Origin of the sequence: Actinomadura barringtoniae, from assembly GCF_017573505.1 — a bacterium.
Lineage (GTDB): Bacteria > Actinomycetota > Actinomycetes > Streptosporangiales > Streptosporangiaceae > Spirillospora > Spirillospora barringtoniae.
Genome location: NZ_JAGEOJ010000029.1, coordinates 1 through 57324, shown reverse-complemented (window position 1 = coordinate 57324; position 57324 = coordinate 1). Strand labels below are relative to the sequence as shown.

The window sequence follows — 57324 nt, the reverse complement described above, 5'->3', positions numbered from 1 at the left end:
GAAGCTCGAGAACATGCGTTCGGCCGCCGACACCCTGACCGAGGACTGCAAGCGCGACGTCCGCGACTTCGCGCTCTGGAAGGGCGCCAAGCCCGGCGAGCCGTCCTGGGAGACCCCCTGGGGCGAGGGCCGCCCCGGCTGGCACCTGGAGTGCTCGGCCATGTCGACCAAGTACCTGGGCGCCACGTTCGACATCCACGGTGGCGGCGTCGACCTGATCTTCCCGCACCACGAGAACGAGATCGCGCAGTCCCAGGCGGCGGGCGACGGCTTCGCCCGCTACTGGCTGCACAACGGTCTCCTCACGGTCGACGGCGAGAAGATGAGCAAGTCCGTGGGCAACGTGGTCCTTCTCCCTGACCTCCTGGGGAAGGCCCGCCCCGCCGAAGTCCGGTACTACCTGGCCTCGGCGCACTACCGGTCGCTGATGGACTACACCGACTCGGCCCTTGCCGAGGCGGTGTCGGCCTACCAGCGCATCGAGGGCTTCGCCGTACGGGCCGCCGAGCTCGTAGGCCCCGAGGCGCCCGCCGCGGACCTGCCCGAGGCCTTCATCTCGGCGATGAACGATGATCTGGGCGTACCCCAGGCCCTGGCCGTCGTGCACGAGACCGTACGAGAGGGCAACAACGCCCTGGCCGCAGGCGACTCGCCCCTGGTGCGCAAGACCCTTGCCGCCGTACGGGGAATGACCGACGCCCTAGGCCTGGACCCCCTCTCCGACCAGTGGTCCCGCCCAGCCGAAGACGACCTGCGCCCGGTAGTGGACGCCCTCGTTCAGGTAGCCCTGCAGCAGCGCCAGGCAGCCCGTTCCCGCAAGGATTACGAGGCGGCCGACGCCATCAGGGACGGCCTCACCGAGGCCGGGATCGTGGTCGAGGACACCCCCCACGGCTCGCGCTGGGAACTCAAGCGTCACTAAGCACGTAAACTCGAAAAGTTCGAGGGCGGAATTCGCCCTGTCGCCCCTATGACATGTGTGGGCGAACGAATCCACTCAAGGGGCGTACTGAACGATGGCAAAGCGCAAGGGCAGGGGACCCACTCCCAAGGCCGAGGACAGGCACTGGCACGCCAAGCGCCAGAAGGCCCGTGCCGCCAAGAGCGCCAAGCGCACCGGCACCCCCACCGCCGGCCCCGACGGCCGTCCGGCCAAGCGCTCGACCGAGCCCCGCACGTCCCGCCCCGCCGGTGCGCGCCGTTCCGACGGTGAGAGCCCCGAGCTCGTCACGGGCCGCAACCCGGTCGTCGAAGCCCTCCGGGCCAAGGTCCCCGGCACGGCCCTCTACGTCATGTCCGGCGGCGACGACCGAGTCCGCGAGTCCATCCAACTGGCCGCCGACCGAGGCATCCCGCTCCTGGAAACCGGCAAGAACGAGCTGGACCGCCTCACCGACGGCTCCGTTCACCAGGGCATCGCCCTCCAGGTCAAGCCCTACCGCTACGCCCACCCGGACGACTTCCTCAAGAAGAACAACCCCCTCATCGTCGCCCTGGACGGCATCACCGACCCCCGCAACCTGGGCGCCATCGTCCGTTCCGCCGCCGCCTTCGGCGCCGCAGGCGTAGTAGTCCCCGAACGCCGCGCCGCAGGCGTCACCGCAGGCGCCTGGAAGACCTCCGCAGGCACCCTGGCCACAACCCCCGTCGCCCAGGCGACCAACCTCACCCGCCAGCTGAAGGCCTACAAGCAAGCAGGCTGCTTCGTGGCAGGCTTGGACGCCCGCGGCGAGACCCCCATCTCCGACATCGAAGTGGCCTCAGGCCCCTTCGTCCTCGTGGTCGGCTCCGAAGGCAAGGGCCTGGGCCGCCTGGTGGCCGACACCTGCGACCTGCTCGTCAACATCCCCATGCCCGGCCAGGCCGAGTCCCTCAACGCCGGCGTCGCCGCGGGCATCTCCCTCTACGAGATCTCCCGCCTGCGCGCCTAGATACCCACGAGCGCTCCACCCGCCAGTTCGACTACGATGCGGACGAGCCCGCCGGCGTAGCTCAATTGGCAGAGCATCTGTCTTGTAAACAGAAGGTTAGGGGTTCAAGTCCCCTCGCCGGCTCCACCACCAGAAGGCCCCTCGCGAAGCTCGCGAGGGGCCTTCGGCTGTCGCCCCATAGTCGCGGGGACGCGTCCGTGACCTGCGCGGAGGGCACGGTCGGGCGACCGTTTCCGGTCGTCACGTCCCGCGACTGATCCCTTGACCGGCGATCATGGCCAGCAGATGATCAGCCGGTACGGCAGGCGCAAGCGCCCATTTGAATGACGGAGAGGCGATTGATGTTCTGGTCGTCGCCCAGTTCGAACGGAACATGACGAAGCACGTGGCCAAGAATGTGGCCACCGGTCTGGCCACGGGTCTTGTGACTACGGCGGCCACGGGTGGGATCGGGGTCATGGCCTTCGCTCACGTGCCGGCGGTGTGGGTTGTGGTGACGTCCAAGCGGGTCCTGATGTTCGCCACGACCAGTAGCGCTTCCAAGCCGGGCAAGCTTGTCGAGCCGGCGGCTGGTCGGACACGCGAACGGGGACCTGGGCAGGGCCCCGCTCTAGAGACGTGTCACGCTCGGCGGTCTAGCACTTCTTACCGTTGCTGACCTTGAAGTACGGCGTCCACAGCTCCTTGTTGAGCGCGTGCGGCGGGTGGTAGCCGTGGAACTTCACGCACTTGTTCTCCTTGTGGTCGTACTTGCAGACGCTCCAGCTGCCCCCGGTGCTGTAGCACCAGCGCTCCTTGCCGTAGTTGGTCTTGATGTGGACGCGGAAGTTCATCCCGTTGTCGGCGGTGTCACGAATCCACTGGTCGTCGGTGGTCCATTGGAAACAGCTCTCTCCGGCCTTGCCGTCGGAGCCCTTCCACGCGTAGCACTGCGAGTGCGCCGGGTACCCCTTCTTGGACATCATCTCGCGCTGCGAGATCTTCTCCACGGTGAGGGGTGCTGCCGCAGTGGCGTCTTTGACGGCGGCCTGTGGCGCATCGGGTGCCGCGCTCGCCGCGGGTGCTCCCGTGACCAGCGCCGTCGACATCGCACCTCCTGCCACCAGGATTCCGGCGGAGACCTTACGGATCGAGATCAACTGACTCTGCCTTTCGGCCTGCGGGGTGCGGGTGCCGTTCACCCGATTGACAAGGATCATGAGCCATCGCGCACCTGCCGGGTCAGATGCTTTTCAGGTCAGGCTGAGAGGGTTTCGTTCCACCTTTCCGACCGGTGCCGGGGTGGACGCGGGCCAGCAGTGGGCGGAGGCGTTGTGAGAGGAGGGGCGTGAACGCTACCGCGACGTTGAACAGCAGGTCGGTGGTGAAGAGCATCGAGCCGCCCATCAGGAGGCGGTCGAGGCCCGCCGTGTGCGCCACGAAGGTGGCGGCGAACAGGTCCCACCAGAGCTTGACCGACCAAAAGTTGAGGCCGAGGCGCAGGGCCAGCCGTCCGATCACCACCAATGCTTCCATGACCGGAAGCCTCGGGGAGCGCGCTGACAGCGGGGGCACAGGCCACTGACAGGCGCGCACGCGGCGCTGACACCGGCTTAGGTGTGGAGCCAGACGCGGAGGGGGCCGGTGGTGGCGAAGCCGTGTTGTAGGGCGGTTGTCAGGTCGTCGCCTTGCTCGTAGCCCAGGAGCGGCTGGGCGGGGAAGAGGTGGTGGGCCGCGTTCAGGATGAACGGCCAGGCGTCACCGAAGACGTTGGAGATGCCCACGCCATGGGCGGTGTGGGTCGCTATTGCTCCGGCGACGATGTCGCCGTTGGGGGATCGGCCGGCAAGTACGAAGGTTGCGGGGTCTTTGAGGAGGGCCGGGCGAAAGAGGGCGGCGTTGCCTGCTCCGTCGTCCCAGGCGAGAGCCCAGTCGTGGAGGGATGCCGGGGTGTCGGCCACTGCCCAGGGGAGGTCGGATTCAGGGGCGGTGGGGGGACGGTGGATCCACTGTGCTTCGAAGAGGATGTGGAAGCCGGCTGGGGTCAGGTCTAGGTCCGCGAAGCTGTCCTTGATCGAGGCGCCGGGTGTTGTGGTGTCGATCTGCGTCAGGAGTGCGGTGATGTCGGCGTTCGGTACGAGGGTCACGGCGTCGGGGTAGAAGAGTGGGGTACGGGCTGGGGCCGTCCAGGCTTGGGTGCCGAAGTGGCTGGCCAGGCCGTGTGAAGTCGCCATTGCCGCGCACCACTCGGCGTTGTTGCGGGCCGCGGAGACGACGTCGTTCATCCGCCTGGGCAGGTGCATAGGTTGCCGCTCCAGCAGGCGCAGTAGCTGGTTGACGGTGAGGTGGTGGGGGAGGGCGACTGGGTCGCGTCGAAGTACCTGCTGCTCAGGTTGAAGACGATGACGTAGCGGTGGTTGCGGAGTGCCTTGGTGACGGTCTGGGTGTCGAGTTGTTTGTTCTCCCTGGTGACTGTTTGCTCGCCTGAGCGCGGAGAGCTGGTGAGGTCGAGGGGGCTGCCTCGGGTCAGCCAGCGGATGTTCATCGCGATCTGGGGTGCGCGGCTGTAGGTGACGTCCGGTAGGTCAGAGGGACCGTAGGCGTGCGCCGGGGAGCCTTGGGGGCGGCCGTTCATCGGGCGGTAGTAGTTGGTGATGACGTCGGGGATGGCGCTTCCGCTCGCTATCCAGCCCATGGACTTCAGAGCCTTGTGGAGTTTGAGGTTGTGCGCGGCGAAGTCGCCGTCGAAGGCTGCCGTGGCCTTCACGCTGCGGGTGCACGTCACTGGCTGCCAGGTGGTCTTGATGAGGCCGGATGAGAAGGATTCGCATTGGTCGAGCACTGCCTGGGAAGGCTGCGGGGCCAACCAGGACTGGTCGTGCCAGAGCCGGTCGAAGGTCTTGCTGAGCAGGGTTGTTGCTTGCTTGTCCGAGGTGTTGACGCGTTCGGAGTGGGCGACCTTGGCGACGTCGGGAGGCGAGGCCGGCTTGCAGGAATTGAGGATCCACAAGAACGATGCCGCGATGGCCACGAGAATCGCGACGGTCGCAGTGAGGCATCCACGGAGGATTCGCGATGGCCAAGGGTCTTTCATGGAGTGATAGTGGCGTGGATGGGGGTTATTTGGCTATTAGGTTGCCTATGTCCAGGTGTCCGTGGAAGGGCGGCAGGTCCTCGCCCAGGAGCAGGCGCCTTGCCACATGGGCGACCTGGGCTGCGGCGTAGCGGGCCTCGCCTGCCAGTTGGGGATAGCCCGCGAGGTCTGTGCCGATGCGTTCTACCGAACGGCGTGAACGGTCGGAGAGGGCGTCCCATCCGCCCAGCCAGGCGGTGAGGCCTTGCAGGTAGGGCCCGCTCGGGGCGGTCGCCAGGCCGTGGAAGATCGGCAGGTCGTGGTGGGAGTAGGGCTCGATGCTCAGGAAGCCGCGCTCGTCGGCGGCGTAGACGACGTCCAGGCCGCGTTCCTTGGCCAGGCAGCGGATGTGGTGCTTCATCGCCAGGCCGTCGCACTCCTCGACGAGCAGGTCGAGGCCGGTAAGGAAGGCCGGGGCGTTGGACTCGGTCACGCCCTGCTCGTACAGCTCGACCTCTAGGTAAGGGTCCAGCTCGGCGATCCGGCGCGCGACGATGCGGGTCTTGGGCAGGCCGAGGTCGGCGAAGCCCGCGTTCAGGCGGTTGAGGTTGGAGAGCTCGAACTCGTCGAAGTCGGCCAGTACGAGTCGGCCGCAGAGGTGTTCTTGGGCGATCGTGAGGGCCGCTTCGCCGCCTACGGAAAGGCCGATGACGCCTACGGACTTGGAACGGAGGAGGCGTTGCTCCTCGCGGGTGACCTTGTCGCGGTTGCGGTCGGTCACCACGTCCGCGTAGTCGTCGGGTGGCAGGAGGCGGAAAACGCGGCGGCGCCAGGGGAGATAGATCCAGCGGGCGTACGACTCGTCGGCGTTCCGGGTGGTGGGCAGCTCGTTCAGCTGGCGGTGGAGCGTGTCGGTGACGGCTATGCCGGTGGTGCGGCAGAACGTTTCGAACGGCTCGCGTTCCGCGGCGTCGATGCGTACGACGGTGCTGCGCCAGGCGAGTTCTGGTGGGACCGAGGGGGCCTTCACCGCGTCCATGAAGCCGGCCAGATCGAGCACGTCGCGTTCACCCGCCCAACGTTCGACTCGCGCAAAGTAGTTGACTCAGTCAAACATGTGCGGGCGGGCCGGGCAAGGTCTGCTGCGTGGCCCTGGCCTCGTACACCGGGCGGTAGCGGTCGTGCAGCGAGGTGATCAGGCTGAGCAGCACGATGAAGAACTCGGTGTCGACCAGGTCGAGCGAGCCTCGGCCGCGCCCCAGCAGCCAGCCGGCGAGGATGACGAGGCCGAAGTTGAAGGCCAGGCGGATCAGGAACGCCAGGAACGCCGACTGGACGCCGCGCCGGTCCCGCGCGAGCCAGAGGCTGAACGCGGCGTTCACGGTGACCAGGATCGCCAGCGCGAAGAACAGCTGGAGGCCGGTGACGCGCAGGTCGGGGATCACCTGGGCGTACACCACGCTGATGAGGCCGACGAGGACGATCTTCTCCAGCGTGACCAGGGAGAACACGCGGCCGTGCCGCGACAGCCAGTCGTCGCGTTCGGAGACGGTGGCGACCGGCTCGGGGAGCGGGTCGGCCTTCACGCGCCACGGCCAGTCGGCGGGCCACAGGCGCGGCCGGACGACGAACCAGAACACCGCGAGCAGCCCGAGGATGCCGGCGATGACCGCCGGGCCGAACCAGGGCACGTCGGCCACGGTGTCGGTGAAGTCGAGCTGGGCGATGTGGATCCACCACTCCTGCGGCAGCTTGATCACGATCCAGATGAACGCGGCCGTCTTCACCCAGAAGCTCATCCCGAACCTGGTCGGGTTCCACCGGGCGCGGATTCCCTCGTAGGCGATGAAGAAGTACTCGAAGGTGTTCGGGAAGATCAGCAGCAGCGCGCGCCAGCCGGTGAACTCGAACGCCACGACCCCGACCAGCCGGTAGAAGTACAGGAACCGGGAGATCCTGAACGCGGGCATGCTCGCCCAGTTCCGCATGGTGGCCAGGTAGGCGAGGGCGAGGTAGTAGATGTCCATCGCCTTGTCGTAGCCCTGGTAGCCGGGCGGGTCGTAGCCGAACGCCTGGAAGATCGACTGGTCGACGCCGTCGAGGATCAGGCAGCCGATGATCGCGGGCAGCGGGTAGCGGAAGATCAGCAATGGCAGCAGGAACCGCGCCCCGACGACGGTCCAGAAGACGGTGGCGACCTCGGAACTCACAACGGACTCCCCAGGCTCCCTGCGACACGCGCAGCTACTCGTTCAGAGTCCCCGGACCGCGGGCGCCGACGCAAGCGTTCGGCGAGGCCGGACCGGGCCGCGGCCGCTGGAAATCCGCGTGCGCCCAACGCCTCGATCCTAGCCTTGACCAGTCCCGATATGGATTTCGGAATGAATCAGTCAGCGATATCAATATTGGACGTCATGTGATCGTCTCTGCTCTGCTGGGCGGCACCCGATCTGAAGGCAGGTGCAGGCCGAGTGTCCGGAACGTCCCGTCGTGCATTGCTGGTGTCCGCGGCGCTGCTGCCGTTGGCGGGCTGCGGCGAGAAGGAGAGGCCGGCGTCGGCGCGCCGTTCTCCGACTCCGTCGCCGAAAGCGCCGCGTTTCGCCGACCTTGAACGCAAGTACGGCGCTCGGCTCGGCGTCTACGCGGTGGCGACGGGTAGTGGCGCCACCTTCTCCTATCGTGCCGACGAACGGTTCGCGTTCTGCTCGACGTTCAAGACGCTCGCGGCCGCCGCCGTCCTGCACGCCAACCCGCTGAGCCATTTGGACAAGCGCATCGGCTACCGGCCGTCCGACGTCAACTCCATCTCGCCGGTCACCAAGAACCACACCTCGATGACCGTCCGCGAGTTGTGCGACGCGGCCATTCGCTACAGCGACGGAACGGCCGGGAACCTGCTGATGCGCGACATCGGCGGCCCGGCCAAGCTGACCGCCTACCTGCGCGGTCTCGGCGACCCGATGAGCCGCATGGACGACTACGAGCCGCTCCTCAACCGGATTCCGCCGAAAGACCCGCGCGACACCACCACTCCCAAGGCGATCGCCACCGACTACCAAAAGCTCGTTCTCGGCGGCGCACTCACGCCCGACAAGCGCACCCTGATCTCGGGCTGGCTCGAACGCAACCTCACCGGAGCAAAGCGCATCCGTGCGGGCGTCCCCAAGAACTGGAAGGTCGCCGACAAGACCGGGACCGGCGACTACGGCCGAGCCAATGACATCGCCATCGTGTGGCCGCCCAATGGCAGTCCGCTCGTGATGGCCATCATGTCCGACCGTTCCGGATACAACACCCCGGCCAAGGACGCCCTCATCGCCGAGGCGGCGGCCCAAATCGCCGGCCTCGCCTAATGCCCGCGCCCAATCAGAACGGGCCGTCGGCCTTCTTCATGCGCCGCTCGTGAAGCCCCCAGGGATCCTGCGCACGACGCAACTCGGCGAGGAATTCCTTATCCCGCTCGTGCCTCTTGCTCTTCGGATCCCTGGGGTCGGTGGGGTCGCTCGGCCGGGGATCGCGCGGCACCTGCGCGTAATCCTCCCCGTTCACCGGCTTCACCGCGTTCGCCGGAACGACGCCGCCCCGGACCTGCCACGCGCCGTCCGCGGTCTGCTCGACCCAGGCGATCCGCGCGCCCCAGCCCCGCCCGTCGGTCACCGGCAGGCGCTCCCACCCGAGCAGGTAAGCGACGCTCTCGATCACCCGCGCGCGGACGATCGGCGGCACGTGCCCGGACGAGCCGGACCCGGGCGAGCCGTGTCCGGGCGAGCCAGGCCTGGACGTGCCGGACCCGGACGAGCCGGGGCTCACAGCCACAGATGGCGGAGCCGCCAGGGTCCCGACAGGCCGTCCTGCGCGATCTCGGCGATCCCGAGCCGCCCCTCCCGGTCGGTCACGTCGACCCGGTAGAGGCGCACCTCGCCGGGCGCCTGCCACACCTCCCGTACGGACCGGACGTGCATCCGCCCGCCCCTCCAGGTAAGGGTTTCCGGGACTCCGGATGGCGTGGTGCCGACGGTGGTGATCGGCTCGTTGTAAAGCTGCACCCCCCCACCCTAGTCGAACATACGATCGAACCCCAGCCCACCCCGCACATTCCGCCAGTGTGACTCACCACTCCAGTTGGGGCTCACCATTTCAGTTGGCGGGTGGGTTGTTCATGTGGTGGCGACGGGACTGAGTCGAAGCACTGTAGTAGTCACATAGGCGGGCTTGTTGTCACCCGCGCCGCCGACAGCCATTGGTCTCGGTGGTGGATGGCCGACGTGGCCGGCGGTGGGGCGCCTGCGAGTGGAGGCGTTGACGTGCGAGGGTCCCTCCAGATGGCCATTGAGGTGTCGGCGGGGAACAGCACGCGGCCGGTGAGCAGGTGGAACAGGGTGACGCCCAGGGCGTAGGCGTCGGTGGCGGTGTCGCCATTGATCTGTTCGGGGGGCACGTCGCGGTGCACGATCCCGGCGGCATGCGCGGCCGCCAGCGCCTCGGCGGCATCAGCCCCGTACTCCAATCGCCCTAGCCCTCATCGGACTCCCGGACTCGGGCGGCGTGGATTCCGGGCCGTTCCCCAGAAGGAACGTTGAAGGAACGCTCACGGAACGGCCGTGCATGAGTCTTCCCCCATGTCGAACAAGAGTCGAACAAGAAGGGTCAGCGCCGTATGAACGCTCGCTCAGTAGTACAACGCTCGGCGATGGTCGTTGGCTCCGCAACGCTCATCAGCGGGGCACTCACGACATCGGCGTTCGCCGCCCAGACGGATCAGACGCCCGCCGCCCGGACCGATCAGGCGCCTGCGGCCGCCAGGCTGTGGCACTGCCATATCACCGCAGGTACGCCGCGCCTGCAGGGATCTCGCGTCACGGCGACCGCCTGGGCGTCCTGCCCGAAAAAGGGCTACATCACTCTGCGTCTGGAGCTGACGAGTAAGGCGAAGCGGACGTTCCACGCCAAGGGGTATCGCATGACCCGATGGGTCAGCGCCGCCAAGAGCAGGCACAGCTGCGGCCGGTACCAGCTCCGCATCTTCGTCTCCGAAACCAAGCTCAACCACAGCGGCGTCTACCTCGACTACCCACACGGCGCCCGCGGGGCGTGGAAGAAGATCTGCCGCCACTAACGAAAGGACGACTTCGATGAGCACTCGATCTCACGTTCGTCGCGGGGCCGTCCTTCTGGCCGGCCTCACGCTGACGGGCGTCGTCACCTCTCCCGTCAACGCCGACACCTCCGCCTCCAGCAGGCCCAGGCACTGCCGTCTCACTGTCGGCACACCCCGCCTGCAAGGAAGCCACGTGACGGGTACGGCGTGGTACACCTGCAAGAGCCGCGGGAGCCTGACCATGCGTCTCGAGCTCACCGCCAAGGCGAAGCACACGTTCTACGGCAAGGGGTATCGCATGACCCGATGGGTCAGCGCCGCCAAGAGCAGGCACAGCTGCGGTTGGTACCAGCTCCGCGTGAACGCCTCGGAACGCAACTCAAAGGGCCGCTTCCTTGACGCCCAGGCTAAGACAGGAGCTTGGAAGCGCATCTGTCGTCACTGACATCCTCTCTGAGGCCGTCATACGACCCGTACGTGACGAGGCACAGCGTCAAACGCCCCGCGGAGTGGCCGCGGGGCGTTTGCGGTGTGTCTCTTCCTCGCAGACCTGGACGGGGTCTTGGATCCCACAGCGCCCGGCGATCGCCGTCCTCCGGGGCGGGACAGTCACCGACAGGTCGGCCGAGGCTGATCACCCTGGAGGGTCTTTACCTGCCCGGGGCCGGGAGGACAAGCTTGGCCACTCAGCTGCTCAAGCTGGGCGAGAGACTCAAAGCGCAGCACCAGGCACGTTGCCGCTGGCAGGGCATCCCAAGGTCGACGGCGACACACCTCCAGCCAACTGGGTGAACAGAGCCGCTACGACTAAGGCTGCGCTGCAGATGCCGGACCGTGCTGTGTTCGTCGACGGGGACTGGCTGGGCGCTATCGCTTTCGTCGCCGGGTCGGCCGGCATCGCCGCGATCACCAACAGCGCCGGGGCGGTGGCATCGACAACGGGCAGCAGCGGAGGCCATCCGATCATTATCAGCCAGAATTGATCATCAGATCCGCGCGCCCCGACTCCTCACCAACCGAGCTGGCGAATCCCGCCAACCGAGGTGGTGAGTCACAGCCAGATGAGACCGGGCGCTTCAACCGGCCGCGGGCGACCTGCGCTGATCCTTCTCGGTGGCGACGGCGGAGGCGGAGAGGAGTGTCGCGGCGGTGAGGCTGCCCCAGAGGGCGGTCGGGCCATGGGCGCCGAGGCCGGTGATGACCGCAGGGGAGACGGCGAGGCCGAAGCCCGTGGACAGCTGGAAGCGGGCTAGGGCGCGTCCGAGGACACGGGGCGGGGCGAGGGCGGTGACGAGCGCGGTGGCGCTGCCCGCGTAGATGATCTCGCCGATCGTGCAGACCACGGACACCGCCGCGACGGCCGGCACGCCCCACCCGTGCCCCAGTGAGGTGGCCGCGAGGAAACCGAGGTAGGACGCCGCCAGCACCACGCCCGACAGGGCCAGGACGGCCCGCCGGGAGAAGCGGGACAGCAGAACGGTGACCGGCACTTGCAAGGTGACCACCAGCACCGTGTTGGCCACGAAGACGGCCGCCGCCCACATCGGGGACGCGTGGAACTGCGTGACCAGGATCAGCGGGATCGCGATCTCGGGGACGTTGAGGCAGAAGACGTAGATCACGTTGGCGGCGAGGATCGCGAGCATCCGGGGCGCGGGCTCGTCGTCCCGTTCCTCGGCTGAGGCGTCCTGCGCCGGACGCGCGTGTACGTGGACCGACCACGCCAAGGCGGCTGCGGCGAGGTAGGCGAGCGCGGTGACGACTGCCAGCGCCCGCAGCGCGTTAGTGCCGCCCGCCAGGCACGCGGTCGCGAGGAGTGCCCCGACGCCCAGGGCGGCGTTGCGCAGGGCGCGGGCTCCGGCGAGGGCGGTGTCGCGCTCGCGGCCGTGAGAGACCGTGGCCACGAGCGCGGCGTGGGCGGCGGGCCATGCCTGGTTGCCGATGCCGAGGAAGAGCGCCGCCGCCGCGAAAAGCCAGACGTGCCCCGCCGGGGCGACCAGCAGCAGCGCCACGCCCAGCACCCGTACCAGCATCGCCGCCGCCACGACCGTGCTGCGTGCGCCTCTGTCCAGCCAGCGGCCCACCGCCGGCATGCATGCCAGGCCCGCGACGATGCCGGCCGTCATCGCGGTGCCGGTGACCGGTGCGGACAGCCTCAGTACCGTCACGCCGTAGAGCAGCAGAAAGGGGCGCAGCAGGCCGGTGCCCAGCGCGTCAACGGCCAGGGCGACGGTATAGCGGGGGCCTCCTGAGGCGCGAACGAGGGCGCGAGGCTGGATTCCTGTAATGGTTGCCATGACGCAGACAGTGCGTTCGGCCCCCAGCACAGCGCCCGTGGATTGACGCTCATCGTCAATCGACGCCGTCACCAGGTCGTTCTGCCGGTGATGATGGAGGCATGACGCTGAGGATCGACATCAGCGGCCTGCCGTCCGAGCGAGTGCGGTTCGCCGCCTCCCCGCTGGCCGAGCTGACCGCGATGCTGCACGTGCTGGCCGAGCCGGGGCACCATCCGCAGTGCGCCGGGTGGGCCGCCGACGTCTGGGCAGGGCTGCGCCCGGAGCTGGCCGAACGGCTCAGGGAGGCGGAGTTCCTCTGGCGCTCCTCACAGGCCGACTTCATGATCCCCGCGCGTCCCCGGCCGACCCTCGCCGAGGAACTGGACGACGTCGACCGGATCGACGACGAGACGTACGTGACCGCCGCGCTCGTCACCACGTGCGGCAGCAACCGGGTCCACTTCCCCGGGACGTCGCCGCTCACCGACCCGGCCGCGCGCGAACGGGCCCTGGACGTCGCCCAGGCCCGCGGCACGCTGCAGGAGGCCTTCGCGGAACGGCTGCTCGCCGACCCCGCTGCGGTACGGGCGCGAGTGCGCCAGACCCTCGAAGAATGCGCCGAGGCCTTCTTCGACGAGGCCTGGGCGGGCGTCGCGGCGCAACTCGCCACCGATCTTCGCCTCAAGAACGAACTGCTCAGGCGGCACGGCATCGGGGCCGCGCTCGACTCGGTCTCCGGCGCGGTCGCCCTGGCGCCCGACGGCGACAGCATCATCGTGGACAAGGTGCAGGACAAGGCGACCGCCGCCCGTGGGGCCGGGGTCACCTTCATCCCCAGCGTCTTCGGCCGCCCGCACCTGGTGGCGGTCCACGCGCCCGGGTGGCACCCGGTCGTGCAGTACCCCGTCGCCGAGCCCACTCCGGCCGAGCCGGTCTCCCTGGAAACGGTCACCCTCCGGCTGGAGGCGCTCGCCAACCCCGTACGGCTGCGGCTCCTGCGCACCCTGGCCCGCGGCCCGCACACCACCAGCGAGCTGGCCCACTTCTGGGAGCTCTCACCCCCGGAGGTGTCGCGCCACCTCGCCGTCCTGCGCCGCGCGGGCCTGCTCACCTCCCAGCGGAACGGCCGTTACGTCCGCTACACCCTCAATCTGCCCGATCTGAACGCCCTGGGCGCCGACCTCCTGGCGGCCGTCCTGCGCTGATCCCGCACAGATTTGGATCATGGTGCGGCACGGTGGCAGGCGATTGGCGGTGAGGCGCGGCGGGTAAATGCCGGACATCCCCCTGCCGGCGTTGTCGCAGATGAGGGGGCCTCCGTGCCGCGCGTCGCCATCCGGCTGGACGTGATCGAACGGAACGCGCGCGTCGTGACACAGGCGTGCGGCTCCTACGGGGTCGGAGTCTTCGGGGTCACCAAGGGGGCGTGCGGGATGCCGCACGTCGCGCGCGCCATGCTGCGGGGCGGGGTCATCGGGATCGGGGAGTCCCGGTACGAGAACATCCGGCGGCTGCGGCGCAGCGGGCTCGACTGCCCGGTCCTGTTGTTGCGCAGCCCGCCGCTCTCACGGGCGGACGAGACCGTACGGCTGGCCGACATCAGCCTCAACTCCGAGCTCGAGGTGATCGAGGAGCTGTCCCGGGCGGCCGAACGCCGGGCCAAGGTCCACGACGTCATCCTGATGGTGGATCTGGGCGACCTGCGGGAGGGCGTCTGGCCGGACGACCTGATGTGGACCGTGGAACGGGTACTGGCCCTGCCCGGCGTGAGGCTCGTCGGGATCGGGACCAACCTGACGTGCTTCGGGGCCGTTCTGCCGTCCGAGAAGAACATGGGGGAGCTGGCCGGGTACGCGGCGAGCATCGAGGAGACGTTCGGCGTCGGGCTGTCGTACGTGTCCGGCGGCAACTCCAGCAGCCTGCCGTTCCTACTGGAAGGACGGATGCCGCCCGGGGTCGACAACCTGCGGATCGGCGAGGCCATCCTGCAGGGCGGGCGCGACACCTTCTTCGACCAGCCGTGGGAGCCGCTCGATCGCGACGCGTTCCTGCTCACCGGGGAGCTGCTGGAGGTCAAGGTCAAGCCGTCGGTACCGATCGGCGAGACGGGCGTCGACGCGTTCGGCGGCAAGCCGGTCTTCGAGGACCGGGGGCTGAGGCCGCGCGGGATCCTCAACATCGGACGCGAGGACGTCGCCGTCGAGGTGCTGCTGCCGGTCGATCCGGGCGTGCGGGTGCTGGGCGCGTCCAGCGATCACCTGATCATCGACGTCGCCGACGTCCGGCCGCTGCCCAAGGTCGGCGACACCGTCGGCTTCCATATGGGGTACGCGGCGCTGCTGGCGGCGATGACCTCCGAGTACGTGGAGAAGGATCCGATGTACGACCAGGTACCGCCCGCGCCGCGTTCGGTGCGCGTGGTCGGTGATCCGCAACTCATGGCGCTCGTTCCCGGGCTTCCGGAGCAGTTGGCGAAGCTCGGCTTCGGGGAGCCTGGCGGCGACGAGTCGGGTGGCGACGAACTCCCGCTGCGGCTGGGGGACGGCCGCGTCGAGGGCGTCGCCGATGCGTACGGGCTGATCCGGCTCAGCGCGACCGTGGGCGAAGTGGGCCTGGCCGCCGAAAGGCCGGCTGCCGAGGGGCTGTCGCCGGAGAACACGGTCCTGGTCGGGCTGCGCGAGGCCGGTCCCGAGGAGTCCGCGTTCATCAAGGAGAACGGGCTGGCCGCGTACACGATCGTCGACATCGACATCCGCGGGATCAGGGAGGTCATGCGGGAGGCGGTCCGGACCGCGAAGGCGGGGACGCGGGGGTTCGTGGTCGTCTACGACGCCTCGGTCACCGGGGCCGACGGGATCTCCGCCCGCGAGACCCATCAGGCGATGGAGCTGATCGCCGCGTCCGGCGGGATGCTCGGCCTTCAGGTCATCGGCCTGAACAGTGCGAACGCCGCTCAGATCACCGCGTTCATCCTGTCCGGCTTCGGGCGAACGATTCTCTAACTGATTCTCGGGCGAAGTTTTTCGCGAGGTCTGTCGATCCGGCGGCCGGTCGTTCGACACAGGGGTGAGAGGCGGGAAAAACGGCCTCCACGACCTCAAGGAGAAACCATGATCGCCAACACGATGACCGTCCCCGGAGCCCGGCTGCACTACGAGGTCCGCGGGCAGGGACCGCTGATCGCCATGGTCGGGTCGCCGATGGACGCGACCGCGTTCGCCCCGCTGGCCGACCTGCTGGCGAACGACCACACCGTGCTCACCACCGACCCGCGCGGCATCAACCGCAGCCCGCTGGACGACATGGAGTCGGAGTCGACGCCGCGGCTGCGGGCCGACGACCTCGCCCGCCTCATCACGCACGTCGACGCGGGACCGGCGGTGGTGCTGGGGTCGAGCGGCGGCGCCATGACCGTTCTGGCGCTGGCTGAGACCCGCCCGGACCTGGTCCGGCTGGCGATCGCGCACGAGCCGCCGCTGGTGGACCTGCTCGAGGACCGGGCCGAGCTCCTCGAGGGGACCGAGGAGATGATCGCGATCCACGCGACCGGCGACACGCTCGGGGCCTGGCGGCTGTTCATGAAGCAGGCCAACATCGACATGCCCGAACCGGTGCTCCAGTCGGTGTTCGGCGGTGACCGCGAGCCGCAGGCGCTGGCCGACGAACGGCGCTGGTTCGCCCACGAGATGCGCGCGACCGTCGGCCACCGCATCGACCCGGACCGGCTGCGCGCGGCGAACGTGCTGGTCGGCATCGGCGAGGACTCCGCGGGAGAGCTCTGCGACCGCGCGTCGCGCGCCCTCGCCGAGATCCTCGGGAACGAGCCGGCGATGTTCCCCGGCGGCCACACCGGCATGGCCGAGGAGCCCGCGCGCTTTGCCGAGCGGCTGCGTGAAGTTCTGTCCGCTCACGGTTGACCCCACCTGATCCAACCTGACCCCACCCCGGAACGACCTCAGCCTCAGACGGACCGGCACCCACCCACGGGCGCCGGTCTGTCCGGGTTTGCCCAGGTAGGGCGGCGTTCCGCGCGGACGTTTAGCCGCCAATCTCGCGAATTCCCCCGTAAGCCCCGAGATCCTCTGATCTCATATTGGAGTGATGTAACTACATAGAGTCATGGCGAGTCGGGGAGGGCCGGATGGTCTGGGACTCAATGCCTTCGGGGCGGGATGCCTGGCGGTACGCGGTGATGGCTCAGGACGAGAGATTCCTGGTGGCCAAGGTGCGTTACCGGCGGCTCGCGCTGGGAACGGCCGTCGCGTTCTTGGGGTGGTACCTGGCGTACGTCGCGCTGTCGGCGTTCGCGCGGGGATTCATGGCGCGGCAGGTGGTCGGCAACGTGAACGTGGCGCTGGTGCTAGGGGTGCTCCAGTTCGCCTCCACGTTCGTGCTGGCCTGGTGGTATTCGCACTACAGCAGGCGCTCGATCGATCCGCTCACCGCGCAGCTGCGGGAGGAGGCGGCCCGAGCGGGCCAGGCGCGCTTGACCGCGGGAGGCCAACGGGGGCATCGCCGGCGGCAAGGCCAGCAAGATCAGCAGGGTCGGCAAGACCAGCAGGGGCAGCGCGGGCGGCACGCGGTCGTTGAGCCGCGCAGGGGGAAGCACGCGAAGGACACGCGCCGGGACGGCCGGCGGGACGGTCGGCAGGACGGGATGCGGCGGCCCGGATTCGGGGGGCTGTGATGGACGGCCGCATCCTGACGTTCGGGCTCTTCGTCGTGTTCGTCCTGCTCACGCTCGGGATCACGATCTGGGCGCGCGTCACGACGAGAGGCGTGGACGACTTCTACGCGGGCGGGCGGGTCTTCTCCGGCCCGCAGAACGGGATCGCGCTCGCGGGCGACTACATGTCGGCGGCCTCGTTCCTGGGCATCGCGGGGATCATCGCGCTGTCGGGGTACGACGGCTTCCTCTACTCGATCGGCTTCCTGGTCGCGTGGCTGCTCACGCTGCTGCTGGTCGAGCTGATGCGGAACGTGGGCCGCTTCACGATGGCCGACGTTCTGGCGTACCGGATGCGCCGGCCGCCGGTGCGGACCGCGGCGGCCGTCTCGACGCTGACCGTCTCGGTCTTCTACCTGCTGGCGCAGATGGTGGGCGCGGGGGCGCTGGTGTCACTCCTGCTGGGAATCCACGCGGGTGAACGGTTCTTCGGCCTGTCGGCGGGGACGGCCAAGACGGTCACGATCGTCGCGGTCGGGGCGCTGATGATCGTTTACGTCATGTTCGGCGGTATGAAGGCGACGACCTGGGTGCAGATCGTCAAGGCCGTGCTGCTGATGGCTGGGGCCACCGTGCTGACCGCGCTGGTCCTGGCCCGCTTCGGGTTCAACGTGAGCTCGATGCTCGGGTCGGCGGCCGAGGCCAGCGGCAGGTCCAGGGCGTTCCTCGAACCGGGGCTGCGCTACGGCAAGGACGTGCCCGCCGACCCGTACCAGACCATCGTCAACAAGCTCGACTTCATCAGCCTGGCGCTGGCCCTGGTACTCGGTACGGCGGGCTTGCCGCACATCGTGACGCGCTTCTTCACCGTGCCCGACGCCCGCGCCGCCCGTACGTCCGTCAACTGGGCGATCGGGCTGGTCGGGGCGTTCTACCTGATGACGCTCGCGCTCGGCTTCGGTGCCACCGCGCTGGTCGGGCGCAAGGCGATCGTCGCCCAGGACCCGTCGGGCAACACCGCGGCGCCGCAGTTGGCGCGGGCGCTCGGCGAGCACGTCGGCGGCCGCCTCGGGGGAGACATCCTGCTGGCCTTCATCGCGTCCGTGGCGTTCGCCACGATCCTCGCCGTGGTGTCCGGGCTGGTGCTGGCGTCCTCGACCTCGCTCGCGCACGACTTCTTCGGCCACGTGCTGATGTTCGGGCGGGCCCGCGAGTCGCAGGAGGTCGGCGTCGCGCGGCTCTCGGCGTTCCTGATCGGCTCGCTGGCCATCGGGCTCGCGGTCGCCGCGCAGAACCTCAACGTCGCGTTCCTGGTGGCGCTGGCGTTCGCGATGGCTGCCGCGGCCAACCTGCCGGCGATCGTGCTGACGCTGTTCTGGAAGCGGTTCAACACGACCGGGGTGGTGGCCGGGATCTACGGCGGGCTGATCAGCTCGCTGGTGCTGGTCGCGGCCTCGCCGATCGTGTCGGGGAAGGTCGATCCGGTCACCGGCAAGAGCCTGTCGCTGTTCCCGGTGGGCGTGGACTTCCACGTCTTCCCCCTGGAGAACCCGGGCATCGTGTCGATCCCGATCGGCTTCCTGTGCGCCATCGCCGGAACGTTCCTAGGGCGCGCGAAGGTCGAGGACGTCGGCCGTTACGACGAGTTGACCGTGCGGGCCATGACCGGGGCGGGATCCCATTGAGCCCCCGCGCGGCAGGGACGCGAAGGTCAGGCGCCCGCTCCGGTTCGCGTTCCGGCGGACGCTTCGGTGTCCGCCTCGGTGTCCGCCTCGGGGGCCGCTCGGGGGGCCGCTCCGGGGCGCGTACGGCAGGAACGAGACGTGCCCGCTCAGGCCCCCGCCAGGCCCCCCGCTCGGGCGGGGGCCTGGGCGGGCGCCCGGACCGGCGCCCGGACCGGCGCCAGGACCGGCGTCAGGACCGGCGTCAGGACCGGCGTCAGCGGCAAGTTACTCGCGAGTACGGCATGCTGGGCGCCATGAAGCGCAAGCCCCTGATCGCCCTGGCCGGCGCCGTCGCCGGAACGGCGCTCGCGACCGCCGGCGTCTCAGCCCTCCTCGCCTTCGACGACGTCGGCGGCAGCGGCAAGGGCGGTGACGGCAAAGGCGACAGCAGCGCCGCCGTCCGCCCGGCCCGTTCGTACGAGAACGCCAAGGAGATCGCGGCCCAGCTGCGCGGAGGCGGGGCGAGCGGCTGCAGCCTCGACCCGGCGCGCGTCGAGTGCCGGTATGGCGGGCGCTACGTCGCGGCGATCGTCCTCGGCGGCACGTCGGGCCTGACCATGGCCACCGCGCTGGAGAGCTGGAAGACCGGCATCGGGCAGAGCACGCTCGGCGAGCAGAACGCCTTCGCGCTCCTCCAAGGCCCGAACTGGCTGGTCACCGGCCCGGACGACCTGATCGGCAAGATCCGTCCGGCGCTCGGCGGCGCCCTCGTCCACTGCGACCGCCCGTACGGCACCTGCACCTGATCCCGCGCGCCCCGCGCGCTCGCCCGGCGCCCCGCGCGCCCGTCCGAACGCGCGCCCGCGCGCCCGTCCGAAACCGATCCTGCGCGCCCGCGCGGGCCGATCCCAGGGCCGATCCCGGGCGGCGCGCGCGGGTGTCTTCGGTGGGGCAGTACGGGCCGTAATTGAGGTGTAGCCCACAGCGCGTCCGAGTTAGGGCAGGTCGTGTACGGCGAGAGGAAGATCCGGATGAGCGCTGAGCTGTCCTGGACCGTGCCCTAATGTGACGAGTGCCCGAGCCTAGGTCGTTCTACATGGCAGAATGATTCCTCGCGTCCCAAGGGTTCGGTGGGGCGGGAAGAGGGACTGGGCCCGCGGTGACGGCCGATGCCGGTGCGCACGCGGGTTCGTCGCTTGATGCCCGCCTTCGCCCGTCCGCGGGACGTGCCCCACATGGACCACGGCCGACGGGTCGGGAGGAGGTGCGGTGGCGTGTCCCATGCCGGCCGACGCCGCTCAGGACGTGCCCGACCGCCCGCCCGCCTCGGTGCGCGGCAGACCTCCGGCTTCGGCGCCCGGGCGACCGCGACCCTGACCGTGCTGACGCTGGGCGCCGCCGTCGCGGTGCCCGTCGCGCTCGCGCCGGACGGCTCGACCCAGCGGACCGGCTCGCAGGTCGGTGCCGCCAGCGCCGCCAAGGGTTCCGCGGCGCGCGACGCCGCCCAGGGAACGGCGCAGGGCGCGGCCACCGGTGCCGTACGGAACGCTCCGGTCGACCAGATCCGCGCCCGCGAATGGCATTTGAACGCTCTGCACGTTCCCAAGGCATGGAAGTACTCCAAGGGCAGTGGCATCACCGTCGCCGTCCTGGACACCGGCGTCGACAAGCGCCACCCCGACCTCAGCGGACGCGTGATCACCGGCCCCGATCTCACCGGCGGCACCCGCAAGCCCGGCGGCAAGTTCTGGGGCCTGCACGGCACCTCGATGGCCAGCATCATCTCCGGCCACGGCAATGGACCGGGCCAGTCGCGCGGCGTCGTCGGCGTGGCGCCGATGAGCCGCATCCTGTCGATCCGGGTGACCTGGGAGAACGACGACCCGCTGCGCGGCAACGGCGGCACGACCGGCCGCAACCGCGACGCGGTGGCGCAGGGGATCCGGTACGCGGTCGACCACGGCGCGGACGTCATCAACATGTCGCTCGGCGGCGGGCGGCTCTACTACGACGGCAGCGCCCCCGAGGAAGACGCGATCAAGTACGCGCTCAGCAAGGGCGTCGTGCTCATCGCGTCCGCCGGCAACGACGGCTCGGGCGCCAACCGCAAGAACTTCCCCGCCGCCTACCAGGGCGTGATCGCGGTCGGGGCCCTGGACAACCGCGGCAGGCTCTGGAAGGACAGCAACCGCCACTCCTACGTGGCGGTCTGCGCGCCGGGCGTCGAGATCGTCAGCGCGGACGCCAGCGGCGGCTACGTCGTCGGAACGGGCACCAGCCCGTCGTCGGCGATCGTCGCGGGCGTGGTCGCGCTCGTCCGCGCCCGCTACCCGAGGCTCACCCCGGACGAGGTCAAGCAGGCGCTCGTCCAGGGCTCGGTGCCGAAGCCGCAGGCGGGCGACATCGGTACCTGCCCCGGCACGCTGGACGCGGCCCGCACGATCGTGGCCGCCAACAGGATCAACAAGGCCGAGCACGGGCCGGGCGCGGCGCCGCGGACACAGGCCTCGACGAAGCCCGTCGCCGACGCCGCCGGTGAGAGCGGCCCGGGGCTGCTGTGGATCGTGGTCCTCGGCGGCGGCGCGGTCCTGGTCCTTCTCGGCGTGGTCCTCGGCTGGCGGCAGCGCCGCAGGCCCGAGGACGACGACCCGTACGACGATGACGCGATCCCCGACTACCAGGCCGGGCCCAGCATGCCGCGCGAGCCCGTCGGTGCCGCGATGCCCGGCGGTGGAGGCGGAGGCGCCGTCGCGGGACCCGCAGGCTCCCCGGTCTTCCAGAGCACCGAGGTCCTGCCCGGTCCGGGGAACGGCACCGGCCCCGGCAACGGCACGGTCCCGCCGGGAACGCCCGGCACGCCCGACGTCTTCGCGACGCCCCCGGTGGCCGCGAACGAGCGTCCCGACCATCCCGTCTGGCCGCCGGTCCCGGACGCGAACGCCAACTCCGAGCGAGCCGAGCACGGGCTTCCCACGCCGTTCCAGCCCGGCGATCTCCGCCCGTACATCGTCGGACAGCACAATGACGCCGGCGGCAACGGTCACACCAACGGCTACGCCAATGGCCACGGGCTGAACGGTCACGGCAGCAACGGCCACGACGCGAACGGTCATGGCGCGACGAACGGCCACGGCAGGCTCAACGGTCTCGGCCCGTTCGACCCGGCCGCCGCGGCGGACGACCAGCCGCCGAGCGGACCCCCGGCACCCCCGGCGCCCCCGGCGCCCGAAGACCCGCTGGACGACGCGAGCTGGGAGAGGTTCCGCCGCAGCGCGCTGGAGGACCCTGGTCCTCTCGACGGATGGAACCAGCCCTCCGTACCTCCGGCGGACGACCGGCCCGCGGCCCCTCCGTCCGGCGCGGGCCCCTACGTACAGCCGCCGGAGCACAAGCCCGAGGAACGCCCCGGCCCCGGCGAGGACGACGAATACCGCCCTCCGTGGTGGTGATTCCGGCGCGGCGGGCCCGTCTCGACCCACTCCGGCCCGGCTGCGATCCACTCCGGCCCAGCCCAGACGGCCCTCCGCTACTCCTGCGGGCGTAGCGAGGAAGCCTCCGGCCGTACGACGCAGACCCCCGGACCCGTCGCCGAGCATCGACCTATCAGCACTCAAGGAGGTCGATGACCATGACGACGATGACCACGCTCGCGGCGCAGGCGGCGGCGCACCCCGGTCCCTGGAACGACGGGCCGGGCGCCCACGACGCCCCCGCCTGGTGGCCGGTGTTCCCGATCACGTTCGGGCTGTTCTGGGTGGCCGTGGCGGTCACCGGGTTCTACCTGATCCGCCGCCGGATGGCCGCCACCGCCGCGGCCACGGCCCGCGCCTCGGACCCGATGGCCCGCGCGCAGTCCCTGCTCGCCGAGCGGTTCGCCCGCGGCGAGATCGACGAGGACGAGTACCACGTCCGCATGTCGGCCCTGCGCAACGGCGCATGAGCCCGTCCCGCGCCGCCGTGCCCCCGCCGTCCGGGGCGCGGCGGCCGGTCCGGCCGGTCCGGCCGGCTGAACGCATCAGGCCCCGCCGCGAACCGCGGTCAGTCGGCCTGGGCCTCTTCGAAGATCTGGTCCACGCCGTCGAAGTCCATCGGGCTGCTGGCCGCCGACTCGGCGAAGCGCGACAGCAGCCGGGCGAACTCTTTCCGCTCCGTCCCCGTCCAGCCCGCCATGAGCTCGTCCAGGTAGGCGCGGCGGAACCGTTCGGCCACCTGCTTCACCCGTACGCCCGCGTCGGTCAGCCCGAGGTTGGCGCGGCGCGCGTCCACGGGCGAGGGGCGCCGCGAGATCAGGCCGGCGTCGATCGCGTGGCCGACCAGCCGGCTCGCCGTCGACGGATCGATCTCCAGCCGTTCGGCCACCGCGCCGACGGTGACCTCCTCGCCGTTCTGCGAGGCGGGCTCACAGCTCAGCGCGGCGACGGCGTGCACCACCATCAGGTTGGACAGCTGCAGGGGCCGCCCGCCGGGCCCGCCGGACGTCTGGGCCCGGATGCGCTTCATCAGGTCGGGCTTGGCCCACACCCGGCGCAGGTGGAAGAGCGCCAGCGCGATGTCCGACAGCGCAGGGTCTGAGATCTCCTCAGAGGTCCGCTCGTTCTCCATTGCCGTGCCTCCCGTCCAGCGGCAGCCGCGTCACCTGCACACTACATACTTATGTCCGGGATGTGAGTCATCGGCGTGTCCGGACGACGGATCTTGGCGGGGTCACTCGGCCACGGAGATCCGGATGCGGGCGCCGGGCGGGAGGCCGAGCCGCTGCGCGGCGTCTCCGGAGTTGACGGCCAGCGCAAGGCAGCCGGCCGAGTCGGCGTACGCGACCAGTTCGCCGGGCGCGACCGAGCCGAACGTCTCGCGATAGGGAACGGTGAAGGTCCGGCGCCGCTGCGGCGCGTGCTGCGCGTTCCCCTGAATGCGGGGAGTCACGCCGAGGGCGACCATGAGCGCCCCGCCGATCCGGGCGCCGAGAAGATCGAGATCCGCGAGGGTCAGCGACATCTGCACGTTCCCGAACCGGTCGACGCTCAGCACCTCGCCCTCCGCGCCGCCGTTCTGCACGCGGCGCATCGGCGTCGGGAGCGTGACCAGGCTCTCGGCCTCCACCTCCGGCCCGACCTGCTCGATGTCCAGGCCGCAGGCCAGCTGCGCCGCGACCGGGGTGAAGATGTCGCGGCCGTGGAACGTGGCCGAGACCGGCTCCAGCCAGAGCTTGGGGTTGGCCAGCTCGAACGCCCGTACCTCGCCGTTCCCCGGCACACCGACGATGTGCGGGTGGAGGCCGCCCGCCGTCAGGCCGCGCGCGGCCCACGACAGCAGGCCGTTGTCGGGCCCGACGAAGACGCCTCCGGCGCCCGCGACGGCGATGCCGCGCCGCGCCGTTCCGACGCCCGGATCGACGACCGCGACGTGCACGCCGGGCGGCATGTACGGGACGGTCTGGGCCAGCACGGCGGCGCCGCGGCGGACGTCGCCGGGAGGCACGAGGTGGGTGATGTCCATGACACGGACGTGGGGTGCCAGCCGGGCGGCAACGCCGTGACATGCGGCTACGAAGCCGTCTTCCAGGCCATAGTCGGTCAGGAATGTGATGCACTGATACGTCGTGTCGCGCCCCAACGGGTCCACCTCCGCATGCTGAGCGTAACCTTGCGCCGATCCCGCGGAACACCCGGAAGATGTCGTGGGGGACGCGTAGCATGGCACCGGCCGAACCCGGACGACCCGGGATTAGTGACCACAGAGGGGACCTCATGGCAGAGGCGAAAGCCCCCAGTGACGGCCCCCATCAGGACGGAAGCATGAACGATGGCTCAACCCTGCATCCAGTGAACGAAGGCCTGGAAGACGACGGCGCCTTCCCGGCCGATCTCCTGTCCGAGCGTGACCGCCAGATCCTCGCCTTCGAGCGACAGTGGTGGAAGTACGCCGGAGCCAAGGAGCAGGCGATCCGCGAACTGTTCGACATGTCGGCGACGCGGTACTACCAGCTCCTCAACATCCTCATTGATCGACCCGAGGCGCTCGAGTGCGACCCGATGCTGGTCAAGCGCCTTCGCCGCATGCGTTCGCAGCGGCAGCGGCAGCGCGCAGCGCGCCGTCTCGGCATCCGGCCGTGACGTGACCAAAACTGGACACGTGCAGCTTCCCCGCAATCTGAGCGCCGTCGGCGCAGACGGTCTCAACACCATCCGCAAGGATCCTCGCGGAGCCGTGCTCGGCTTCGACTTCGACGGCACCTTGGCGCCGATCGTCGACGACCCCGCCGCGGCACGCGCCCACCCCCGGGCGACGCAGACCCTGGCCCGCCTGGCCCCGCACGTGGGCGCGCTGGTGATCATCACCGGCCGGCCCGCCGCCGTGGCGGTGGAGTACGGCGGCTTCGAGGGCATCGACGGCCTCGTCGTGCTGGGGCAGTACGGCCTGGAACGCTGGGAGGCGGGCACCCTCACGGTGCCCGAACCGCCTCCCGGCGTCGCCGAGGCCCGGGCCAAGCTGCCCGAGATCCTCAAGGCCTCCGGCGCGCCGCCCGAGACGTTCATCGAGGACAAGGGCCAGGCGCTCGCGGTGCACACCCGCCGCTGCGCCGAGCCGCAGGTCGCCCTCGACCGGCTCCGCAGCCTGCTGGACGCCCTGGCCGAACGCACCGGACTCGCCGTCGAGCCCGGCCGCCTGGTCATCGAGCTCCGGCCGCACGGCATGGACAAGGGCCTGGCCCTGCGCACCTTCCTGGAGGGCCGCACGCCCCCCTCGGCCGTTCTCTACGCGGGCGACGACCTGGGCGATCTGGCCGCGTTCGACGCCGTCGACGAGCTCCGCGCCGAGGGAACGCCCGGACTCAAGGTCTGCAGCGGCTCCGCCGAGGTCACCGCCTTGGCGGAACGCGCCGACATCGTGGTCGACGGGCCCGAGGGTCTGGTCGACTTCCTCGACGCGCTCCTCCCGTAACGAGGCCTTCCCGGCAACCGTCAGGTAGCCCGTCCAGTAACGCGGCTGCCCTGTAGCACGACTCCTCCTGTGATGCGCGTGATGCGTGTCACAGCTTGAGGAACGGTTGTGTTCATAGGTGACAAGTCTCGAACGAGTAATTAGCGTCTTTCGCGTTAATCGGGGGGCTCGTGTTGATACAGCGTCCAATTGCGCCACACTGAGGGACGCTGACACGGGGCAGTGAGGGAGCGGGGTGCGTTTGACGGTGGATGGACAGCCCGGAGTGCCGCGAAGGCCCGAGGACGTACGCGGCGGTGCGCGGCAAGGCGATGCCTGGCAGGGCAGCGGACCGCACATGTCCTGGGCCGGTGACGAGCCGGACGACCCCTGGGCCGTGGCCGCAGCGCAAGCGTCCTGGCCCTCCAGCGGAAACGACCCTCGCGCCGGTGGGCCGGGCGCCGGTGGGCCGGGCGTCCAGGGCGAAGGCCGTCAGGACGCCTGGGCCGCGGACGGGCCTGAGGAGGGCTCGACCTCTACCGGACCGATCGGGCTGTACGAGAGCAGCGGCGTTCAGGTGCGGCTGCGGTCTTCGGGCAGCCACGCACGCGTGAAGCCGAAGTCGAGGGCGAAGCCGCGGCGCGGGAGACGGCGGCTCGGGCTGGGCATCGCGGTGGGCCTGGTGGGGCTCGCCGCGGTCGCGGCGGGCGGGACGATGTTCGCGCTGCGCGGCTCGGACGACGCGCCGGCGGCCAAGCCCGCGGCGGCCGGCCCCGCGCCCAAGAGCGGCGCGGCCGTCGACGTCGGGACCTCGGACGGGTCCAAGTACGAGATCAAGGCCGTCACCGGCGGGACCAACGAGGGCGTCGTGGAGACCGTCCAGTCGTCGCCGCTGCCGTCGGGGTCGGCGTTCGCCTACATCGACTACGTCCTCAGCAACCCGTCGAACCAGAAGGTGCTGCTGGACTATCCGGCGGACGTGTTCGTGCGGAAGAGCCTGGTGGCCGCGCAGGCCCGTGGCCGCTGCATGTGGCAGGCGGGCGTACCGGAGAACATGTGCACGCCACCGACCACCAGCGACGTCGTACGGCGGCTCGCGGGCGGGGCCCTGCAGTCGGGCGACGGCGGCGACAGGTACATGCCGCCGGGATCGTCCTTCCTGGTGCGCGCGACCGTGCAGGTGCCGGTCGACAAGCGGCTCAGGCAGAGCGATCTGCGGCTCTACATCTGGAAGCAGCTCTACATGGACGACCAGACGGCGAAGCTGGCCCCGTTCCCCACCAAGTAGGCCGGACGCGCGCTTAGAGACGCGCGCTTAGAACGGTCGCTCGCAGGCCGGACCCTGGCAGGCCGGTCGCTCGCAGGCCGGTCGCTCGCACGGCGGTCGCTCGCAGGGCGGCCCCTGGCAGGGCGGCCCCTGGCAGGGCGGCCCCTGGCAGGGCGGCCCCTGGCAGGGCGGCCCCTGGCAGGGCGGCCCCTGGCAGGGCGGCCCCTGGCAGGGCGGCCCCTGGCAGGGCGGACATGAGAATGCCGCCGCCCACGCTTGGCGGGCGGCGGCATCAGGTCGTGGCCGGAGGGTCATTCGGCCGGGCCGGGGGTTCACTCGGCCGACGGGTCGTCGGCGAGGATCCCGTAGATCTTGCGGCGGGCGTCGTTGATGACGTCCAGCGACCGCTCCTTCTGGGCCTCGCTGCCGACCGCCATCACCTGGTGCAGGGCGCCGATGAGCTGGCCGATGGCGTCACGTCCGCGGACGGCGTTCTCGCCGACGGCCTCGGTGACCTCTTCCCACGGAGGGGTGGTCTGACCGGCCGTCTCCTCGCGGCCCGCGTCGGTCAGCGCGAACAGGCGCTTGCCGCCCTGCTCCTCGCTGGTGACGTGGCCCTCGTCCTCGAGCATCTGCAGCGTCGGGTAGACCGAGCCGGGGCTCGGACGCCAGACACCGCCGGTGCGGTTGTCCAGTTCCTGGATCATCTCGTAGCCGTGCATCGGCCGTTCGGCCAGCAGGGCGAGCAGCGCGGCGCGCACATTGCCACGCCTGGTGCGCCGGCCGCGTCCACCGCGGCCTCCGTGGCGCCCAGGGCCGAAACCGCCCGGTCCGAACCCCTGGTCCCAAGGGCCGAACGGGCCGCCGCCGCGGCGGGCGCGCTCTTCGAATCGTCCGTATCGATCTGATCGGTTACGCATCGCAGTCTCCTTCTCTAGTGATCGGTTGCGATGCATTAACGATATATCGGAACCTGTCGCGATGCAACTCTCAGATTGAGGACGTCCGCGGGCATGGCTGAACGCCCGGCCTCCGGAAGCTCCGGATCCGCCAGGTGAGAAGGGGTTCTCGTGGTTCTAGAAGGTGCTCAGGCGGGCGCGCCCAGCTTGAGGTTGTCGAGGATGACCTTGGAGAGGTTGCGGTTGTCGGTCTCCTTGATCCGCACCCACGCGCCGTACTTCCCGCTCTGGTCGCGCAGGCCGATCTCGGTGACGGACGCCGTTCCGGCCTTGCAGCCGGTGAACCGCTGAATCGTGCCGGTCAGCGCCTTGTCCGGCGACACGTAGTTCTCCTTGGCCCCGGCCGTGCAGCCCGTGTGCGAGATCAGGCTCGGCGGCGGCAGCTTCCCGGGCGCCATGTCGGTGGTGAGGCCGACGAACAGGCCCGGCGCGGTCCCCGTTCCGGGGAACTGGGCGAGGTTCGGGGTGGCCCGCAGCACCGGACGCGCCGCCGGGTCGACGAGACCCGCGACCGTGGTGCTCCAGGTCTTCTGCCCCTGCGGCGAGACGACCCAGGCCTTCGGCACGGCCGCCTTGATCTTGGTGGACGAGTCGGCGACCTGGGTGAAGTCCTGGGGCAGCGCGGGCGGCTTGGGCGGCTGCTTCTTGCCGCCGCCCCCGCCGTTGAAGATGTTGCCCAGCAGCAGCCCGCCGACCAGCGCCACCGACAGCACGACGGCCGTGATGATCAGCGGCGTCATGAACTTCTTGGAGCCGCGATCGCCGTCACCGCCGCCCCCACCCGACGTACCGGACGGGGAAGGGAAGTGACCTGGCTGACCTGGCTGCCCTGGTTGTCCGAATCCCCCCTGCTGTTGCTGCTGAGGGGGACGGCCGGACTTGCGGCCGAAGCCCTTCAGCTTGCCCAGCGGCCCCTGTCCCTGCCCCTGTGGCCCTTGCGCGCCCTCAGGCGGCTGCGCGTGAGGCGGCTGGAAGCCGGTGGGCGGCGGTCCGTGCGGGTGACCGCCCTGCTGAGGCTGCCCACCTCCCTGAACGGGGAAGACGGCGGTCTTGCCCTCTTCGCCCTGCGGAGCTGGGGGAGGCGCACCTTGGTCCTGCGGCTGCTGGTACTGCGGCGGCAGCGGAACGGCGACCGTCCGGTCCTCGGGATCGGGGTCGGTCGACTGCAGGTACCGCGGCTGCGGCGAGCCACCGGGCTGATTGCCCGGGTGATCCATGATCGTGATGTCGTCGTCGAGCGGGTTCTGCTGACCTGGTTGACCCTGCTGACCCGGACGCGGCGGCAGCTGCATCTCGGTCGTGTGGAGCTCGTCCTCGCCGCCCCGGTCCTCGCGCGTGGAGGCCTCCGGGTCCGCCGGGTAACGCGTCCCCTGCCCGCCGGGCACGGGTGCGACCGGCCCAGGGGCACCGGGCCGAGGCGGCCCTCCTGGCCCCTGCTGACCCTGGCCTGGTGGGGGCTGCTGACCCTGCATCGGCTGGCCGGGGGGCTGCTGAACGGGCTGAGCCCCAGGTCCGGGAGGAGGCGGTCCGGGGAGGCCCTGGCCCACGTCCGGTTGACCGGTCTGGCCCGGAGTCTGACCCGGAGCCTGGCCCGGCTGCCCCGGTTGGCCCTGCTGAGCGGGCTGCCCAGGCTGGCCGGGAGCCTGCTGACCGGGCTGAGGCGGCGGGCCGTAGGTGGCCGCGCCCGCGGCACCGGCGGCGGCACCCGCGGCGCCGGCGACCGGCCGGCCGGGCGGCGTTTGGCGCGGTCCGGCGTACGGCTCGTCCTGGATGGTCGGTTCGGCCTCGCGGACGGTCGGCTCGGGCTCGCCGCCCGGACCGTACGAGGGGATCTTCGTGCCCGGCGGCATCGTCGGCCGCAGCGTGGCGAGGGCCTCGGCGAACGCCTCGGCGGTCGGCCAGCGCTTCTCCCGCTCGACCTCCAGCGCCCGCAGGATGACCCCGTCGAACGCGGCGGGCATGCCCTCGCGCAGCTCGCTCGGCGCGACCTTGATCGGCGCGGGCCCGGGCGGTCGGCCGGTCAGCATGTGGTAGGTCAGCGCGCCCAGGCCGTACACGTCGGCGCGTACGTCCAGCCCGCCGCCGAACCTGGCCTGCTCGGGCGACATGTAGCCGGGCGTGCCGACCGGCAGCGTGAACGCCCCCGAGGCGTGCGCCAGGGCCTTGGCCAGCCCGAGGTCGGCGATCAGGAGCTTCTCGCCCCCGTCCGGTGTGGACTGGAAGAGCACGTTCGACGGCTTCAGGTCGCGGTGGATCACACCGAGGGTGTTGATCACCTCGACGCCGTACGCGATTTCTTCGGCCAGGACAAGGGCGTCGGCGACCGGAAGTGGCCGTTCCCTCATGCGATCGGCGAGCGTTCCGCGATCGGCGTAGGACATCACGAAATAAGGTCGTCCGTCGGGCAGCTCGCCGATGTCGTGCACCCGGACGAGCCGTTCGGAGTCCGCGCGGCGCAGGATCCGCGCCTCCTCCAGGAAGCGATTGCGCACGTCGAGGTCGTCGATGAGGCTTCCGGACAGCACCTTTATCGCGACTTGCGAGTCCAGCGCCTCGTCGTGGCCCAGCCACACCGAGGCGAACGCCCCGGATCCCAGGACGCGATCGATTCGGTAACGGCCGACAGTAGGAGGGAAGGACACTCCCGTATCATGCCCAACAAACGGGGTGTGTGTGCGAACGAGCATGAGGCGCAGCGATGGCATTCGATGAGCGGACCGAGGAACTGGCCGTCAAGGCGGCCCAGGGGGATCAGGCGTCCCTCAACGAGCTGCTAAGGGTGATCGAACCGGACGTACTGCGACACAGCTCACGTTTTCTGCCGTGCCGGCAGGACGCTGAGGAGGCCTGTCAGGATGCGCTCCTACAGGTCGCACGTAATATTCATCGCTTCGAAGGGCGGTCCAGGTTCAGTACCTGGCTGCACGTCGTGGTGGCCAACTCGGCGCGGTCGACGTACCGCTCCCTGAAGCGCCGTTCCGTAGAACAGGCGGGCGAGCTGCCCCAGCAGCGCCCCGACCCGCGCCGGACCAGCGTCATCGCCGGTTCGCGCGTGGACATCCTGGACGCGATGGAGGACCTGGAGGCCCGCAAGCCGGACCTGATCCAGGCCCTGGTGCTGCGGGACGTCTCCCAGCTGGAGTACGCCGAGATCGCCGAGCAGCTGAAGCTCCCGCTCGGCACGGTCAAGTCGCGGATCCACGAGGCGCGCAAGCAGGTCAGGCAGACTCTGGGCGAGTCCTACACCTGATCCCCCTGATCCGGGCCCGGGGCGCCGACCCCTCCCAGGACAGTTTTTCGGCAGGTCAAGGCCTGGCCCTCGCGGGCCAGGCCTTGACCTGCCGTGCCTTTTCCGTGCCTTTCGGCGGCCTGACCGCATTTGGCCTAGATCCTCCGGGGCTCCGTCGCAGCCCGCGCCGAGACGCCCGTGACGGCTGATCCGGGTCGCTGCGTACGGGGCGCGTCGGGCGCGTGGCACGGCCAGGTCGGCGGCCGGTCAGCGCCCGTCAAGCATCGGTAATGGGTCGGCAAGCGTGCAGCTAGGCGCGCCGTACGGCGGGTGCGGCTCCGCAAACATTCCCTGCATGTCATCAGGCTTGGCTTCTCACACCGACCGGCCGATCTTCGTCATCGGCTGCCCGAGGTCGGGCACGACGCTCCTTCAGCTGATGCTGCACTCGCACCGGCGGATCGCGATCCCCGCCGAGACGCGCTTCCTGCTGCCGGCCTACACCTCGCGGTGTGATTTCGGTGACCTGGGCGACAGTCACAACAGGCGTGTGCTGGCGGAGTGGATCACCCGGCGCAAGGAGACCAAGTTCAAGGATCTCGGCCTGGACGCCGACGCGGTCATCGAGGAGATCGTGGCGGGGCCGCCGACGATGGGCTCGGCGCTCGGCATCGTGTTCCGCGCGTACGCGCGCAGGTTCGACAAGCCGCGCTGGGGTGACAAGCGGCCGAGCTACTTCAAGAACATCCCGACGCTGCTGCGGATGTGGCCGGACGCGCAGTTCGTGCACCTGGTCCGCGACGGCCGGGACTGCGTGGCCTCCCTCAAGGAGATGCCCTGGTACAAGCAGGACGTCCACCACGCGATCTGCGCCTGGCGTGAGGCGATCGACTACGGCAGGCGCGCGGCCGCCAAGCTCGGCCCCGAGACCTACTACGAGCTGCAGTACGAGCGGCTCGTCGCCGACCCCGCCGAGGAGCTGGGCGGCCTGTGCGCGTTCCTCGGCGAGGACTACGACCCGGCCATGACCGAGCCGCAGGACATCGCCAAGCTGACCGTTCCGCCGCAGAAGCGCTGGCACGACCGCACGCACACCGCGGTCAACTCGGGCCGCGTCGGGTCCTGGTCCAAGCGCCTGGAGCCGTGGGAGATCGGCCTGGCGGAGAGCGTGTTCGGCGACCGGCTCGCGGAGTACGGCTATGAGCTCAGCGCCGCGCCGCGCCCGAACCCTGCCCTGCTGGCCAAGTTCGCCAAGACCAGCACGCACCGCCGTGTCGCCCAGCGCAAGCGCGACCTGCGCGACCGCTGGCAGCGCCGGTACGAGCCGGGCCCGGTCGAGTGCCTGCTCACCCCGGCCGACAGCTCCGCCGCCCTGATCGGCGCGGACGACGCCTGACCCGCCTGACCCCCCGGACGGCGGCCACGCGGGGGCCGGCCGCCGTCCGGGCCGTTCTGTACCCGGGGTTAGTCGAGGGCGTCGAGCTGGTCGCCGAACCAGCGGTGCGGCGGGAGCGCGGCGGCAGCGGCGGCCAGGCGGTCGCAGCGGGCCAGGCGCTCGTCGCGCGGCATGAGGAGCGCCTGGTGGAGCGCCTCGGCGGTCTGCGAGACGTCGTACGGGTTCACCATCAGGGCGTGCTCGCCGAGCTCGGCCGCCGCGCCCGCCTCGCGCGACAGGACCAGGACGGACCCGCGCTCGGACAGGATCGGGCCCTCCTTGGCGACCAGGTTCATGCCATCGCGGATCGGGTTGACCATCAGCACGTCCGCGAGCCCGTAGGCGGCCAGCGAACGCGGGTAGTCGTCGTTCACCTGCAGGATCAGCGGGTCCCATTCCGGCGTGCCGAACTCGTCGGTGATCTGCTCGGCGGTGCGCTGCACGGCGGCGGTGTACTCGCGGTACTCCGGCAGGTCGTGCCGCGACGGGTAGGCGAAGGCCAGGTGCACGACACGGCCGCGCCACTCGGGGTGGTTGGTGAGCATCTCGCGGTACGCGGCCAGGCCGCGCACGATGTTCTTGGACAGCTCGGTCCGGTCCACCCGGACGATCAGCTTGCGGTCGCCGACCTGCTCGCTCAGCGCCTCCGCGCGCGAGATCACGTCGGACTCGCTGGCGCGGCGCCGCAGCTCCTCGCCGTCGATCCCCAGGCCGTGCACGCCGATGCGGGTGGTGTGGCCCTTGTAGGCGACCGTACGGGCCACGCGGTCGACGCGGGCGCCGGGCAGCAGCCCGCAGCAGTCCAGGAACGCGTCGGCCCACCGTTCGGTGAGGAAACCGGCGTGGTCGGCGCCGAGGATGCCCTCCAGGACCTGCGCGCCGATGTCGTCGGGGAGCAGCCGGTAGTACTCCGGCGGCGCCCACGGCGTGTGCGAGAAGTGCGCGATCTTCAGGTCGGGGCGGCGGTCGCGGAGCATCCGCGGCGCCAGCGACAGGTGGTAGTCCTGGATGACGGCCTTGGACCCCTCGGCGGCGTCGCGGGCCATGGCGTCGGCGAACGCGGCGTTGTAAGCCTCGTACGACTGCCAGTCCCGGCGCGAGCGCGCGTCGAAGTGCGGCACGCGCGGGGTGTCGTAGAGCAGATGGTGGATGAACCACAGCGTCGAGTTGGCCACCGCGTTGTAGGCACGGTGGAAGGTCGCCGCCGGGATGTCGAGCATCCGCACCGCCGCGCCGCCGGTGTCGTACCCGGCCTCGTCCAGCCGCCCGTCGGGGGCCTGCCGCGCGGCCGTACGGTCGGCCTCGCCGAGCGCCGCGCACACCCACAGCACGTCCGCTCCACCCGGCTCGCTCGGCGGCCGGCCCGGCCCGCCGGTCACCGCGGCCAGCCCCGACACCAGCCCGCCGCCGCCGCGACGCATCGTCAGCGTGCCGTCGTCGGAGAGTGAGAACGACACCGGTCCCCGATTGGACGCCACCAGCACTTGGCTCATAACGGCAGGGTCTCAGTTGGTGCCGGGGCGTATCAAAGTGACCCTCGTTAAGCGGCGGAGATAGGGCCTTCCGCAATCGCTGATCTCGTCCGCCTGCGGCGCGGGTGTGCTTGGGCAGGGGATACGCGGGTAGCGGAGGCCCATGAGCAGGGCTGAGACGACCAAGACCGTGCTGGTCGCCGGGGCCGCGAACCTCATCCTGGCGATCACCAAGCTGGCCGCGGGCGCGGTCGCCGGGTCCAGCGCGATGCTGGCCGAGGGCGCGCACTCGGTGGCCGACACCCTCAACCAGGGCTTTCTGCTGGCCTCGCTGCGCCGCAGCGAGCGCCCGCCGGACCGGTGGCACCCGTTCGGGTACGGGAACGAGCGGTATTTCTGGTCGCTGCTCGCCGCTTTTGGGATCTTCGTGGCGGGCGCCGGATTCTCGATCTTCGAGGGGCTGCTGTCGATCTTCGGCCGGGAGTCGGGCGGCGGCGAGGTCTGGCTGGCGTACGCGGTGCTGGCGCTCGGCTTCGTCCTGGAGGGGACGTCGTGGGTCCGGGCGTTCACCCAGGCGCGCAGGGAGAGCCGCGAGAGCGTTCTGGAGCACGTCAAGCGCAGCCCCGACGTGACCTTCAAGGCGGCGCTGTTCGAGGACACCGCCGCCATGATCGGGCTCGCGCTGGCGGCGGCCGGGCTGACGCTGCGTGAGATCACCGGCTCGCACCTGTGGGACGGGCTGGCCTCGATCCTCATCGGCGTCCTGCTGATCGTGGTCGCCTACGCGCTCGGCCGCGACAGCAAGGGCCTGATCATCGGCCGTGCCGCCGACCCCGACCTGCAGAGTGAGATCCGCCACGAGATCGAGGCGGCGAGCGGCGTGGACGGCGTCGACGAGCTGCTGACCATGCACTTCGGCCCGGACCAGCTGCTGGTCGCTGCTCGCGTTCACTTCTCCGACGACATCAGCGCCGACGAGGCCGAGGATGTCGCGGGCGAGATCGACCTGCGCCTCCAGGAGCGCCTGCCCGCCGTACGCCACGTCTTCCTGGACCCCACCCAGGCTCCGCAAGAGCCCGAGACGGTCGTCAAGGGTCGCCCTGGGTAACGTCTCATTCGGCGAGACGCGTCTGTCTGGCATCCGGTCAGATCATGTAAAGTCACGCACAGAGTCCTAAACGACTCGCGTGCGAGCTGCTTGGCGGCTTGCTCACACAACTTCATAACGCTCATCCAGAGGGGTGGAGGGACCGGCCCTGCGAAGCCCCGGCAACCACCTGGCTTGTATGCGCTCGCGATCCTGCGAGGCTGGCCAGCGAAATGGTGCCAACTCCGGCCTGTGACCAAATCGGCACAGGGAAGATGGGGAGAGAAGGCCTCGCTTCATGGCACTCACGCCTGCCACCAACCTCGGACCAGCCACCGCCCTCGTCTGCCGCGAATGCGGAAGCACGCGCGATCTGGGTCCGCACTACGCGTGTGAAGAGTGCTTCGGCCCACTCGAGATCAAATACGACTTCGCCAACGTCACCCGCGCCTCCATCGAGTCCGGCCCGAGCAACATCTGGCGCTACCGCGGTCTGCTGCCCGTTCCGGAGAACGTGGCGGACACCCCCAACACCGAGCCCGGCCTCACGCGCCTGGTGCGCGCCGACCACCTCGCCGAGTCGCTCGGCCTGCAGCGCCTGTGGGTGAAGGACGACAGCGGCAACCCGACGCACTCGTTCAAGGACCGCGTGGTCGCGGTGGCGCTCGCCGCCGCCCGCGAGCTGGGCTTCAAGGTGCTGGCCTGCCCGTCCACCGGCAACCTGGCGAACGCCGTCGCGGCGGCCGCGGCCCGCGCGGGCATCCGCAGCGCGGTGTTCGTGCCGTCCAACCTGGAGTCCCAGAAGATCATCACGACCGCCGTCTACGGCGGCACGTTCGTGACGGTCGACGGCAACTACGACGACGTCAACCGGCTCGCCTCCGAGATCGCCGGCGAGCAGGAGGACTGGGCGTTCGTGAACGTCAACGTGCGCCCCTACTACGCCGAGGGCTCCAAGACCCTGGGCTACGAGATCGCCGAGCAGCTCGGCTGGCGGCTGCCCGACCAGATCGTCATCCCGGTCGCGTCCGGCTCCCAGCTCACCAAGATCGACAAGGCGTTCACCGAGCTCATCAAGCTCGGCCTGGTCGAGGACAAGCCCTACAAGGTCTTCGGCGCGCAGGCCGCGGGCTGCGACCCGGTGTCGGCCGCGTTCAAGTCCGGGCACGACGTCGTACGGCCGGTGAAGCCCGACACGATCGCCAAGTCGCTCGCGATCGGCAACCCCGCCGACGGCCCGTACGTGCTGGACGTGGTCCGGCGCACCGGCGGCGCCGTCGAGGACGTCACCGACGAGCAGGTCGTGGACGGCATCCGGCTGCTCGCCCGGACCGAGGGCATCTTCGGCGAGACCGCCGGCGGCGTCACCGTCGGCACGCTGAAGAAGCTGGTCGAGAGCGGCGCGCTCGACCCGTCCGCCGAGACCGTCATCATCAACTCCGGCGACGGGCTGAAGACGCTGGACGCGGTGTCCCCGGTGGTCGGCCCGACCGCGAACATCGCCCCGTCCCTCGAGGCGTTCCGCGCCGCCGACCTGGTCTGACGACCCCGACCCGCCACCCGCTGAGGAGGACGACATCATGAGCACGGTTTCGGTACGGATCCCGACGATCCTGCGGACCTACACCGGCGGCGAGTCGGAGGTGAAGGCCGAGGGCGCCACGCTGCGCGCGGTCGTCGCCGACCTGGAGGCCAGCCACACCGGCATCTCCGCCCGCATCCTCGACGACAACGGCAAGATCCGCCGCTTCGTCAACGTGTACGTGGGCGACGAGGACGTGCGGTTCGCCGACGGCCTGGACACCCCGACCCCCGAGGGCGCCCAGATCTCCATCATCCCGGCCGTCGCCGGCGGCTGACCGCCGTCGGGCCCGCGACGCCGTTCCGGCAACGCCCTGCCCGCAACGGCGTTTCGGCGACGCCCCGCCCGCGACACCCGTCCCGGCGGCGCCCCGCCCGCGCCGCCGCTTCCGCAGCGCCGATCTTGCGCCGGACCCGCGTGGTCCGGCACGGGATCGGCGTTTGCTCTTTACTGTCCTGTAAAGATCCTGTCGTTAACTCCCTTGAGAATGGCTTTTGTCCTGATAGATCGGGTAGAGGGCTTGACATGGGGATTGCGGAGGACATCGCAGGGGCCGTCAGGGCCCATCCCGAGGTGCGCGCGGTCGAGCTGATCGGGTCGCGGGCGCGCGGGAGCGCCACCGAACTGTCGGACTGGGACTTCCAGGTGCTCGCCGAGGACTTCGGTGAGGTCGCGGCCGAGCTGCCGCGCCTGGCCGCCCCCCACGAGCCCCTCGCGGCGCAGTGGGACCCGCTGGGCGACTACGCGAGCTACCTGCTGATCTTCTCGGGCCCGGTCAAGGTCGACCTGATCTTCCCGGACGTGCCGCGCAGCTGGAACCCGCCGTGGCGCATCGGGCCCGACACCCTCGCCGCCGTGGACGCGCACTTCTGGGACTGGTCGCTCTGGCTGGTCAGCAAGCGCCGGCACGGGATGGCCGACCGCGTCCGCGGCGAGCTGCTCAAGATGAGCCACCACCTGCTCGAACCGCTCGGCATACGGGTCGTTCCGCAGTCGCTGGAGGAGGCCGCCGCACGCTACGTACGGGCCCGCGACCGCCTCGAACTGCGCTACGGACAACGCCTTTCCCGCCGTCTAGAAGAGGAAGTCCTGCCGCTCGTGCGCGCTTCCGACGGTGACCATTACCGGCCGTCCGGACTTCGGTCGTAAGGGCTGTTTCCGACATCACGCCACATATATGGTCGAGCCCGATCACGCCGGGTCGACCCCGCCGCGGCCCTTCCCAGGGCCACGAGACACAGGTGCTGGTCAGCGAGCCTCGCGGTTGAAGGGGTGAGGTTCGAAAGCACTGAACGTGGCCGGGGCCACGGAAGAGCGGCAGGTTTTAAGAATGGCGCAAGGTACGGTCAAATGGTTCAACGCGGACAAGGGCTACGGCTTCATCGCGGTCGATGGCGGGCGTGACGTCTTCGTTCACTACTCCGCGATCCAAGCCGACGGCTACCGCAGCCTCGAGCAGGGCCAGCGGGTCGAATTCGAGATCACGCAGAGCGATCGGGGCCCGCAGGCAGACGGTGTGAGAACCATCTGACGGGCGCGCGCAGCACCACGACATCCGCGCCACATCACCGCTCCACCGGAACGGCCGAGCCGAGCAGTGCGTGGTTCTGAGCATCCGCTTGGCGTAGACGCGCGGCGAGTCCGCGCGCCATCGCCCAGTGGAGGGCCTCGACCACCTGCGGGTGCTCGTCCTCCAGACGCTTCTGCACGGTTTGGCTGAGCACCTGCAGCACCGTCGGCTCCTCCGCCACGATGCGGTACGGGTTGCGGTCGTCCACGAGCGTCAGCCTGGTCACCGTCGTGCCCGGCCCCATGGACGCCATCCGGATCACTTCGTCGCCGCTGACCTGCTGGGCGATGAGGCCGCCCGAGACGACGAAGTACAGCGTCTCGTCCGGCCGGTCGCCCGGCTCGAACAGCGGCTCGCCCGGCGCCAGCCGCCGCTCGACGACCAGTGGCGTCAGCACGTCGATCATCTCGGCGGGCAGGTCGCGCAGCAGGTCCTGCTCGCCCAGCGGCACGTGCGCGGCCGGGTCCAGCCCGGCGCGCTCCGATGGCGGGCACTCCTGCGCGATCAGCGCGTCCTCGCACCATTCGAGGGCCTCGTCCAGCGAACGGAACGACGCCTCCGCGATCACCGGCGACTCCCCGTCCTCCGCCGCGACGGCCGTGCCGACCCCCCGTTCACGCAGCTCACCGACCAAGGTGTCCAGCAGATCGACCGCCACCGGCTCGGCGCGCCCCACCCGATGCAGATCCAGCACCAGCCACCGCACCCCGTCCAGCCCATCCGCGATCGCCCGCACCGCCACATCCGCCGCCGCGAACCCCAGATCGCCCTGCAGTTCACAGATCGCGATCTGCCCCGAGTTCGCCTGCAGAATCTCCCGTTCGGCATGCCGCCGGCTCCGCTGCGAGCTCAACGAATCCCCGCGCAGAAACCGGTGCAGCACAGGCGCCGTCCGATTGACCGGCCGCATCAAATGAAGCCCGAACCGAGCCGACAGCTCCTGGCAGGCCGCGATCGCCCGCACACTCGTCCCGCGCCGGTCCAGCGGCGGGCTGAACACCCCGATCCCCAACTGCGACGGAAGCACCGCGACCAGCCCACCCGCGACCCCACTCTTGGCAGGCAACCCAGCCCGGAGCAGCCACTCACCCGCAAAGTCATAAGTCCCACAAGTAGCCATCACCGCCAGCACATGCTCAGTGGTGTCGGCCCCCACGACCCGCTGCCCGGTAACCGGATTGACCCCACCCCCGGCCAAGGTGGCCCCCATCACCGCCAGATCCCGAGCCGTGACAACAACCGAGCACTGCCGAAAATAAACAGCCAGCGCCTTGTCGACGTCCCCCTCCAGCACCCCCGCGTTCCGCAGCAGATACCCCAGCGCCCGGTTGTGATCCCCGGTCCGTTCCTCCGACGCCAGCACCTCGTGGTCAACCCTCAACTCACGCCCGGCAAAGGCCGACAGCCCGTCCAAGATCCTCTGGAACCGCTGCCCCCAGTCATCCCCGTTCACCAGCGACGCCGTCACAATCGCGCCCGCGTTCACCATCGGATTGAGCGGCCGCCCGGTCTCAGGCTCCAGCCGCAAAGCGTCAAAGCCCTCCCCAGTGGGCTCAACCCCCACCCGCTCCAAGACCCCGTTCAGCCCCCGGTCATAAAGAGCAAGGGCGTATACAAACGGCTTGGACACCGACTGGATCGTGAACCCCACACCCGTGTCGCCCGACTCGTACACGTGCCCGTCATGCGTAGCCAGCGCCAGACCGAACAGCGCCGGATCGGCCTTCCCCAGCGCCGGAATGTAGGTGGCGACCTCGCCCTCGCAGTTCAGCTGCACCCGCGCATGCAACTCGTCCAGCCGCACCTGCACCGGACTAGGCACCTGCTCACCCACGCACCCCACCCCCTGAAAGCCCCACCCCAACCTGATCTACCCGCCCCCTGACCGGGGCGAACACCTCTCGAAACCGGCGCGTCCGCGGTCCTCAGATCAGCAGCGGATCAATGACCCTGTACAACTCGTCAGCCAGCTCGGGCCGATCGCGAAGCACGTTCTCCAGAACGGCTCGCCAGTACCCCGCCTCTTTGAAATAGGCGTCCTCGTCCTGGAGGCGCAGGCGGGTCTCAAGCAGTCGGGTTTCGAAGTCCGGCCCGAGGCAGCGGCCCACTTCGCCGCTGACCCACCAGCAAAGATCGCTACCCGCGGCCGCGACCAGAACGCGCGCAGCGTCGAACGCGACCCGTTGCGGGCTCACGCCGGCCATGGATCAACGCTACGTTCGCGCATCCGACCTGTCGCTCGTCCGCCGCATCCGGCCACCCGCCCTACCGCCGCTGCCCCCGATAACGCCTGAGCAGCGCAGTGATCTTGCCGTAGTCCCGCTGGGGGTGCCCCTTGGGGCGTGTTCCGCGAACGTTGCGTGAACTTCGACGGGCAGCGGCCTGCGGGGGAGTGCGGGGACACGCGGATGTGGCTTCTTTCAGGGGCTTCGGTGCTGGTGGGGGCGCGTTCGGGGTGGATGGCGAGATCAACCCAGATCAGGATGTACGTCGCTTGCACTCGACAGGGTAGAGTGCTAAAAAACGGTTGGCACTCACCTGTGGAGAGTGACAATCCCACAGTCTGGGTCGGGGCGATGAGGCCTCAGCTTCGGCGGCGGAATGGCAGCCGCTCGGGGCAGGGGCCGTCCGTCGCGGGCGTCGGCTCGATCCGTCATAGCCACCCTGTTCCGGGAGGACTGGAGCCTATGGCTGCAAAGATGATCGCGTTCGACGAAGAGGCCCGTCGGGGTCTCGAGCGCGGCATGAACCAGCTTGCCGACGCCGTCAAGGTCACCCTTGGTCCCAAGGGCCGCAACGTCGTTCTGGAGAAGAAGTGGGGCGCCCCCACGATCACCAACGACGGTGTATCGATCGCCAAGGAGATCGAGCTCGAGGACCCGTGGGAGAAGATCGGCGCCGAGCTGGTCAAGGAAGTCGCCAAGAAGACCGACGACGTCGCCGGTGACGGTACGACGACGGCGACCGTTCTGGCGCAGGCGCTGGTCCGTGAGGGCCTGCGCAACGTCGCCGCCGGCGCCAACCCGATGTCCCTCAAGCGGGGCATCGAGCAGGCCGTCGAGCGCGTCAGCGAGGAGCTGTCCAAGCTCGCCAAGGACGTGGAGACCAAGGAGCAGATCGCTTCCACGGCCTCCATTTCGGCCGGCGACGCGCAGATCGGCGAGATGATCGCCGAGGCGATGGACAAGGTCGGCAAGGAAGGCGTCATCACCGTCGAGGAGAGCAACACCTTCGGGCTCGAGCTTGAGCTCACCGAGGGCATGCGCTTCGACAAGGGCTACATCTCGCCCTACTTCGTGACCGACCCCGAGCGGATGGAAGCGGTCCTGGAGGACCCCTACATCCTGATCGTTCAGGGCAAGGCGTCGGCCAACAAGGACCTGCTGCCCGTCCTCGAGGGCGTCATGCAGTCCGGCAAGCCGCTGCTGATCATCGCGGAGGACGTCGAGGGCGAGGCCCTGGCCACCCTGGTCGTCAACAAGATCCGTGGCATCTTCAAGTCCGTGGCCGTCAAGGCCCCGGGCTTCGGTGACCGCCGCAAGGCCATGCTGGGCGACATCGCCACGCTGACCGGCGGCCAGGTCATCAGCGAGGACGTCGGCCTCAAGCTCGAGGGCACCACGCTCGACATGCTGGGCCGCGCCCGGAAGATCGTCGTCTCCAAGGACGAGACCACGATCGTGGACGGCGCCGGTGACGCCAACGAGATCGCGGGCCGGGTCAACCAGATCCGCACCGAGATCGACAACACCGACTCCGACTACGACCGCGAGAAGCTCCAGGAGCGTCTCGCCAAGCTGGCCGGCGGCGTCGCCGTCATCAAGGCCGGCGCGGCGACCGAGGTCGAGCTGAAGGAGCGCAAGCACCGCATCGAGGACGCCGTTCGCAACGCGAAGGCGGCCGTCGAGGAGGGCATCGTCCCCGGCGGTGGCGTGGCGCTGCTGCAGGCGGGCGCCCCGGCGTTCGACAAGCTGGAGCTCGCGGGCGACGAGGCCACCGGTGCGGCCATCGTCAAGCGCGCGCTTGAGGAGCCCCTCAAGCAGATCGCCGTCAACGCCGGCCTTGAGGGCGGCGTCGTGGTGGAGAAGGTCCGCAACCTGACCCCGGGTGAAGGCCTGAACGCCGCGACCGGCGAGTACGTCAACATGTTCGAGACGGGCATCCTCGACCCGGCGAAGGTCACCCGTTCGGCGCTGCAGAACGCGTCGTCGATCGCGGCCCTGTTCCTCACCACCGAGGCCGTCATCGCCGAGAAGCCGGAGAAGAACCCGGCCCCGGCCATGCCGGACGGCGCCGGCGGCATGGACTTCTAAGTCCGTACCGTACGACCCGTACGCGCAAAGGGGCGGTCCCTGCCGGGACCGCCCCTTTTGTCGTACCGGGGGTGAGGATTTCGACCGCCCCCTTCCGCGTGCCGCCGGGCCTTGGCAGGATCGCCCGGGTGAGCGATCTCTTCAAAACCCCCGTACTGAAGGTCGAACAGCCCCGCCGCGGCCCCTTCGCCAAGTCGAGGTACAAGGTCATGGACGGTGAGGGGACCGTGCTGGCGGTCGCCGCCGAGACCGGCGACCACGGCCGCGGCGAGACGCTGCGCCACATGTTCCCCGGCAAGTCCGACCTGGACCCGCGGGCCGTGCTGCTCACCGACCCCGAAGGCACCGTGCCGCTGCTCATCGTGGACAAGGCCGGGGGCCGCATGCTCACCTCCGTTCGCCGCCCGGACGGTGAGATGGTCGGCACCTTCCGCACCGAACGGATCGGCCGCCGCTACCTCCTGCACGACGGCGCGGACGAGAAGATCGGCGAGGTCGAGGTCGACCTGCCGCGCCAGAACTTCACCGTCGTCGACCTCGACGGCGGCCGCGTCGCGCACGTACGCAAGAAGTGGAACGGCCTGGCGACCCACCTGCTGACGACGGCCGACCGCTACGCCGTCGAAATCACCGACCCGGTGCCCGAGCCGCTGCGCACGATGGCCGCGATGACGGCGATCGCCATGGACATGAACCTGCACGAATCGAAGGACATCACCTGACGCACAGGGGGCTTTCCGCCCCCTTCCAGGCGAGGTACGTTCCGATCGTGCAGGCCATGCCAGGGCGTTCGAACGGCTGGTGGATCTCACCGGCCATTCCCACGATCGCCAACGCCGTCCTGGCCGTGCTCTGGGGTTTCTCGGCCCTGGGCGGCTGGGGCGACGCGGCCTTCTGCGGCGACGCCGATCAGCATGACCCGGGTTGCGGCGACGATTTCGGCTTCACCGTCCGCCTTTCGGTCCCCTTCGCCGTCCTGGCCGCCGTCATAGGCGTGGCGGCGTGGGCCCTTCCCCGCGTACGGCACAACCCGGCGCGCCTGGACGCCCTCCTCACCGTCGGCGCTTTCCTTTGGGTGCTGGCCGAGGGCGTCCTCTTCATAGGCGGCTACATCGCCAAGCCCTAACCGGCGCCAAGCCCTGGCCCACCTCTATCTGGCCCACCTCTCTAGCGACAACAACCGATCCACGACTCGGGCCGAGGCCCGGCCGTCGTCCAGCGGGCAGAACTCGGCGGCGAAGGCGGTCAGCTGGTCGCGGCTCGCGGCCGCCACCGCGTCGAGCTCGCCCAGCGTGGCGATGAGCTCTTCGCTCGTCTTCAGCATCGGTCCCGGCTGGTGCGCGGACAGATCGAACGCCAATCCCCGGATGTCGTCGCGATAGGCGTCCAGGTCCGGCGTGAACAGCAGCAGCGGCTTGCCCAGCCCGGCGAAGTCCACCATCGCCGAGGAGTAGTCGGTGACCATCGCGTCCGCGGCCAGATAGAGCTCGGTGACGTCCGGGTAGCGGGTCACGTCGATGACGAACGAGGCGCAACTCTCGGGCAGCCCCGCGTTCATCAGGTGATGGCGTCGCAGCAGCAGAACGGTGTCGTCGCCCAGCGCCTCGGCCGCCCGCGCGAAGTCGAACAGCAGGTCCTGGCGGGCCAGGCCGTGCTTGCTCGTCTGCAGATGGTCACGCCAGGTCGGCGCGTACAGAACGGCCTTCTTGCCCTCGGGAACGCCGAGCCGAGCGCGGACGGCCGCACGGATCTCGGCGCTCCGCGGCCCGTACGCGAGGTCGTTGCGCGGGTAGCCGGCCTCCAGGACCTCACCCTCGTAGTGGAACGCCCGCCGCATGACCTCGGTGCTGAACGCGTTCTGTGTCAGCAGCAGGTCCCAGCGCGCCACGTCGTTCACCAGGTCCCGGCGGCGCTGGTCGCGGCGTTCCATCTGCGACCAGTCCATGTCGAAGCCGACGCTCTTGATCGGCGTTCCGTGCCAGGTCTGCACATAACTCTGGCCGTCACGCGACCGGTAGCAGGTCGGCTGGGCGACGTTGTTGACCACGATCCGCGCCGCCGCCGTGAGCTCGTAGTACTCGCGGCTGAACCGCTGCACCACGCGGGCCCCCTCGGGCGCCACGAAGTGCTGGTCGCCCATGACCCACACCAGCTCGTGGCCGGTGTCGCGCCGGACGAACTCCTCGTAGATCGCCTTCGGGTTGCACGAGTACTGCCAGCCGAAGTAGCTCTCGAACATCACCAGGTCGCGGATCGGGCTGCGGAGGAACGCGGGGTAGTCGCGTTCGCGCAGCATCCGCAGCGCGTGAGGCCCTCGTTCACCGTCGGCGCGGGCGATGCGCGACTCGACCGTGAGCCCGTCGGACGCCGCGGGCCAGAGCCGGAAGCGATGCCCGGCGACCTCCAGGGCGGGCGGCAGGCTCGCCAGCAGCCCCTTGGTGGCGACGACGGCGACGTCCTCGATCGACGCGCGCAGCTCCCAGGTCCCGGTGGCCAGCGGCAGCGCCCCGGCCAGGGTGGTGATCGAGGCCAGGTCGACGACGGCGGTGAACCGGCCGCAGTCCCAGGTCAGCGGGAACGCGTGCTCGACGTCGGTACGGCGGCGCCGGAGCACGAGCTGCGACGGGCGTTCGGCCGGCTCTCCAGCGAGCCGCCCGGTCACGACCATCCGCCCGTCCTCGGGCATCGTGAGCGCTTCGAAGACCAGGACCGGCGGTCCCTGCGTCAGCACGGCGTTGCCGTAGCGCGTCCGCGTGAGCCGGAACGCGTTGTTCACAGAGGTGTGAACCGACTCGGTGAAGTCCGGCGGAGCGGTGAGCCGCACCGCCTTGCCCTGGGACTTGACCGACAGCTCCCAGTTGATCGGCTCGGTCGGCACGGCCCGGTCGGCGGGCAGCGGAACCCGCAGCCGGAACGGCGTCGAGTCCCCGTCGGCCGGGAGCAGCTCCAGCGGGAGCTTCTCGGTCGCCCCGCGTTCACGGCACCGCACGGTCACGGTCTGATCCTCGGGAACGACGCCCTCGCCCAGCCATCCCTCGATCTCCAGGGCGCCCTCCGACCAGCGGTGGTCGGTGATCGTCGCCTGCGTCCGCCGCACGCGTACCGTGACCGCGTCGTCGGCCGGCACGAGCTGCACGCGCGCCTGACCTGGGACATCGCGGTACGTGGACCAGGCCGCGCCCGCGCCGCAGCGCGCGACGACACCGCGCAGCGGCCGCGACCATGGCCGACGCGGGCCGAGATGGACGGCGACGTGCATCGTCCAGTCGGCGTTCTTCCAGGACGGGACCGACCTCAGGCGCTTCGGATCGATCGTCACCGAGAACCCGGACCCGTCGTAGGACACGGCGGGCTGCCGCGAGTTGGCGGTCACCTCGGGCCGGAGCGACCGCTCGACGTCGAGCCGCACGCGCCGCCGGGTCCTGGTGTGCTGCAGCCACACGTCGATGCCGTCGTCCAGAGTCATCGGAACGCCCGGAACGTAGGCGTGCCCGTCCACCCGCGCGCTGCCCGACTCCCAGCTGATCTCGTCCACCTGCGCGATCACGCGCATCTCGGCAGTGGCGTCGTAGACCGCGTCGGGAACCGGGGCAGTGCCGGCCTCAACGGCTGTATCGCCGCGGAACGGATGGCCCGCGTACCAGCGGCGACGCAGCACACCCCGCGCCTCGTACTCGCCCGCGGGCAGCCCGGTCCGCTCGTACTCCAGAACGGTCAGCAGGTCGCCCACCCGCCGTTCCCGCGCCAGGTGGTACTTCAGCCGCCGCAGCGAGGTCAGCCGATCGAGCAGCGCGGGGTCGAGTTCGCCGAGATAGTCGTCGACCAGCTCGCACAGCGCGTACCGGTAGGCCTCGTCGCCCTCCTCCAGAACGTTGATGAAGAGCATCAGGTCGTTGTCGAGGCAGGTCAGGTCGTACGCGCCCTTCAGGCCGGGCGCCGACTCGGCGAGGAACCGCGAGACCGACCGGATCGAGGCGACGCGGTCGCGCGCGTTGCCGATCTCGGTGCGACGCTGGGTGATGGACCGCTCGCCGCCCTCGCGCCGCCGGTAGTGGTAGACGACGTCGCTCAGCACGTCGACCTTCTCCGCCAGCACGTGCGCGGGGATCGTGACCGGCGCGTCCTCGTAGGCGCCGGGCGGGAACTCCAAGGCGTGCTCGTCGTAGAACGACCGCCGGAAGACCCTGTTCCAGGCGGTGCGGTCGTGCAGCAGTTCGGCGTCGCGGCTGACGTGCGTCCCGATGCGGGTGGCGCGGAACGCCTCCCCGTAGAACGTCGCCCTGCTGAGCCGGTCAGAGCCCGAAAGGATCTGCACCGCGCCCGTGACCAGGTCCGATCCGCTCGACTCCAGCGACCGCACCATCCGCTCGTACGCGTAGGGCGGGACGACGTCGTCGCTGTCGGCGAAGGCCAGGAACTCGCCGCTCGCGTGCCGCGCGCCGGTGTTGCGGGCCGGCCCGAGGCCCTGGTTCTGCTGCCGTACGAGCCGGAACCGCCGGTCCTCGCGCGAGTACCGTTCGGCGATCGCCGCGCTGCCGTCCTGCGAGCCGTCGTCCACCATGATCACTTCGAGGTCGGCGTGGCTCTGCCGGGCCAGCGACCGCAGGCAGGCGTCGATGTAGTCCTCGACGTTGTAGAAGGGAACGACGGCACTGAGCTTCGGTGACATCTGACGTCCTCGTTCGGGCGGTCGGAAACGCTAGGTGTTCGGTCTTCTCGGATCGGGATGGGAATCGGATCGGGGTCAGCGGTCCAGGAGGGCGAACGTCTCGTCCCAGCGGGACAGGATCGCCTCGGGCGCGTACCGCCGGACGGACTCGCGGGCGGCGCCGCCGAGCCGTTTGCGCAGCGCGGGGTCGTCGATCAGCCGGCGCAGCTCGCGGGCGAACTCGGTGGTGTTCCCGGCGGGCACGATCACGCCGTCCTCGCCGTGGGTGATGAGCTCGCCGATGCCGGGCGCGCAGTCGAACGCGACGCAGGGCACGCCGTGCGCCATGGCCTCCAGGATCGCCATCGGGAAGCCCTCTTCCCGCGAGGTCAGCGCGAAGATCGATCCGCCGAGCAGCGCGGGCGTGATGTCGGAGGTCGGGCCGGGCCACTCCACGCTGGCCGACAGGCCGAGCGCCGCGGTCTGCTTCTCCAGGCGGCGGAACTCCGCGCCGTCGCCTTTGGCGGAGCCGTAGATCCGCAGCGTCCAGTCGGGATGGTGCGGGGCGACGCCGGACCAGGCCTCCAGCAGCATGTCCTGGCCCTTGTCATAGTCGAGGCGTCCCAGCCGTACGACCACCGGGGCGTCCAGGTCGGCGTGACGCTCGGGCGCGACATGCAGGGCGTTGGGGATGTGGTCGGCGTTCGCCAGCCCATCCCGGGCGAACGCCTCGGCGTCGGCCCTGGTCAGCGCCAGCAGCCGGTCGGCGTGAACGAAATGCTCCAGCACACGCCCGTGGCGCCCGGCCTGGCGGCACGCGGCGTAGGACTCGTGGACCATGCCGACGACCCGCATCCCGGGCGGCGCGGCCCGGCGCACCCACTCCATGCCCCACACCTCGGCGACGACCGCGATGGCTCCCGGCCGCGCGTCGCGCAGCAGGTCCCGCAGGCGCTCGACGCCCTCGAACTTCTCCGCGCGCAGCCGACGGGCCTTGCCGCTGACCCGCGCGCGACCGCGCAGGTGCCATTCACCTCGAGGGAACGCGGGGTGCAGGGCCGTGGTGCGGTACGGGAAGTCCGATCCGTGGTCGTGGCGGTTCTGGGGACGCATGATGCCGATCACGTGGACGCGGTGCCCGCGATCCGTCAGCTGCCGGGCCATGAAGTGCACCCAGGTCTGGACCCCGCCGAGAACCTCGAAGTTGTTGCAAATCAGAAAGATGTCGCGATTCCCGACCATCTCGTCCTCCGTCGCACCTGTCGCGCACGTCCGTCCCCGCTCGGATGTAGTCGTTGTTGCCCGTAACCGGGAGCTGATCAACATGCACGAGAAAAGGGGACGATTAATTTGCGGGCCATTGACTAGTGAGGCCTGCGCGCCGCACGTAAAAGTGTGGCCATCGCGGGTTTCGATCATCCTTCGCACGCTCATGAAAGAGATCTGTCGGGATCGAGGTGCGGGGCGGACTGGTGGAGGCGGGCGTGCGGCGTTGGCTGGCCAAAGTGGGCGGGCGCACGGCGGGCAAGGCCCGTCCGGTGCTGCCGCCCGCGCGCGTACGGAACGATCTCGGCCCGCATGATGCGGCACGGGAGAATTTGGAATTCGTCGCGGAAGTGCTGCAAAGCCGTGGAATTCCGTTCTGGGTAATTCGCGACCGCGGTGTCCGGCATCGGATCGCGGTCCGAAAGACGGATAAGACCGAAACTCTGGCCGCCTTTGCCGAATCTCCGATATGTGAGGACTTTCGGGTCGTACCGGTCCGCCCGGGGATCAAGGGAGTCGCGCAACCTCTGCGCTCCGCAGCCCTCAGCCTCGCGGCGGACGTGCTGCGGATCTACCGCCCGCTGGTGAGCGGCTCGAAGACCCTGAAGCTGAGCGCCGACTGCGCCTGTGACCTGGAGTTCTGGGACGAGAGCCCCTCAGGGAGCCTGGTCGCGCCGCGGCCCACCCTGATCGGCGACACCGTTCCCGCGAACGCACTCGAACCGGCGGAGCTCGTGATCGGCGACCGCGCGCATCCGTCGCTCGCCGCCTTCACCAAGCCCCTCGTGGACGACCTCGCGTTCCCGATCGACGCCGTCTACACATGGGTCGACGGCGGCGACCCCGCCTGGCGCGCGCGCCGCGACCAGACCCTGACCGCGCTCGGGCTGACGCCGTCGCGGGCCGACGGTGGGGACAGCAGGTACGCCAGCCGCGACGAGCTGCGCTACTCGCTCCGCTCGCTGGCCATGTTCGCGCCCTGGATCCGGCACGTCTGGATCGTCACCGACGGGCAGCGGCCGGAATGGCTGCGAGACGCGCCGGGTGTGACCGTCGTGGACCACCGCGACATCTTCACTGACCAGGCCGCGACCGCCCTGCCCACGTTCAACTCGCACGCGATCGAGACGCAGCTGCACCACATCGACGGACTGGCCGAGCATTTCCTCTATTTCAACGACGACTTCTTTCTCGGCCGTCCGGTCCGTCCCGACGCGTTCTTCCACGCCAACGGCATCTCGCAGTTCTTCCCGTCGCCCACCGCGATCCCGCCCGGGCCACGCACCGACCGAGACCCGACCTGGATCGCCGCCGGAAAGAACAACCGCGCTCTGATCGAGCGCGAATTCGGGCGATCCACGGCCAGCGCGCTCAAGCACGCCCCGTACGCCCTGCGGCGCAGCGTTCTCGCCGAAATGGAGGAACGGTTCGCCGACGAGATCGAGCGCACGGCCCACAGCCGGATTCGTTCGGTGAACGACGTCGCGCTGGTCTCTTCGCTCTACCACTACTACGCGTTCAGCACGGCGCGCGCAGTTCCCGCCGAGGTGGCGGTGGACACCGTGCCGCTCAGCCACAGCAGCGGACAGGCCACGCTCGACCGGCTCCTGGCCAAGCGCGACCGCGACTGCTTCTGCCTGAACGACATGGCCTCCGGCGATCTGAGCGAAGCCGACAAGTACCGGGTCGCCATGGCGTTCATGGAGGCCTACCTGCCCATACCGGGCCCGTTCGAGACGAGCGATGCGGGCGACACGGACGAGGCGGGCGAGGCGGGCGAGGCGGGCGCCGAGTTGATCGGCACCGTGAGGAGCGCGACCTGATGAGCACCGCGGTCTCGGCCGTCCTGATCGGCGGCGACAAGGCCAAGCGGACCGCAGGCTCCCTGCGGGCCCAGACGCTGCGGAACGTCGAGGTCGTGATGGACGCGAGCAAGGCGTCCGAGGCGTCCGGCGCGTACGTGCTGTTCGTCGAGGCGGGCCGCCGTCTCGACCGGCATGCCTGCATGACGATGCTGAACGAGGCCGAACGCGGCGACGCACAGATCGTTCTGGGCAACGACTCTGCGGCGCGGCTCTACAGCCGAGCGTTCCTCAGCGAGACCGGCGTCTGGCCGACCTGCGCCGAGACGGCCGCGGCGGTACGGGCGGCGGCGACCCGCGTCGTGGAGCTGCCGCATCGCGTCGTTCATCCGGATCGGCCGTCCGCGCTGGGCGGGCTGAAGGCGCGCCTGCGGAAGGCGCCGCGCGTTCTGATGAGCACGAAGCTCAAGCGCCGCGCGTACGACACGGTCTTCCGCCGCCTGCCGATCCAGAAGGGGCTCGTCGTCTTCGACAGCTCGATCACCGGTGAGGGGAGTGGCCTGCGCGCCGTCCACGAGCAGTTGCTCGCATTGGGCCGTCCGCATCGCGCGGCCTGGGCCCATGGCGGCGATGCGACCGGATGCCCTGGGCGTGCTGCCCGCGTGCGGCGCTCGTCCTGGGCGTACTACTGGACGCTGGCACGCGCGGAGTTCTGGGTCGCCGACCAGGAGATCCCCGCGCACATCGCCAAGCGCGCCGGAACCACCTACATCCAGACCGGCCTGGGCGCGCCCGTCGAGTTCGCCGGCCTGGACGCGCCCGCGATGAAGATGTCCACGCGGGCGGCGGCGAAGCGGCTGCGCCAGCGCATGGCCCGGTTCGACGCGGTCATCGTCGGCTCGGAGCACGAGGAACGCGTCGTCAAGGACGCGCTGTGCGTGGACGCCGAGGTGCTGCGGATCGGCCAGCCCCGCAACGACGTCCTGCTCAACGGGACCGGCGACGACCGCATGAACCGCGTCCGGGACGCCCTGGACATCCCCGACGATGTCGAGACCATCGTTCTGTACGCGCCCGCCGAGCCGGTGGGGGTGGACCTCGACCTGGCAGTGCTGGCCGAAGAACTCGGGCCGGACCACGCCCTCGTCTACCGCTCACCCGGCAAAGCCATCGAGGCCATCGGCGCCCTCGGACACCCGGTCTTCGATGCTTCGGCCATCGAGGACCTGCCCGCGCTCCTGCTGCTGGCGGATGTGCTCATCACCGACCACGCCCCGGTGATGTTCGACTTCGTGCTGCTGGACCGGCCGATGATCTTCCACGTGCCGCCCGCCGCCACCGAACGCCTGCGTCGGACCGGCGGTTACCTCGACCCGGAACGTGACGGACCGGGCCCGGTGACGAACCGCCCGGACGAACTGGCCGAGGCGATCCTCGCGCACGAGACGTTCGGGGAGCTGTACCGGGCGGCGCGGCGATCGTTCAGGCTGCGTTTCGCCTCTTTCGAGGAAGGCGCCGCGGCCGAGACGGTCGCCGATCTCCTCACCCGCAACGGCGCCGACGGAGCCAACGGCGCCAACCGAGCTCACGGCGCCACCGGAGCACAGTGAGCACCGGCCTTCCACTACGCGACGCGCCCGCGCCGGAACGGGTCGAGCCCGACCTCGTCAATCGGCGCCCGCGCGCGGCGGCGGTGGCGGGCATCCCGTTCATCGTCGCCCTGATCTGCGGGGCGTGGGCGACCGGCCGCCCGTCGCTGTGGAGCGACGAGCTGGTCACCGTCGACGTCGCCGGACGATCCGTACCGCAGATCATGCGCCTGCTCGGCCACGTCGACGCCGTGCACGGCCTCTACTACCTGCTGATGCATCCGCTGGTGGAGCATCTCGGCATCTCGGCCGCCGTCGTACGAGCGCCGTCCGTCCTGGCCACCGCGATCGCCGCCGCAGCGCTCGGCATCCTCGGCCGCGTCCTCATGACGCCCGTGGCGGGCCTGCTCGCGGGCGTCGTCTACGCGCTGACACCGGTGGCGAGCCAGTACGCGCTGGAGGCCCGTTCGTACGCCCTGGTGACGGCCATCGCGGTGCTCGCCTGCCTCGCGTTCACGCTCGCCCTGCGCGGCGGACGCCCGATCGCGTTCGCCTCCTACACCGCACTCCTCGTGCTGCTGGGGGCGATGCACCTCTTCGCGCTCCTGCTGGTGAGCGCGCACGTGGTCACCGTGCTGGCGTGCCTGGCCGCGCGGCGGCTGTCCTGGCGCCGGGCGCTGGCCTGGGCGGCGTGCGTCGTCGCGGCGGTGCCGGCGCTCGCGCCGCTGGCGAAGGTCGCCAGGTCCGAAAGCGGGGCCGTCGAATGGATCCGCCCGCCCGACGCCGCGCACCTCTGGATCTCGGTGCTGGGCGTCGCCGGGGGACCGGCCGCAACGCTCCTGGTCGTCCTGCTGATCGCGGTCGCCATTGCCATCGCAATCGCCGTGCGGCGCATGACGACGATGCTGATGGTCGTGCTGCCATGGGCGTTCGTGCCGCTGGTGGCACTGCTTGCGCTGTCCCAGCTCCAGCCGCTCTTCGTGCCTCGTTACCTGCTCTTCTGCATCCCGGCGGTCGCGTTGCTCGTCGCGGCGGGCCTGACGTCCGGCCCGCGGCCGCTCATGATCGTCGTCGGGTGTGCGCTGCTGGCCCTGACCGTTCCGGCCCAGGCCGAGTTGCGGCGCCCCGACAGCAAGTGGCACGACGTCACCCCGATCGTCCGCGCGCTCAGCCGGGAAGGCCGCCCCGGCGATCGCTACCTGGTGGCTCCCGCCAACACCCGGCTGCTCGCCTCGGCCTACCCGAAGGTCTTCGGCCCGATGATCGACGTCGCCCAGGCCAAGACCGGAGCGGCGACCGGGACCCTGACCGGCCGTGAGGTCGGAACCCGCGAGCTGCTGCGGCGCCTGCGCACCGCCGACCGCGTGTGGGTCGTGGAACGCCTGAACGGCGACCGCAAGGTCCGCGAACGCGCCCGCGCCCGCATCGCGCTCCTCGACAAGGCCGGCATCACGCGCGTCGTGGAACGCCGGCACGCCAAGAACATGCGGCTCGCGCTCCACGTCAGGGAGAAACCGTGACCGCTATCGCGAGCCGGGCCCGGATCCCCGACGCGGCAGTCTCCAGACGGCACCTTCGCGCGCATCTGCCGTTCCTCATCCTGCTTCTCGCAGCGATCGCCCTGCGGGTGGTGGCGACGCTGGGCTATCCGTCGGTCTTCTGGTTCGGCGACTCCAACGGCTACCTGACCCGTGGCCTCGTACCGGCGCCGTCACCGCTGCGCCCGGCCGGCTACTCGCTCCTGCTGTGGCTGCTCAAGCCGTTCCACAGCTTCACCGTCGTCGTCGCGGTGCAGCACGCGCTCGGGTTGCTGACCGGCGCACTGGTGTACGCGGCGATCTGGAGGGTCAGCCGCCGCCGAGCCGAGAAGACGGGATCCGAGTCCGCGCGCACGCCCGGGTCCGCGCCCGGCCCCACGCCCGGCCCCACGCCCGGCCCCACGCCTGGGTCCGCGCCCGGCCGCACGCCCGGGCCTGCGCCCGGCTTCGCGACCGGGCTCGTGGCCACCCTCGCCGCCGCGCCCTGCCTGCTGGACGTCCATCAACTCGCGCTCGAACAGCTGCTGATGTCGGACACCCTGTTCGTCTTCCTGATCGTCGCCGCCGTCACCGTCCCGCTCTGCTTCGCGTCCCTTCCCTGGTGGGCGGGGATTCCGCTCGGCCTGATTCTGGGTGCCGCGAGCATCACCCGAACTCTGGGCCTCGCCGTCGCCGCCATCCTGGTGGCCTGGTTCCTGGTACGCCGCGCAGGGCTCCGGCTCGTCGCCTCGACCCTGGCCGCGCTCGCGCTCGCGTTGGCGGCGTACGCGGGCTGGTACCACTCGGCGCGCGGTCAGTTCGCGCTCACCGGCTCGAACGGGATCTTCCTCTACAACCGGACCGCCGCGTTCGCCGACTGCCGCATCATCAAGCCGCCGGCTCGCCTCCAACGGCTCTGCCGTGACGATGCCGCGCACCGGCCGGGCGTCGCGCCGGGCTTCTACGTGCTGTGGAGCAAGGACTCACCGTTCCGCCACATCGGCGGCGGCATCGGCGGCGCCCGCGCGAACGAGCTGGCCGGGGACTTCGCCAAGGCCGCCATCAAGGCCCAGCCCGGCGACTACGTACGGGTCGTCGCCGAGGACGTGGTGCGCGGCTTCACCTGGCATCGCGGTACGTACCCCACGCGCGGAACAGTGCGGAGCTATCACTTCCCAGGCAAGATGAAGATCCCCGCGGAGGCCCGGGCGAACGCCGGCGCCTACGCACCCGGCTCCGCATCGCCCCACCGGGTCGAGCCGTTCGCGAGCTGGATCAGGACCTACCAGCGCGTGGCGGTGTGGCCCGGGATCTTCATCGCCGTGGCCCTGCTCATCGGCCTGGTCGGTGTGATCCGCCGCCGGCGGGGCACGGTCACCCTGCCCTGGCTGGCCGCGCTGGCCCTGCTCGTCGGCCCGCCGGTCGTGGCCGACTTCGACTACCGCTACCTGCTCCCGGTCGTGCCGCTCTCGCTGCTCGCCGCCGCCCTGACCTGGGTGGAACGCCCCGCCAAATGGCGCATGTCACGGTCAGAGGCAGCCCGATCGTCTTATACATGAGGGGCAGAGGAGGTCGCCGTGACAGAGGACAGAAAACGAGCAGCGCACCGAGCGCTGGTGGATCGCGTACTGAACGGCGAGGGCCGGGCATCGGCTGAAGAGCGTGCGCGCGCCTTCCGCAACGAGGGCCTTTCGCCGCCGATGGACGCGCTCGTCGCCAAGGTCGTCGACGCGCCCTCCGAAGTCACCGACGCGGACCTGGCCACCGTGATGGCGTCGGGCCTGTCCGAGGACGAGATCTTCGAGCTGGTGATCTGCGCCGCGGTCGGCCACTCCGATCGTCTGTACGAGTCGGGGCTGACGGCCTTGGCCGCCCTGGCCGAAGCGACCGGCGGCGAGGGGAGCCCGGACGATGCGTCTTGAGATCCTCAACAGCGGCTACCGCCCCGGCACCAAGCTGCTGTTCTCGACGATCAAGCTGTTCTCCAGGCAGTCCGTCCCGGACGCCGCCAAGCTGGTCTTCTACCGGCCCGACTTCTACGGCGCCCGGGCCAAGGCCTTCACCCACGAGGCGATGCGCGGGCCGTCGGCCTGGTCGGTCGGCGACCGCGAGTTGATGGCCGCGTACGTCTCCAAGGTCAACGAGTCCGCGTTCTGCATCGGCGCGCACACCGCGACCGCAAGCCAGGCCTACGACGACCGGCCACGCGTGGCCGCCGTGCTGACCGACCTGGACTCCGCCCCGATCGAAGAGCCTCTCCGCGCGACGCTGCGGATGCTGGGCAAGCTGACCCTGGAGGGGGAGGTCGGCGCCGAGGACATGCGGGAAGTCCTGGCCGCCGGCGCCACACCCGACCAGGTCCGGGACGCCCTGGCCGTCTGCGCCGCCTTCAACATCACCGACCGCCTGGCCGACGCGTTCGGCTTCGAAGTCCTCAGCCCCGAGGGTTTTGAGGCAGGGGCCAAGTACCTGCTCAAGCGCGGCTACAAGTAGCCCGGTCCCGGCCCGGCTGCTCCCTCTGCCCATGCTTGCTTTGGGCAGGTCAGAGCAGTGATTCCCCTCAGGTACTGTCGCGCGACACCGCGACGGGGAGGGCTGGAAATGTTCGGTACGTTGCCCGGGCAGGCGCGCGCCCTGTTGTGGATCCGCGTGATCAATCAGATGGGCGCGTACGCGCTCGCGTTCCTGGCCGTGCTCGCCGGGCCGAAGCTCGCACCGGCGGTCTTGATCAGCTTCGGGATCGCCGCGCTGATCTCGCGATGGATCGGCGGCCTGCTCCTCGATCGGTTCGCCCCGCGCACTGTTGTGGCTCTGGGACTGTTCTCGACCGGAACAGCAATGGCTTTGCTGGCGGCGGCTCATGGCGCGACCCAGCTGGTGGCGGCGAGCGCACTGGTCGGGCTGGCGTTCGAGCTCTACGAACCGGCCACCCAAGAACTCCTGGCGAGGGTCACATCGGGGGACAGCCGCCAGGACGCGTATCGCCTGTTCGGCACGTCCTTGGTGGCCTCCGGGGCCGTCGGCGGCCTGATCGCCGCCGTCCTCCTGCCACTGGGCGTCCGATGGCTCGTGGCGGTGGACGCCCTGAGCTGCATCGCCGCCGGCGTGCTCACGGTTCTGCTCCTTGAAGGGGGAGGGTTCTCCCAGGGCGCGCGAGGCGATGGCGGTGCGAGATGGCGTCCGCCTATGGTGCTCGTACGGGTGACCCTGGCCTGTACGGCGTTCGCCTTCGGCTACCTGGCCGTTCTGATGTTCATGCCGTTCATCCTTCTCCAGCGTGGGGCACCAGGCTGGCTTCCCGGGGTGACCCTTACGAGCGCCGCACTCATCGGCCCCGTGGCAGCGCATCTGACGCGGCGAGTCCTGAACCCGCGTTCCCACGGCTTCGTCCTCTCCGGGGGAGCCGTAGTGCTGGGAGCTCTCACTCTCCTCATGGCGTTGAGCGGGGGAGTCGTCGTCGCGGTCTTGGCCTATCTGGGGTGGGCCGTGATCAACAGCGCCGCGCTCGGACGCTGGCAGGCGCTGGTCGCCGACCTGGCTCCGGAGGCAGAACGTCCTCGCTGGTTCGCCATGCAGGGCTCGTCCTGGGGAGTCGCGCAACCGGTGGTGCCCTTGGCCGTCGCCGTGGTGGCAGGCATAGTGGGTGGCACCGCGGTGGCGGCCCCGCTCACGGGCGGATTGGCCTTTCTCGCGGTGCCGTTGTTGATGGGCGTACGGAGATCCGCCAAGGATTCCGTGCCGGATCCGGCCGCCTGACCTGGGATTCGACGGGCTCGGCGGTCGTGTGACCGTCGGATGGACGGCGACACGTCGAACGTTCAGCGCGCGCTGGTTTGACGTTCGGTCCGCGGGGGCATACTGTTCTCTTCGCCCCACAGGGAAGCCGGACGCCTATCTGGCGGCCGGCCCGGTAGGGGAAACCACCAACGATCTTCGGGCCTGGTTCTCCATGCCCGTAGTCGCGGTGTGTCAGAAAT

53 protein-coding genes, 1 tRNA gene and 1 riboswitch (1 of these 55 only partly in view) are annotated in these 57324 nt (G+C 70.2%); of the genes, 34 read left to right on the top strand and 20 right to left on the bottom strand.

All coding sequences use genetic code 11. The features are described 5' to 3' along the window. The 3 genes from cysS to J4573_RS47540 form a co-directional block, all read left to right on the top strand. On the top strand, positions 1–922 hold the 3' portion of the coding sequence (cysS, locus tag J4573_RS47550; protein WP_208263042.1) for a cysteine--tRNA ligase. The gene continues 476 nt to the left of window position 1, outside the view; the window shows 922 of its 1398 coding nt (coding positions 477–1398); its start codon lies beyond the left edge, outside the window; the stop codon is at positions 920–922. Positions 923–1016: 94 nt separating this feature from the next. Further along, a complete protein-coding gene (gene rlmB, locus J4573_RS47545; protein ID WP_208263041.1) occupies positions 1017–1931 on the top strand; it encodes a 23S rRNA (guanosine(2251)-2'-O)-methyltransferase RlmB in 915 nt (304 codons plus the stop codon). 50 nt (positions 1932–1981) lie between these two features. Then, positions 1982–2057: transfer RNA gene (locus J4573_RS47540), tRNA-Thr, on the top strand. Between the two features lie 509 nt (positions 2058–2566). Here the strand turns inward: J4573_RS47540 and J4573_RS47535 are convergent. From J4573_RS47535 to J4573_RS47510, 6 genes are all read right to left on the bottom strand, one after another. After that, positions 2567–3130 carry a hypothetical protein gene (locus J4573_RS47535; protein ID WP_208263040.1) on the bottom strand — a complete coding sequence of 188 codons (564 nt, stop codon included), beginning with the start codon at positions 3128–3130 and terminating at the stop codon, positions 2567–2569. Positions 3131–3152: 22 nt separating this feature from the next. Next, a complete protein-coding gene (locus J4573_RS47530; protein ID WP_208263039.1) occupies positions 3153–3434 on the bottom strand; it encodes a hypothetical protein in 282 nt (93 codons plus the stop codon). Positions 3435–3523: 89 nt separating this feature from the next. After that, positions 3524–4195, bottom strand: coding sequence for a hypothetical protein (locus tag J4573_RS47525; protein WP_208263038.1), 672 nt, complete (start codon positions 4193–4195; stop codon positions 3524–3526). After that, positions 4192–4941, bottom strand: a complete 750-nt coding sequence (locus J4573_RS47520; protein WP_208263037.1) for a hypothetical protein — start codon at positions 4939–4941, stop codon at positions 4192–4194. Before J4573_RS47520 ends, J4573_RS47525 begins: the two co-directional genes overlap by 4 nt. An 88-nt stretch (positions 4942–5029) precedes the next feature. Next, on the bottom strand, positions 5030–6043 hold the full coding sequence (locus J4573_RS47515; RefSeq protein ID WP_208263036.1) for a ThiF family adenylyltransferase: 1014 nt from the start codon (positions 6041–6043) through the stop codon (positions 5030–5032). A 49-nt stretch (positions 6044–6092) separates the two neighbouring features. Continuing rightward, on the bottom strand, positions 6093–7193 hold the full coding sequence (locus tag J4573_RS47510) for a hypothetical protein (RefSeq protein WP_208263035.1): 1101 nt from the start codon (positions 7191–7193) through the stop codon (positions 6093–6095). 240 nt (positions 7194–7433) lie between these two features. Here J4573_RS47510 and bla point away from each other — a divergent pair, with 240 nt between their 5' ends. Next, positions 7434–8336: a class A beta-lactamase gene (bla, locus tag J4573_RS47505; RefSeq protein WP_372443040.1), complete on the top strand. Its 903-nt coding sequence runs from the start codon at positions 7434–7436 to the stop codon at positions 8334–8336. A gap of 13 nt (positions 8337–8349) precedes the next feature. On the opposite strand, the gene J4573_RS47500 is transcribed toward bla, so the two are convergent. From J4573_RS47500 to J4573_RS47490, 3 genes are all read right to left on the bottom strand, one after another. Continuing rightward, positions 8350–8709, bottom strand: coding sequence for a hypothetical protein (locus J4573_RS47500; RefSeq protein ID WP_208263033.1), 360 nt, complete (start codon positions 8707–8709; stop codon positions 8350–8352). Positions 8710–8789: 80 nt separating this feature from the next. Further along, positions 8790–9029: a hypothetical protein gene (locus J4573_RS47495; RefSeq protein WP_208263032.1), complete on the bottom strand. Its 240-nt coding sequence runs from the start codon at positions 9027–9029 to the stop codon at positions 8790–8792. Positions 9030–9181: 152 nt separating this feature from the next. Then, a complete protein-coding gene (locus tag J4573_RS47490; protein ID WP_208263031.1) occupies positions 9182–9490 on the bottom strand; it encodes a hypothetical protein in 309 nt (102 codons plus the stop codon). Between the two features lie 453 nt (positions 9491–9943). Here J4573_RS47490 and J4573_RS47485 point away from each other — a divergent pair, with 453 nt between their 5' ends. Both J4573_RS47485 and J4573_RS47480 read left to right on the top strand, forming a co-directional pair. Then, positions 9944–10099: a hypothetical protein gene (locus tag J4573_RS47485; RefSeq protein WP_208263030.1), complete on the top strand. Its 156-nt coding sequence runs from the start codon at positions 9944–9946 to the stop codon at positions 10097–10099. Positions 10100–10905: 806 nt separating this feature from the next. Further along, positions 10906–11064: a hypothetical protein gene (locus J4573_RS47480; RefSeq protein WP_208263029.1), complete on the top strand. Its 159-nt coding sequence runs from the start codon at positions 10906–10908 to the stop codon at positions 11062–11064. A 93-nt stretch (positions 11065–11157) separates the two neighbouring features. Here J4573_RS47480 and J4573_RS47475 read toward each other — a convergent pair whose 3' ends face one another. Continuing rightward, complete coding sequence (locus J4573_RS47475; RefSeq protein WP_208263028.1) at positions 11158–12378, bottom strand: MFS transporter; 1221 nt, start codon at positions 12376–12378, stop codon at positions 11158–11160. Between the two features lie 101 nt (positions 12379–12479). Between J4573_RS47475 and J4573_RS47470 the strand changes: the two genes are divergently transcribed. The 8 genes from J4573_RS47470 (at position 12480) to J4573_RS47435 (ending at position 22630) form a co-directional block, all read left to right on the top strand. Next, positions 12480–13565 carry a helix-turn-helix domain-containing protein gene (locus J4573_RS47470; protein ID WP_243774754.1) on the top strand — a complete coding sequence of 362 codons (1086 nt, stop codon included), beginning with the start codon at positions 12480–12482 and terminating at the stop codon, positions 13563–13565. Between the two features lie 114 nt (positions 13566–13679). Then, entirely contained in the window at positions 13680–15362 is a 1683-nt protein-coding gene (locus J4573_RS47465; protein ID WP_208263027.1) for an alanine racemase, read from the top strand. A 108-nt stretch (positions 15363–15470) separates the two neighbouring features. After that, positions 15471–16277: an alpha/beta fold hydrolase gene (locus J4573_RS47460; RefSeq protein ID WP_208263026.1), complete on the top strand. Its 807-nt coding sequence runs from the start codon at positions 15471–15473 to the stop codon at positions 16275–16277. A 224-nt stretch (positions 16278–16501) separates the two neighbouring features. Beyond that, on the top strand, positions 16502–17047 hold the full coding sequence (locus J4573_RS47455) for a DUF485 domain-containing protein (RefSeq protein WP_208263025.1): 546 nt from the start codon (positions 16502–16504) through the stop codon (positions 17045–17047). Continuing rightward, a complete protein-coding gene (locus J4573_RS47450; protein WP_208263024.1) occupies positions 17047–18711 on the top strand; it encodes a monocarboxylic acid transporter in 1665 nt (554 codons plus the stop codon). The genes J4573_RS47455 and J4573_RS47450 overlap by 1 nt, the downstream gene beginning before the upstream one ends. A 293-nt stretch (positions 18712–19004) precedes the next feature. After that, entirely contained in the window at positions 19005–19496 is a 492-nt protein-coding gene (locus J4573_RS47445) for a hypothetical protein (protein WP_208263023.1), read from the top strand. A gap of 468 nt (positions 19497–19964) precedes the next feature. Next, on the top strand, positions 19965–22139 hold the full coding sequence (locus J4573_RS47440) for a S8 family peptidase (protein ID WP_208263022.1): 2175 nt from the start codon (positions 19965–19967) through the stop codon (positions 22137–22139). A 173-nt stretch (positions 22140–22312) separates the two neighbouring features. Beyond that, positions 22313–22630 (top strand): SHOCT domain-containing protein, encoded by a 318-nt coding sequence (locus J4573_RS47435; RefSeq protein WP_208263021.1) that lies wholly within the window; start codon positions 22313–22315, stop codon positions 22628–22630. Positions 22631–22728: 98 nt separating this feature from the next. Here the strand turns inward: J4573_RS47435 and J4573_RS47430 are convergent, their stop codons facing one another. Together J4573_RS47430 and J4573_RS47425 are read right to left on the bottom strand one after the other, a co-directional pair. Further along, entirely contained in the window at positions 22729–23292 is a 564-nt protein-coding gene (locus J4573_RS47430) for a MarR family winged helix-turn-helix transcriptional regulator (protein WP_208263020.1), read from the bottom strand. Between the two features lie 102 nt (positions 23293–23394). Further along, positions 23395–24312, bottom strand: a complete 918-nt coding sequence (locus J4573_RS47425; protein ID WP_307797497.1) for an SAM hydrolase/SAM-dependent halogenase family protein — start codon at positions 24310–24312, stop codon at positions 23395–23397. 173 nt (positions 24313–24485) lie between these two features. Between J4573_RS47425 and J4573_RS47420 the strand changes: the two genes are divergently transcribed. The 3 genes from J4573_RS47420 (at position 24486) to J4573_RS47410 (ending at position 26899) form a co-directional block, all read left to right on the top strand. Then, positions 24486–24803: a DUF3263 domain-containing protein gene (locus tag J4573_RS47420; RefSeq protein ID WP_208263103.1), complete on the top strand. Its 318-nt coding sequence runs from the start codon at positions 24486–24488 to the stop codon at positions 24801–24803. 19 nt (positions 24804–24822) lie between these two features. Next, a complete protein-coding gene (gene otsB / locus J4573_RS47415) occupies positions 24823–25632 on the top strand; it encodes a trehalose-phosphatase (protein WP_307797496.1) in 810 nt (269 codons plus the stop codon). Between the two features lie 235 nt (positions 25633–25867). After that, positions 25868–26899, top strand: a complete 1032-nt coding sequence (locus J4573_RS47410) for a hypothetical protein (protein WP_208263019.1) — start codon at positions 25868–25870, stop codon at positions 26897–26899. 311 nt (positions 26900–27210) lie between these two features. Here J4573_RS47410 and J4573_RS55795 read toward each other — a convergent pair whose 3' ends face one another. Both J4573_RS55795 and J4573_RS54925 read right to left on the bottom strand, forming a co-directional pair. Continuing rightward, positions 27211–27639 (bottom strand): PadR family transcriptional regulator, encoded by a 429-nt coding sequence (locus J4573_RS55795; RefSeq protein ID WP_307797495.1) that lies wholly within the window; start codon positions 27637–27639, stop codon positions 27211–27213. 326 nt (positions 27640–27965) lie between these two features. Further along, positions 27966–30479 carry a serine/threonine-protein kinase gene (locus J4573_RS54925; RefSeq protein WP_307797494.1) on the bottom strand — a complete coding sequence of 838 codons (2514 nt, stop codon included), beginning with the start codon at positions 30477–30479 and terminating at the stop codon, positions 27966–27968. A 56-nt stretch (positions 30480–30535) separates the two neighbouring features. Between J4573_RS54925 and J4573_RS47395 the strand changes: the two genes are divergently transcribed. Together J4573_RS47395 and J4573_RS47390 are read left to right on the top strand one after the other, a co-directional pair. Next, positions 30536–31087 (top strand): RNA polymerase sigma factor, encoded by a 552-nt coding sequence (locus J4573_RS47395; RefSeq protein ID WP_208263017.1) that lies wholly within the window; start codon positions 30536–30538, stop codon positions 31085–31087. A 334-nt stretch (positions 31088–31421) separates the two neighbouring features. Then, entirely contained in the window at positions 31422–32462 is a 1041-nt protein-coding gene (locus tag J4573_RS47390; RefSeq protein ID WP_208263016.1) for a sulfotransferase family protein, read from the top strand. A 68-nt stretch (positions 32463–32530) separates the two neighbouring features. Here the strand turns inward: J4573_RS47390 and J4573_RS47385 are convergent, their stop codons facing one another. Next, positions 32531–33994: an alpha,alpha-trehalose-phosphate synthase (UDP-forming) gene (locus tag J4573_RS47385; RefSeq protein WP_208263015.1), complete on the bottom strand. Its 1464-nt coding sequence runs from the start codon at positions 33992–33994 to the stop codon at positions 32531–32533. 142 nt (positions 33995–34136) lie between these two features. Here J4573_RS47385 and J4573_RS47380 point away from each other — a divergent pair, with 142 nt between their 5' ends. The 5 genes from J4573_RS47380 to J4573_RS47360 all read left to right on the top strand — a co-directional run bounded on the left by J4573_RS47380 (position 34137) and on the right by J4573_RS47360 (position 38173). Further along, the gene (locus J4573_RS47380; protein WP_208263014.1) at positions 34137–35081 is read left to right on the top strand and encodes a cation diffusion facilitator family transporter; all 945 of its coding nucleotides are present in this window, start codon (positions 34137–34139) and stop codon (positions 35079–35081) included. Between the two features lie 118 nt (positions 35082–35199). After that, positions 35200–35342, top strand: a riboswitch (SAM riboswitch). A 16-nt stretch (positions 35343–35358) separates the two neighbouring features. Further along, entirely contained in the window at positions 35359–36603 is a 1245-nt protein-coding gene (gene thrC, locus J4573_RS47375; RefSeq protein WP_208263013.1) for a threonine synthase, read from the top strand. Between the two features lie 37 nt (positions 36604–36640). Beyond that, entirely contained in the window at positions 36641–36919 is a 279-nt protein-coding gene (locus tag J4573_RS47370; RefSeq protein WP_208263012.1) for a MoaD/ThiS family protein, read from the top strand. 248 nt (positions 36920–37167) lie between these two features. Beyond that, a complete protein-coding gene (locus tag J4573_RS47365; RefSeq protein WP_208263011.1) occupies positions 37168–37791 on the top strand; it encodes a nucleotidyltransferase domain-containing protein in 624 nt (207 codons plus the stop codon). 181 nt (positions 37792–37972) lie between these two features. Next, positions 37973–38173, top strand: coding sequence for a cold-shock protein (locus tag J4573_RS47360; RefSeq protein WP_208263010.1), 201 nt, complete (start codon positions 37973–37975; stop codon positions 38171–38173). A gap of 34 nt (positions 38174–38207) precedes the next feature. On the opposite strand, the gene glsA is transcribed toward J4573_RS47360, so the two are convergent. Together glsA and J4573_RS47350 are read right to left on the bottom strand one after the other, a co-directional pair. After that, positions 38208–40046, bottom strand: coding sequence for a glutaminase A (glsA, locus tag J4573_RS47355; RefSeq protein ID WP_208263009.1), 1839 nt, complete (start codon positions 40044–40046; stop codon positions 38208–38210). 91 nt (positions 40047–40137) lie between these two features. Continuing rightward, on the bottom strand, positions 40138–40416 hold the full coding sequence (locus J4573_RS47350; protein ID WP_208263008.1) for a hypothetical protein: 279 nt from the start codon (positions 40414–40416) through the stop codon (positions 40138–40140). Between the two features lie 483 nt (positions 40417–40899). Between J4573_RS47350 and groL the strand changes: the two genes are divergently transcribed. The 3 genes from groL to J4573_RS47335 all read left to right on the top strand — a co-directional run bounded on the left by groL (position 40900) and on the right by J4573_RS47335 (position 43651). Beyond that, positions 40900–42525 carry a chaperonin GroEL gene (gene groL, locus J4573_RS47345; protein ID WP_208263007.1) on the top strand — a complete coding sequence of 542 codons (1626 nt, stop codon included), beginning with the start codon at positions 40900–40902 and terminating at the stop codon, positions 42523–42525. 128 nt (positions 42526–42653) lie between these two features. Further along, the gene (locus tag J4573_RS47340) at positions 42654–43247 is read left to right on the top strand and encodes a phospholipid scramblase-related protein (protein WP_208263006.1); all 594 of its coding nucleotides are present in this window, start codon (positions 42654–42656) and stop codon (positions 43245–43247) included. 56 nt (positions 43248–43303) lie between these two features. Beyond that, positions 43304–43651 (top strand): hypothetical protein, encoded by a 348-nt coding sequence (locus J4573_RS47335; RefSeq protein ID WP_208263005.1) that lies wholly within the window; start codon positions 43304–43306, stop codon positions 43649–43651. Positions 43652–43675: 24 nt separating this feature from the next. On the opposite strand, the gene J4573_RS47330 is transcribed toward J4573_RS47335, so the two are convergent. The 3 genes from J4573_RS47330 to J4573_RS47320 form a co-directional block, all read right to left on the bottom strand. After that, positions 43676–47194 carry a bifunctional glycosyltransferase/CDP-glycerol:glycerophosphate glycerophosphotransferase gene (locus J4573_RS47330; protein WP_208263004.1) on the bottom strand — a complete coding sequence of 1173 codons (3519 nt, stop codon included), beginning with the start codon at positions 47192–47194 and terminating at the stop codon, positions 43676–43678. A 75-nt stretch (positions 47195–47269) separates the two neighbouring features. Next, positions 47270–48415 carry a glycosyltransferase gene (locus J4573_RS47325; protein ID WP_208263003.1) on the bottom strand — a complete coding sequence of 382 codons (1146 nt, stop codon included), beginning with the start codon at positions 48413–48415 and terminating at the stop codon, positions 47270–47272. 188 nt (positions 48416–48603) lie between these two features. Continuing rightward, positions 48604–48963: a hypothetical protein gene (locus J4573_RS47320; RefSeq protein WP_208263002.1), complete on the bottom strand. Its 360-nt coding sequence runs from the start codon at positions 48961–48963 to the stop codon at positions 48604–48606. Between the two features lie 36 nt (positions 48964–48999). Here J4573_RS47320 and J4573_RS47315 point away from each other — a divergent pair, with 36 nt between their 5' ends. From J4573_RS47315 to J4573_RS47285, 7 genes are all read left to right on the top strand, one after another. Beyond that, positions 49000–50262 carry a stealth family protein gene (locus J4573_RS47315; protein ID WP_208263001.1) on the top strand — a complete coding sequence of 421 codons (1263 nt, stop codon included), beginning with the start codon at positions 49000–49002 and terminating at the stop codon, positions 50260–50262. Next, on the top strand, positions 50262–51851 hold the full coding sequence (locus J4573_RS47310; protein ID WP_208263000.1) for a CDP-glycerol glycerophosphotransferase family protein: 1590 nt from the start codon (positions 50262–50264) through the stop codon (positions 51849–51851). The genes J4573_RS47315 and J4573_RS47310 overlap by 1 nt, the downstream gene beginning before the upstream one ends. Further along, the gene (locus J4573_RS47305) at positions 51848–53350 is read left to right on the top strand and encodes a glycosyltransferase family 39 protein (RefSeq protein WP_208262999.1); all 1503 of its coding nucleotides are present in this window, start codon (positions 51848–51850) and stop codon (positions 53348–53350) included. Before J4573_RS47310 ends, J4573_RS47305 begins: the two co-directional genes overlap by 4 nt. Beyond that, positions 53347–54906 (top strand): hypothetical protein, encoded by a 1560-nt coding sequence (locus J4573_RS47300; RefSeq protein WP_208262998.1) that lies wholly within the window; start codon positions 53347–53349, stop codon positions 54904–54906. The genes J4573_RS47305 and J4573_RS47300 overlap by 4 nt, the downstream gene beginning before the upstream one ends. 18 nt (positions 54907–54924) lie before the next feature. Beyond that, positions 54925–55269, top strand: a complete 345-nt coding sequence (locus tag J4573_RS47295) for a carboxymuconolactone decarboxylase family protein (protein ID WP_208262997.1) — start codon at positions 54925–54927, stop codon at positions 55267–55269. Next, complete coding sequence (locus J4573_RS47290) at positions 55259–55840, top strand: carboxymuconolactone decarboxylase family protein (RefSeq protein ID WP_208262996.1); 582 nt, start codon at positions 55259–55261, stop codon at positions 55838–55840. Before J4573_RS47295 ends, J4573_RS47290 begins: the two co-directional genes overlap by 11 nt. A 108-nt stretch (positions 55841–55948) precedes the next feature. Beyond that, a complete protein-coding gene (locus tag J4573_RS47285) occupies positions 55949–57103 on the top strand; it encodes an MFS transporter (protein ID WP_208262995.1) in 1155 nt (384 codons plus the stop codon). The last annotated feature ends 221 nt before the right edge of the window (positions 57104–57324 follow it).

Excerpts from the sequence above, each read along its gene's own strand:
- rlmB (WP_208263041.1), top strand. The coding sequence starts at position 1,017 with ATGGCAAAGCGCAAGGGCAGGGGACCCACTCCCAAGGCCGAGGACAGG.
- J4573_RS47535 (WP_208263040.1), bottom strand. The coding sequence starts at position 3,130 with ATGATCCTTGTCAATCGGGTGAACGGCACCCGCACCCCGCAGGCCGAA.
- J4573_RS47525 (WP_208263038.1), bottom strand. The coding sequence starts at position 4,195 with ATGAACGACGTCGTCTCCGCGGCCCGCAACAACGCCGAGTGGTGCGCG.
- J4573_RS47485 (WP_208263030.1), top strand. The coding sequence starts at position 9,944 with ATGACCCGATGGGTCAGCGCCGCCAAGAGCAGGCACAGCTGCGGCCGG.
- J4573_RS47480 (WP_208263029.1), top strand. The coding sequence starts at position 10,906 with ATGCCGGACCGTGCTGTGTTCGTCGACGGGGACTGGCTGGGCGCTATC.
- J4573_RS47475 (WP_208263028.1), bottom strand. The coding sequence starts at position 12,378 with ATGGCAACCATTACAGGAATCCAGCCTCGCGCCCTCGTTCGCGCCTCA.
- J4573_RS47470 (WP_243774754.1), top strand. The coding sequence starts at position 12,480 with ATGACGCTGAGGATCGACATCAGCGGCCTGCCGTCCGAGCGAGTGCGG.
- J4573_RS47460 (WP_208263026.1), top strand. The coding sequence starts at position 15,471 with ATGATCGCCAACACGATGACCGTCCCCGGAGCCCGGCTGCACTACGAG.
- J4573_RS47455 (WP_208263025.1), top strand. The coding sequence starts at position 16,502 with ATGGTCTGGGACTCAATGCCTTCGGGGCGGGATGCCTGGCGGTACGCG.
- J4573_RS47450 (WP_208263024.1), top strand. The coding sequence starts at position 17,047 with ATGGACGGCCGCATCCTGACGTTCGGGCTCTTCGTCGTGTTCGTCCTG.
- J4573_RS47445 (WP_208263023.1), top strand. The coding sequence starts at position 19,005 with ATGAAGCGCAAGCCCCTGATCGCCCTGGCCGGCGCCGTCGCCGGAACG.
- J4573_RS47435 (WP_208263021.1), top strand. The coding sequence starts at position 22,313 with ATGACCATGACGACGATGACCACGCTCGCGGCGCAGGCGGCGGCGCAC.
- J4573_RS47430 (WP_208263020.1), bottom strand. The coding sequence starts at position 23,292 with ATGGAGAACGAGCGGACCTCTGAGGAGATCTCAGACCCTGCGCTGTCG.
- J4573_RS47420 (WP_208263103.1), top strand. The coding sequence starts at position 24,486 with ATGAACGATGGCTCAACCCTGCATCCAGTGAACGAAGGCCTGGAAGAC.
- J4573_RS47395 (WP_208263017.1), top strand. The coding sequence starts at position 30,536 with ATGGCATTCGATGAGCGGACCGAGGAACTGGCCGTCAAGGCGGCCCAG.
- J4573_RS47390 (WP_208263016.1), top strand. The coding sequence starts at position 31,422 with ATGTCATCAGGCTTGGCTTCTCACACCGACCGGCCGATCTTCGTCATC.
- J4573_RS47385 (WP_208263015.1), bottom strand. The coding sequence starts at position 33,994 with ATGAGCCAAGTGCTGGTGGCGTCCAATCGGGGACCGGTGTCGTTCTCA.
- J4573_RS47380 (WP_208263014.1), top strand. The coding sequence starts at position 34,137 with ATGAGCAGGGCTGAGACGACCAAGACCGTGCTGGTCGCCGGGGCCGCG.
- thrC (WP_208263013.1), top strand. The coding sequence starts at position 35,359 with ATGGCACTCACGCCTGCCACCAACCTCGGACCAGCCACCGCCCTCGTC.
- J4573_RS47370 (WP_208263012.1), top strand. The coding sequence starts at position 36,641 with ATGAGCACGGTTTCGGTACGGATCCCGACGATCCTGCGGACCTACACC.
- J4573_RS47365 (WP_208263011.1), top strand. The coding sequence starts at position 37,168 with ATGGGGATTGCGGAGGACATCGCAGGGGCCGTCAGGGCCCATCCCGAG.
- J4573_RS47360 (WP_208263010.1), top strand. The coding sequence starts at position 37,973 with ATGGCGCAAGGTACGGTCAAATGGTTCAACGCGGACAAGGGCTACGGC.
- J4573_RS47350 (WP_208263008.1), bottom strand. The coding sequence starts at position 40,416 with ATGGCCGGCGTGAGCCCGCAACGGGTCGCGTTCGACGCTGCGCGCGTT.
- groL (WP_208263007.1), top strand. The coding sequence starts at position 40,900 with ATGGCTGCAAAGATGATCGCGTTCGACGAAGAGGCCCGTCGGGGTCTC.
- J4573_RS47335 (WP_208263005.1), top strand. The coding sequence starts at position 43,304 with ATGCCAGGGCGTTCGAACGGCTGGTGGATCTCACCGGCCATTCCCACG.
- J4573_RS47330 (WP_208263004.1), bottom strand. The coding sequence starts at position 47,194 with ATGTCACCGAAGCTCAGTGCCGTCGTTCCCTTCTACAACGTCGAGGAC.
- J4573_RS47325 (WP_208263003.1), bottom strand. The coding sequence starts at position 48,415 with ATGGTCGGGAATCGCGACATCTTTCTGATTTGCAACAACTTCGAGGTT.
- J4573_RS47310 (WP_208263000.1), top strand. The coding sequence starts at position 50,262 with ATGAGCACCGCGGTCTCGGCCGTCCTGATCGGCGGCGACAAGGCCAAG.
- J4573_RS47290 (WP_208262996.1), top strand. The coding sequence starts at position 55,259 with ATGCGTCTTGAGATCCTCAACAGCGGCTACCGCCCCGGCACCAAGCTG.
- J4573_RS47285 (WP_208262995.1), top strand. The coding sequence starts at position 55,949 with ATGTTCGGTACGTTGCCCGGGCAGGCGCGCGCCCTGTTGTGGATCCGC.